The following is a 56,269-nucleotide window of genomic DNA, read 5'->3' as shown; positions in this document are numbered from 1 at the left end:
CCAGCCCGTCCTGCCCGAACTCCCGGTCACCTTCCGGCCGAACCGTACCCGGGCGGTGCTGCTGAGCGTCGGCCTCGTCATGTTCGCCACCATCACGGCGATCGCGCTGCTCCTGGAGAACCTCGGCCCCGGGGAGCGGGTCAGCTTCATCGTCACCGCCGTCCTGATGGGCTCCGTCCTCGTCCTGCTCAGCCGCCCCAAGGTGGTCGCCGACGAGGCCGGGGTCACCGTGGTCAACCTCACCACCACCCGCCGCCTGGAGTGGGCGCAGATCCTGCGCGTCAACCTCCGCCCCGGCGACCCGTGGCTGTTCCTCGACCTGAACGACGGCACCAGCCTGCCCGCCCTGGGCATCCAGCCCGGCATCGCCAAGGCACGCGCCATCAGAGACGCCCGCGCCCTGCGCGCCCTCGCCGAGACCCGGGGGACCGGCACCGTCGGCGACTGACGGCGGGACCCCGTCGCTGCGTCCCATTGCGGCGGCGATCTCAATGACTACCCTGGTGGGGCGGCGCACCACTGCGCCCACCCACCCGCCCCGGGACCCCGTGGCCCGTGGGCACCTGCGACCAGAGGAGTGACTCCCTCCAGCAATGGACGGATCGTCCGGTAGTACCCGCGCCGCCCTCCCCGTGGAGGCGGCGGCATGACCATCCCGCTACTCCTGCTCGTGGCGGCATTCGCCCTGATCCTCGCCAACGGTTTCTTCGTGGCGGCCGAGTTCGGCCTCGTCACGGTCGAGAAGCCCGAGGCCGAACGGGCCGCAGCCGACGGTGACCGCCGTGCCCGCACGGTGGTCGAAGCCCTGCGGGAGCTGTCCTTCCAGCTCTCCGGCACCCAGCTCGGCATCACCATCACCTCCCTCGTCGTCGGCATGCTCGCCGAGCCGGCCCTCGCCGCGCTGCTGTCGGGGCCCCTCGCCGCGACCGGCCTGCCCGCGGGAGCCGTCCCCGGCGCCGCCGTCCTCATCGGCATGCTGCTCGCCTCCGCCGTCCAGATGGTCGTCGGCGAGCTCGTCCCGAAGAACTGGGCGGTCTCCAAGCCGCTCCAGGTGGCGAGGTTCGTGGCCGGCCCCCAGCAGGCCTTCTCCCGGGCCCTGCGGCCCGTCATCGCCGGCCTCAACTCCGTCGCGAACCGCCTCGTGCGGGCGCTCGGCGTCGAGCCCGCCGAGGAGATGGCCTCCGCCCGCACTCCCGGCGAACTGGTCTCCCTGGTCCGCCATTCGGCCCAGGCCGGCGCCCTCGAACAGGACACCGCCGACCTCTTCGTACGGACCCTCTCGCTGGGCGAGCTCACCGCCCAGCACGTCATGACCCCCCGCGTGAAGGTCAGCGCCCTCCAGGACTCGGCCACCGCGGCCGACGTCCTGAACCTGACCCGCGCCACCGGGCTGTCCCGCTTCCCGGTCTACCGCGAGCGCATCGACGAGATCACCGGCGTCGTCCACCTCAAGGACGCCCTCGCCGTGCGCGAGTCCGAGCGCGCCCGCACGACCGTCGGCCGGATCTGCGTCGCCCCGCTGCTGGTGCCCGGCTCCCTGCCGGTGCAGCCGCTGCTGGAGCGCCTGCGCAGCGAACAGCCGATGGCCGTGGTGGTCGACGAGTACGGCGGCACCGCCGGCGTGGTGACCCTGGAGGACATCGTGGAGGAACTCGTCGGCGAGGTCCGCGACGAGCACGACCTCGCCGAGGACGACAGCCCCGAGCTGGCCGCGGTCCCCGCCGAGGACGGCCGTCCCTCCTGGGAGGCCGACGGCAGCTGCCGCGTGCACACCCTGCGCCGCATAGGCCTGGAGGTGCCCGAGGGCCCGTACGAGACCGTCGCCGGCCTCGTCGCCGACCTCCTGGGCCGGATCCCCGCCCCCGGGGACCGGGCCGAGCTGCCCGGCTGGAAGCTGTCCGTGCGTCAGGTCCGGCGCAACCGCGCAGAGCGGGTCCGGCTGGTCCGCCTGACGGCCGCGGCGCACACCGCCGCCGAGGCCGTCCCGCAGCCCGCCCGCACCGCCGGGCGGCAGCGCAGCGAGCAGCTGGAAGGCGCCGCCCGATGAACGCCCTCCAACTGGTCTTCGCCCTGCTCCTGGTCCTGGCCAACGGCTTCTTCGTCGGCGCCGAGTTCGCGCTCGTCTCCGTCCGCCGCAGCCAGATCGAACCCCTGGCCGCCGGCTCCAAGCGGGCCCGGCAGGCGCTGTACGGCCTGGAGAACCTGCCGCGCATGATGGCCGCCGCCCAGTTCGGCATCACCCTGTGCTCGCTCACCCTCGGCGCGGTCGCCGAGCCCACCGTGGCCCGGCTGCTGGAGCCCGTCTTCGAGGCCGTCCACGTCCCCCGGGGACTGGTCCACCCGCTGGGCTACGCCGTTGCGCTGGCCGCCGTGGTCTTCCTGCACCTGGTCATCGGCGAGATGGTCCCCAAGAACCTCGCCATGGCCGCCCCCGAGAAGACCGCCCTGTGGTTCAGCCCCGGCCTGGTGGCCTTCGCCCGCGTCTGCGGGCCGGTCACCACCGCCCTGGGCGCCTGCGCCGCGCTCGTCCTGCGGCTCTTCAAGGTGGAGCCCAAGGACGAGGTCGAGGCCGTCTACACCAGTGCGCAGCTCGGCCGGCTCGTCGAGGACTCCCGGCAGGCCGGGCTCCTCGAACCGGTCGAGCAGGAGCGCCTGGAGGACGCCCTGGAGCTGGGCAGCCGCCCGGTCACCGACGTCCTGCTGGCCCCGGGCCGGCTCGTCACCGTCGGCCCGGCCGTCACGCCCCGCCAGATCGAGCAGCTGACCGTGCGCACCGGCTACTCGCGCTTCCCGGTCCGCTCCGACAGCGGGGCCTTCATGGGCTACCTCCACGTCAAGGACGTCCTGGACCTGGAGGACCGGGAGCGGGCCGTGCCCCAGCGGGTCTGGCGCCGGATGACCACCCTGTGCTCGACCCTCCCGCTCGACGACGCCCTCAGCGTGATGCGGCGGGACGCCACCCATCTGGCCCAGGTCGCCGACCCGGCCGGACGGGTGCTGGGCCTGGTCGCCCTGGAGGACGTCCTGGAGATGCTGGTCGGCGAGGTCCGCGACCCCGCCCACCGCGTCCCGGCCCGCCGCCACCGGGAATCCGCCCTGACCGCCTGACCGCCTGACCCCCGTTGCCGGGGGGGCTCCGCCCCCGGACCCCCCGCGCCCCGAACGCCGGCGGGCTGGAATCGCCCACAGGGCGATTCCAGCCCGCCCGGCGCAGGAGACGGCTCCGCGCCGCGGCCCGCTCACCCGAAGCCGGCACCCGAAGCCGGCACCCGAAGCCGGCACCCGGCAGACGGCACCCGGCAGAATGGACCCGTGGACCCGGACACGGAACAGGTCATCGACGCCATCGGCCCCCGCCTCCGCACCCTCCGCCGGGACCGCGGCCTCACCCTGGAGGCCCTGGCCTCCGCCACCGGTATCTCGGTGAGCACCCTCTCCCGCCTGGAGTCCGGCAAGCGCCGCCCCGCCCTGGAGCTGCTCCTCCCGCTCGCCCGGGCGCACCGCGTCGCGCTCGACCAGCTGGTCGGCGCCCCGGCGACCGGCGACCCCCGGGTCCACCTGGAACCCGTCGGCAAGCACGGCACCGTCATCGTCCCGCTGACCCGCTACCCGGGCCGGATCCAGGTCTTCAAACAGGTCCTGACCCCGCGCGAGCCCAGGCTGGTGACCCACGAGGGCTACGAGTGGTGCTACGTCCTCGCGGGGCGGCTGCGCCTGCTCCTCGGGGACGAGGAGCACGTCCTGAGCCCCGGCGAGGTGGCCGAGTTCGACACCGCCCGGCCCCACTGGTTCGGCCCGGCCGACGGGGACGCCGTGGAGATCCTGCACCTGTTCGGCCCCCGGGGGGACCAGGCCGTCGTCCGCGCGGGCCCGCACGTCCCCTGACGGCCCGGCCGGGCTACAGCGGCGGCGACTCCGGCCGTTCCTGGGGCCCCCGCCCCGACAGGACCTCCCCGTACGCCTGCATCAGGTCCGCCAGCCGCAGCGTCGCCAGGTCCTCGCGCGAGGGCTCGCCGGCGAAGCCCGCCAGCCGCAGGTCGCGGTAGGCGCAGCTCTTCTCGTACAGGGTGCGCAGGAAGCGGCCGTTGCCGAGCTCGTCGATCCAGCCCTGCTCCACCACGTGCCCGCTGATGCTGCGGAGCTCCTCCAGGGCCTCCTCGTCCCAGCAGTCCCCGTTCGCGTCCGCCAGCACCCCGCCGATGGCGGTCAGCTCGGCCGGCCGGTAGCTCGGGAAGTCCACCCGGCTGGTGAACCGCGAGGACAGCCCGGGGTTGGCGGCCAGCAGCCGGTCCATCCCGGCCGGATAGCCCGCCAGGATCACCACCAGGTGGTCCCGGTTGTCCTCGGCACGCTTGAGCAGTACCTGGAGGGCCTCGTCCCCGTACGCGTCGCCCTTGCTGTAGCCGGAGTTGGACAGGCTGTACGCCTCGTCCACGAACAGCACCCCGCCGATCGCCGAGTCGATCAGGTCGTTCGCCTTGACCGCGGTCTGGCCGAGGAACTCCCCGACGAGGTCGGCCCGTTGCGCCTCCACCAGGTGGTCGCCGCCGAGCAGCCCCAGCGCGTAGAACACCCGCCCGAGGATCCGGGCCACGGTGGTCTTGCCCGTCCCCGACGGTCCCGAGAAGACGAAGTGCCGCTTCGGCGGCTGTACCGGGAGTCCCTGCGCCGCCCGCAGCCGGGCCATGTGCAGCTGCGCCGAGAGGGCCTTCACCTGCCGCTTCACCGGCTCCAGGCCCACCATCCGCTCCAGCTCGGCGAGGGCCTCGGCCAGGGCCCGCGGATCGGCCGGCCCGGCGGGCAGTCCGGCGGGCGCGCCCTGCGCGGGGAGGGTCGCCTTGTGCCGTACGCCCTCCAGCCGGCCCGTCCCGGCCGGCGGCCCGAAGCGCGGGTCCGGCGGCTCCCCGGGCGTCGGCGGGTCGGCGTCCACCTGCCCGTCCGGGGCCACGTCCTGGACGGGCCCGCCGCCCAGCGAGGCCACGGCCGCGTAGTCCCCGCCGACCGGGGAGAGCCCGTGCCCGGCGAAGCCCTCGGACAGGTGGCCGCCGTACCCGGCGTACCCGGCGGCGTCCGCCATCCCGGCCATGTCGTCGGGGTCGGTGCTGTCCTCGATGGCCGTCAGCCGCGCCGCCGTGTCCATGAAGGCCGGGTCCACCCGGTGCACGGCCCGGTACAGGGGCAGTGCCGCCGCGCTGCGCCCGGTGCCCTCGCGGGCCCGCGCCAGCCAGTACCGCAGCTCCTTGCGCTGGGGCTGCTCGCTGCGGCAGCGCATCAGCGCCGCCGAGAGCATCGGCTCCGCCTGTCCGTACATCTCCAGCCGGACCCGGGCCATCCCGCCGAAGAGCCCCGCCTCGATGCCCAGCAGCGGATCGTGCACCAGCGGCTCGGTGTGCCGTACGAGCTGCTCCCAGTCCTTGACCAGGTAGGCCCGGCAGGCGTGCAGGAAGCGCACCTGCGGATCGGTGTCCACCGGGGGCAGCGCCGCCAGGGCCTGGTCGAGCTCGGGGACGTGGCGGCCGTCCAGCCAGTGCGAGGCGTGGGCCAGCAGCAGGTCCCGCCGGCTCTCCAGCACCGGTTGCACCCACCAGCCCAGCCAGTACCAGGAGTTCAGGGTCCGCCGGTGCCGGGTGCGCTGCTCGCCGAAGCGGTCACGGTGGGCGTACATGCGCAGTAAGGCGTTGGTGGTGTCCGCGCGCAGCGCGTGCAGTCCCAGCCAGGCGTCGGCCATCGACGGGTCCAGGCCGACGGCCGTGCGGAATTCCTCCTCGGCCTGCGGGTAGGCGCCCATGGTGCAGGCGTCGACCCCGCGCAGCCAGGCGAGTTCGGCCGGGGCGTGTGCGCCGCCCGGCATGCCGAAGTCCATCACGTCCCCCACAAGCCTGCCCGTGGCACGCGGCAACCCCCGCGCCGAGCGCGCGAGTTGTCCACCCGGCCGATGAATCAGGGCTGCATCGTACCTGCGGTGACGCACCTTACCCAGGGTGCGGTGGACACGGGTCGGAAGTCTGCCCCGCAGTCGAACGGTGACTCAGGGTGAGGGATGGTGGGCGGAGCGGCTCGCCCCGCACCCCGCCGCGACCGGCTCCGGGCAGAACGAAGCCCCCGATCACGGGGGAACAACCGGGGGCTTCGCGTCCGCGGCGGCCTTCGCAGACCGCGCATTCAGAACGTAAGGCCGCATCCGGGCCCGGGTCAAGCGGGTCGGGACAGCCCTCCGGGGTCTGTCGAGCGGGGCGGCTCAGGCCTGGGGGAGTCCGTCACGGTCGGTGAGCGCGGAGAGCGCTCCAGGCGTCGCAGAAATCCCGGAAGTCCACTCGTATCCCGTACTGCTCTGGTGCACCAAGGTGTCCGCGAAGGGGCGCGAAGGGTCGCGGGAGAAGTGCGCGAGCTCGGCGCGCTCCCATCCGTCCCAGAAACCGGAGAGTTCGCGCCCGTCCCTCCTGCGCCCCCGGTCCCATGAGGTCTCGCGGGGGGTCTCCATCCACAGCAGCCGCGCCAGATGCGGGCGCAGCGCCCGCCGCCCGGCCCCGACCCCCTCGACGAGCAGCACCGGCGCGGGCTCCAGCACCCGCTCGGGGCCGAAGCGGCGCCCGGCCCAGTCGTACGGGGTCCAGTGCGCGGGCCGCCCGGCGGCCAGCGGCTCCACCACCTGGGCCCGCAGCCGCCCCCACCAGTCGAACAGCTCGGTGTGGGTGGCCACGTCGTCCAGGTGGAGCACCGGCGCGCCGCCCAGGGCGGCGGCCAGCCGGTCCGCGAAGGTGCTCTTCCCCGACCCCGCGTGCCCGTCGACCCCGACCAGCCGGACGGGGCCCAGGGAGGGCGGCAGGGCGGCGAGCTCCCGCGCGAGCGACTCCAGTGACTGCTGTGCTTCCACCCGGCCAGCGTATGTCCCCCGGGCGCCCCGGCCGCGACACGGCCCCGCGCTTCGCCGCACCGCCACCGGGAACTGGAAGGGTGGACCAGTCGATCCACCGCACCGACCCCTGGGGGCCACGCCGATGACCGCACCCACGCCACGCCGGGCCCTGCTGGCCGTCGTCCTCGCCGCGGCCACCGCGGCCTCCCTGCCCGCGGGCCGGGCCTCCGCAGCCGGCGCGGACGGGCCCGGCCCGGAGGCCCCCGGGCCGGAGCCGGACCGCGCCTCCGGCTCCGCCGCGGGCGCCGCCGCCGCGGGGGCCGCGACGGTGGACAACCGGTTCTGGTACGCGCACGCCCACTGGCGGGCCGGCACGCACCGCGGCACCACCGCCGTCGACGGCGCCCGCCCGGGCCTGGAGATCGCGGCCCCGGCCGGCCGCACCGAGTACACCGACCCGCACACCGGCCGGAAGTCGGCCTGGGAGTACGCCACCTGGACCTCCCCGGTGCACCGCTGCGCCGTCCCCGCCACCGAGGCCATCGCCTCGTGGAACGCCCGCACCCCGGCCGGCACCTGGATCCAGACCGAGCTGCGCGTCACCTACCCGGACGGGACGGTGGGCCCCTGGTACGTGATGGGCCGCTGGGCGGCCGGGGACGGCGACATCCGCCGCACCTCGGTCGACGGCCAGACCGACGGCCGGACCACCGTCTGGACCGACACCCTGGCCGTCGACGCCCCGGCCGCGGCGGCGGGACTGCGGATCACGCACTGGCAGCTGCGGCTGACCCTCCACCGCGAGCCCGGCTCCGGCCGGGGCCCCACGGTGTGGCTGGCCGGGGCGATGGCCTCCGACGTCCCGGACCGCTTCACCGTCCCGGCCTCCGCCCCCTCCGGCAGGGCCCACGAGCTGACGGTCCCGCGCTACTCGCAGGAGGTGCACACCGGCCAGTACCCGGAGTACGACAACGGCGGCGAGGCCTGGTGCAGCCCCACCTCCTCCCAGATGGTCATCGAGTACTGGGGCCGCAGGCCCAGTGCCGCCTCCCTGGCCTGGGTCGCCCCCGGGTACGCCGACCCCCAGGTCTGCCACGCGGCCCGCTCCACCTACGACGCCGCCTACAAGGGCTGCGGCAACTGGCCCTTCAACGCCGCCTACGCCGCCACCTACCCCGACCTGGCCGGCGTCGTGACCCGGCTCGGCTCCCTCGCCGACCTGGAGACCCTGGTCGCGGCCGGCATCCCGGCCATCACCTCCCAGTCCTTCCGCCGGGAGGAACTCACCGGCGCGGGCTACGGCACCGCGGGCCACCTGATGACCGTGATCGGCTTCACCGCCGCCGGGGACGTCGTCGCCAACGACCCGAACTCGGCGGACAACGCCTCCGTCCGCCGCGTCTACAAGCGCCGGGAATGGGAGAACGTCTGGCTGCGCACCAAACGCCGCAACGCCGACGGCAAGACCGTCTCCGGCAGCGGCGGGGTCTGCTACCTGTACGCCCCGTCCCGGCCGACGCAGGCGCAGATCGCCGCGCTGCGCCGGGTCGGGGTCCTGTGAGGGGAAATCCCTTCGAACATCCGCCCACACGAAGGGCTTAACCGGTTGAATATGGGCATAAAGCGCATATAAGGCTTCTCACAGGAGGCGGCGCACCATGACGACCCATTCGAGCATCGAACACCACCCGGACCTTGCCGAGATGCGCACTCGGTTCGAGCGGGTGACGAGCACCCCGGCCGCGCAGGCCGTGGAGGCGCTGGCCCTGATCACGGGCCTCTACCTGGCCGCTTCGGCGTGGATCGCGGGGTTCAGCGCGCTGAGCCCGCTGGCCATCAACAACCTCATCGCGGGGGCGGCCTACTGCCTGTGCATGGGCGGTATGGGGTCGGCCTACGAGCGCACGCACGCGATGGCCTGGACCGCGGTCGCGATCGGGGCCTGGACCATCGTGGCCCCCTGGGTGATGGCCGGAGCGATGGACACCACCCGCAGCGTCGTCAGCAACGTGATCACCGGCGCGGTCGCCCTGTGCCTCGGCCTCGCGATGGTCTCCCTCGGCGGGCGCCCGCGCGCGACCCACACGACCACCTGACCGCCACGCGCCCCTGCCGGGCCCCGGCACCGCCTCCCCTCCCGGAGGCCGCCGGGGCCCGGTGGCGTGTGACCCTCGCCATATACCGCGAATGCCGCGAACGCTGGCACATTGGACGGCATGACCGCACACACCGCCGCCCTCACCGCCCGCGCCCGCCGCCTCGTCGGCACCGGAGGCCCGCAGGAATCCGCCTGGCTGGAGCACGTCCTCGGCTGGACGCTCGTGGTCGTCGTGGCCATGCTCGTCACCCGTCTCGGCTGGCTCTAGCCCCTCCGCGGCCCGGCCGGCGTCAGGACGCCACCCGCCGCAGCCCGTCGGTGACGATCACCTCGGCGGTGACCAGGGCCTGCTCCGCGCCGACCCGGGTCATGGAGGCGAACGGCGGGATCACCGGCGGAGCCGGCAGTCCGTCCGGGCTGAACGCCAGGCACGGCAGCCCCTCGATGCACCCGCCGAACGCGTCAGGTACGGCGCGACGTCCCCGCGCAGCTCCGGGGAGCGGGCGGCCAGCCCGCGATGCCCGGCAGGGGCGCCGACGAGGAACCCGCCCAGGTCGGTCACCACGAAGGACAGCACCGACAGCAGCAGGGCGTGGACCGGGACGTAGGCCCGGGCCTGCGGCCGGTACCGGAGGAACAGCCCCGCGACGATCGGCGCGGTCCCGATCCCGAGGGCCGCGATCCCGCCCGGCCCCAGGCCGACCGGCACGATCGGCGGGGAGAGCGGGACCGGCAGCAGCCCGGCCCCGCTCGGCACCGGCAGCAGCCCGCCCCAGAAGGGGCGCCCCCGCCGCGGGGCCGCCCTCCGGGCGACGGCGGGACTTCGGCGACAGGCCTCAGGGGGAACAGGTGTCCCCGTCGATGCCGACCCCGAGCCGCAGGCCCTTGAGCCCGAAGTCGCCGCCGGTCGCCGACCGGGCGTGCGACCGCACCCCGCGGACCTCGATGCTCCCGGCCTGGAGGCCGAACCTCCCCGGCTCGCCCCGCGCCCCGTCCGCCTGGTCGAGGGTGGAGGCGTCCCGGCCGATCCGGGCGGTGCCGAAGGTGGCGTCCCCGACCAGGTCCTCGCCGTCGATGACCAGGTTGCCGGCGGTCACCTCCCCGGTCGGGCCGCCCGCGGTCAGCTGGCCGCCACCGCCGGCAGCGCGCCGGCCGCCGATCTCCTCCGGTCCGCCCGGCCTTCGGCGGGCTTCCTGCCGTCCTTGCCCATGCGGTCCCTCCCGTACACTGCGGGAATTCCTGTGGCAGACAGTTCGAGGCTTCGAGGCTAGGGCCGGATTTGAATAATAGTCAACAGCGCGGCAGGACCGGCCGATCGCAGGTCCGAAGAGCCGAACTGATAGCGATCGGGCGGAAGTTGTTCGCCGACACCTCGTACGACGCCCTCTCCATGGACGACATCGCCCAGCACGCGGGCGTCGCCAAGGGGCTCGTCTACTACTACTTCAAGAGCAAACGCGGCTACTACCTCGCCATCGTCGAGGACTCCGTCGCCCAGCTCGTCGCCCGCGCCACCGGCGAGCCCGAACTCCCGGGCGCCGAGCGGCTGCGCCGCACCGTCGACGGCTACCTCCAGTACGCCCAGAACCACCACGCCGCCTACCGGACCATCGTCACCGGCGGCGTCGGCTCCGACGCCGAGGTCCTCGCGATACGCGACGCCGTCCGCGAGGAGCTCCTGGCCGCGATCGCCGAGGGCGCCTACGGTCGCCGCGCCCTCCCGCCGCTGGCGCGGCTCGCCCTCGTCGGCTGGCTCTCCGGGGTGGAGGGCGCCACCCTCGACTGGATCGGCTCCGACGCCGGGGAAGGGCGGCCCGACCGGGCCGCGCTCGCCGGACTCCTCGTCCGCCAGCTGCGCGCGACGCTCACCGTGATCGAGGAGCTCGTCCCCGAATGTCCCGCTCCTCCGGTCGCTCCCGAGGAGGCTTCGAGTGCCCCGGATGATCATGGGGATCCTGTACCGGTGACGTAAAGCGCCTGATCGGGCATACTCAAGCCGCCGCAGCCGCTGTTCGAGCCCTTCCGTGACCCGGGAGGGCAGCATCGGCTGTGAGAGCACCGAGATCCGGCGGCGCGTACCACACCTCACGCGTCGCCGCCGTGCCCGACGAGGGAGGAGAGCGCCGCCATGACCGACCGCGCCCCGCAGCCGGTGGACCGTCAGCTGCCCACCGAGGAGTCCCGGGACCTCCTCGCGCTCGTACGCGAGATCGCCCAGCGGGAGGTCCGCCCCAAGGCCGCCGAGGAGGAGGACGCCGGGCGCTTCCCCCGCGAGGTCTTCACCCTGCTCTCCGAGTCCGGGCTGCTGGGCCTGCCGTACGCCGGCGAGTTCGGCGGCGGCGACCAGCCGTACGAGGTCTACCTCCAGGTCCTGGAGGAGCTCGCGGCCGCCCGCCTGACCGTCGGCCTCGGCGTCAGCGTCCACTCCCTGGCCTGCCACGGCCTGGCCGGCTACGGCACCAAGGAGCAGCGCGCCGCCCACCTGCCCGACATGCTCGGCGGCGGGCTCCTGGGCGCCTACTGCCTCTCCGAGCCGGCCTCCGGCTCGGACGCCGCCTCGCTCACCACCAAGGCCGTCCGCGACGGCGACGACTGGGTGATCACGGGCACCAAGGCCTGGATCACCCACGGCGGCGTCGCCGACTTCTACACCGTCCTCGCCCGTACCGGCGCCCCCGGCGCCAAGGGCATCACGGCCTTCCTCGTGCCCGGGGACGCGGAGGGCCTGACGGCCGCCGTCCCCGAGAAGAAGATGGGCATGAAGGGCTCGCCCACCGCCCAGCTGCACTTCGACGGCGTGCGCGTCCCCGACGCCCGCCGGATCGGCGAGGAGGGGCAGGGCTTCACCATCGCGCTGGCCGCCCTCGACGCGGGCCGGCTCGGGATCGCCGCCTGCGCCATCGGCGTCGCCCAGGCCGCCCTCGACGAGGCCGTCTCCTACGCGCTCGGCCGCAGGCAGTTCGGGCACCCGATCGCCGACTTCCAGGGGCTGCGCTTCATGCTGGCCGACATGGCCACCAAGATCGAGGCGGGCCGGGCGCTCTACCTCGCGGCCGCACGGCTGCGCGACGCCGGCAAGCCGTTCTCCCGGCAGGCGGCGATGGCCAAGCTGTTCTGCACCGACGCGGCGATGGCCGTCACCACGGACGCCGTGCAGATCCTCGGCGGCTACGGTTACACCGCGGACTTCCCGGTGGAGCGGCTGATGCGCGAGGCCAAGGTGCTCCAGATCGTGGAGGGCACGAACCAGATCCAGCGCATGGTCATCGCCCGCCACCTGGCCGGCCCCGAGACCCGCTGACGACGAGGGCCCCGCACCGGCGGGGCCCCGCCGGCAGGTCACCCGGGGCCCTCGGCCACCGAGCCGTACTCGCCCGGACGCGTCCCCGCAGCCCCGCCGGGCGGGGCCCCGACACAGTGGCCCCCGACAGGGAGGTCCGCAGCGGCGGGGGCCGGCGTGCCGCCCCGGCCGGGGCGGGGCCGCCTCCCGTCGCCGTCCGGCGGGGCGGGCGGCCGGTCCGCCGCTGCTCGGCGGCCTGCCGCTCCCGTGTCTGCCGGGGGCGGCCCCGGTCTCGCCGCGCCCCGGTCTGGCCGCGCCCCGGACGTTCCGTGACGCGATCGGCCACCGCGGCCCAAGGCCCGGCGCCCGCCCTTCAGCCGCCGAAGAGCGGTCCGGACGGCCAGATCGGGGAGGAGGCGATCCGGGACCAGTCCGGGTCGCGCCGGCCCGGCAGGGTCCGGCCGTCGGCGGCCCAGCGGGCGAGCAGGGCGGTGTAGATCGGAGGGTCGGGATGGCCCCGGTACCCGGCCGGGCCCGGCCGGGCCGGTTCGTACGCGGCCTGCCGAACCGCCTGCCCGACCGGGCGGTGAACCGATTCTTCGGGGCCCTGCGGAGCGGGGCGCCGCCTGCGCCCCGCCCGTGGCGAGGGCGTCTCGAGGGTGGTCATGCACGGCCAACGCGGGACCCGGCGCACCGGTAACCCCCCACCGCCCGCGCCCATCCGTTCGAGCCCTCCCACGCGCGCGGCCGCCGCGGCCGCGCGCCCCCCGGCGCGGGGCCGCGGAGCCGACCCGGTCCGTGGCCAGGAGTGCCGGGCTGTCAGGGTGTGCCACAACCCTGGTCGCGAGCGCGATATCTGACGTACCGTCATATCCGCTCGCCCGGCACCGCGCCGGAACCGCGCCCAGGAGGTTCGCCATGCCCGCCGACCGTCCCGTGCCCCTCGACGAGTACCCCGTCCACCAGGCCCCGTTGTCGATGAAGCACCTGGTCACGGGCGACCGCAACGCCTACGACCGCTGCATCTTCCACGTCTTCGACCACGCCGGCCGCGCCGTCCTCATCCTCGGCCTCGGCGTCTACCCCAACGCCGGGGTCATCGACGCCTACGCCACCCTGCGCCTCGGCGGCGAGCTCCTCGCCGTCCGTGCCTCCGACGCCCTCACCGACGACCGCATGAACCTGTCGGTCGGCCCCCTGTCGATCACCGTCGACGTCCCGCTCCAACGGCTCACCCTGCGCTGCGACCCCGACCCCGAGGACCCCCGGGGGCTCTCCTACGACGTCACCTGGACCGCGGAGTTCCCCGCCGTCTGGGAGCCCCACCACGTCCAGCGGCGCGGCGACCGCCTCATGCTGGAGGGCCGGCGGTTCGTCCAGGCCGGCGGCGTCACCGGCACCGTACGGGCCCGCGGCGAGGAGTTCGTCCTGACCCCGGGGGAGTGGACCGGCACCCGCGACCGCAGCTGGGGGGTGCGCCCGATACCGGGCGAGGACGGCGGCCGGGCCGCCGAGGAACACCGGCCCGAGGGCTTCCACTGGCTCTGGATCCCCGTCCGCTTCGAGGACCGCTTCCTCATGGTCGTCGCCCAGGAGGACGCCGACGGCCACCGCACCCTGAACGAGGCCGTCCAGGTCTTCCCCGAGGGCAGCGGCCGCCACGACGTCCAGCTCGGCTGGCCCCACACCGAGATCCGCTACCGCTCCGGCACCCGGCACCCCGAGCGGGCCGTCGTCCACCTCACCGACCCCTCCCGCAAACCCCTCGAACTCGGGGTGGAGGTCCTGGCCTCCTCCCCGCTCGCCGTGGGGGCCGGCTACCCGCCCGCCGCCGACTGGCAGCACGGCAGCTGGCAGGGCCGCGGCTGGACCGACCGCCGCGTCTACGACCTCTCCGATCCCGCCGCCCACCCCATGGCCGCCTTCGGGGTCACCGACCACGCGGCCCGCTTCACCCTGGACGGCCGGACCGGCTTCGGGATCTTCGAGCACGGCAGCTTCGGCCGCCACGACCCCAGCGGCTTCGCCGACTACACCTCGGTAGCCCCCTGACCAGCCCCGATCCGGAGAGGAGCTCCCCATGACGGCACCACGCCCCCGCACCTCCACCCGAGAGCCCGAGGAACTCGGCCGCCGCCTCACGGCCTGGCTCGACCGCCGGCTGCCCGGCGCGAAGGTCACCGGCACCTCCGTCCCCGGCTCCAACGGCATGTCCAGCGAGACCCTGCTCTTCGACGTCGAGCACCCCGACGCCCCCGTCCGGTCCTGTGCGCTGCGCCTCGCCGCCGACCCGGCCGCGTACACCGTCTTCCCCGCCTACGACATGCCCCGCCAGCACCGCGTGATGGGCCTGGTCGCCGAGCACACCGACCTCCCCGTCCCGCGCGTGCTCTGGCTGGAGGAGGACCCCGCCCCGCTGGGCTCGCCCTTCTTCGTGATGGCCCGCGCCGAGGGCCGCGTACCGCCCGACGTCATGCCCTACACCTACGAGGGGAACTGGCTGCACTCCGCGACCGACGCGGAGCGCGCCGAGCTCCAGGAGGCCAGCATCTCCCTCCTCGCCCGCCTGCACGACCAGTTCCCGGTCGAGGAGGCCCGGTTCCTGCTCCCGGCGGGCGAGGGCAGCCCGCTGCGCCGGCACGTCGACGGGCAGCGCGCCTACTACGCGTGGGTCGTGGACGGCCTGGCCCGCTCGCCCCTCCTGGAACGCGCCTTCGACCGGCTGGAGGAGCTCTGGCCGGCCGACGAGGGCGCCCCCGTCCTCAACTGGGGCGACGCCCGCATCGGCAACGTCGTCTACGACGGCTTCCGGCCGGCCGCGGTCCTCGACTGGGAGATGGCGGCCTGCGCCCCGCGCGAGGTCGACCTCGGCTGGACCGTCTACCTGCACCGCTTCTTCCAGGACCTGACCGTGGGCTTCGGCCAGCCCGGACTGCCGGACTTCCTGCGCCGCGAGGACCTGGAGCGCCGGTACGCCGAGCTCACCGGCCACACCCCGCGGGACATGGAGTTCCACACCCTCTACGCCGCCCTGCGGCACGGCATCGTGATGCTGCGCATCGCCTACCGGCAGGCGTACTTCGGGGAGGTCGAGGTCCCCGCGGATCCGGACGGCCTGATCCTGCACCACGCCGCCCTGGCGGCCATGGTGCAGGGAACCTACTGGTAGCCGAGGTCAGGCGGCCTGCGCGTGCTCGCGCTTCTGCGGCAGCGGGGCCGCGGCCAGGCGTACGGGACGCGAGCCCGGACCGCCGACGTGCGAGAAGGGCTGCGTCCGCCAGTCGAGGCCCTGCGGCAGCGTCAGGTGCACGACGGCCTCCAGCTCCGGCTGCTCCGACTGGAGCAGGCCCACCGTCGGCAGCGCGTCCGCGACCGGGCGGCCCGTACCCGCGCACACCGTGAGCCCGAACGGGTTCCACGGGGTCAGGCACAGGGCGTGCTCCGGGAGGTGCTCCTCGTCCGCGACGAGGGCGATCGACTGCCCGCAGTCGGGGCAGACCGCGTGGTGGATCTCGAACCCCTCGGCGTCGGCGGGTTCGAGGTAGTCGTCGTCCTCCGCGTACGCGGCGGCGAGCGGTTCCAGGGGCTCCGGTTCGGTGCGACCGGCGCGCTTGGTGTTCAGCATGGATGTACTCCCCCTTGGATGGGCCGGGCGGGCAGGTTCTTCGGCCACGGCCACACCAAGCACTTCCCGCCAGGCGGCACGAGTAACCACGAGAGCGGGATGTACGCCCGTACATGTCTGTGGCTTTCGTCACATGCCCGCCGCAGGTGCCACTTCTGCGTGGACACCGCTGTGCCTGGAGCGGTCCTGGGCCTTAGGTTGAGCGGCTATGAGCGCAATGGAGGAGCTGGACCGCCAGATCGTGGATCTGCTCGTGCGGGACGGGCGGATGAGCTACACGGACCTGGGCAAGGCCACGGGCCTGTCCACGTCGGCGGTCCACCAGCGAGTACGCAGGCTGGAGCAGCGCGGCGTCATCCGCGGGTACGCGGCCGTGGTCGACCCCGAGGCCGTCGGGCTCCCCCTCACGGCCTTCATCTCGGTCAAGCCGTTCGACCCGAGCGCGCCGGACGACATCGCGGACCGGCTGGCGGGCGTCCCGGAGATCGAGGCCTGCCACAGCGTCGCGGGCGACGAGAACTACATCCTCAAGGTCCGGGTGGCCACCCCGCTGGAGCTGGAGGACCTGCTGGGCCGCCTCCGGGCCCTGGCCCACGTCTCCACCCGCACCACGGTGGTCCTCAGCACCCCCTACGAGGCCCGTCCACCACGCGTCTAGCCGTCCGGGGGCCCGGAACCACCCCCACCCGGGGCGAACCGCACCCCCCGCAGGGGCGAGACTGGTGACCATGACTGACGGCACCGCCACCCCCACCCGCACCGTCCTCCTGCGCGGAGGCGAGGTGCACAGCCCCGCCGACCCCTTCGCCACGGCGATGGTCGTCGAGCGCGGCCACATCGCCTGGGTCGGCTCCGAGGGCGCCGCCGACGCCTTCGCGCAGGGCGTGGACGAGGTCGTCGACCTCGATGGGGCGCTCGTCACCCCCGCGTTCACCGACGCCCACGTCCACGCCACCTCCACCGGCCTCGTCCTCACGGGCCTCGACCTCACCACCGCCCGCTCCCTCGCCGAGGCCCTCGACCTCGTCCGCGCGTACGCCGCGCGCCGCCCCGCCGACCGGGTGCTCCTCGGCCACGGCTGGGACGCCGCCCGCTGGCCCGAGCGCCGCGCCCCGCGCCGCTCCGAGCTCGACGAGGCAGCCGGGGGCCGTCCGCTCTACCTGAGCCGCATCGACGTCCACTCCGCGGTCGTCACCACGGCCCTCCTCGACCTGGTCCCGCAGGTCCACCCGCACGGCGACGGCGAGCCCCTCACCAAGGACGACCACCACGCCGTCCGACGCGCCGCGCTCGCCGCCCTCACCCCCGCCCAGCGCGCCGAAGCCCAGCGGGCCGCCCTCGACCGTGCCGCCTCCCTCGGCATCGGCTCGGTGCACGAGTGCGGCGGCCCCGACATCTCCTCCCCCGAGGACTTCACGGGCCTGCTGGCCCTGGCCGCCGAACGCCCCGGCCCCCGCGTCCACGGCTACTGGGCCGACCTCGACCTCGACCTGGCCCGCGAGCTCGGCGCGGTCGGGGCCGCCGGCGACCTCTTCGTGGACGGCGCCCTCGGCTCGCACACCGCCTGCCTGCACGCCCCGTACGCCGACGCCGCGCACACCGGCACCGGCTACCTGGACGCCGCCGCGGTCGCCGAGCACGTGGCCGCCTGCACCGAGGCGGGCCTCCAGGCCGGGTTCCACGCCATCGGCGACGCCGCCGTCACCGCCGTGGTCGAGGGCGTCCGCGCCGCCGCCGAGAAGGTGGGACCGGCCCGGATCCGGGCCGCCCGCCACCGCGTCGAGCACGCCGAGATGATGACCCCGCAGACCATCGCGGCCTTCGCGGAGCTTGGCCTGACCGCCTCGGTGCAGCCGGCCTTCGACGCCGCCTGGGGCGGCGAGGACGGCATGTACGCGGACCGGCTCGGCGCCGAGCGCGCCCGCACCCTCAACCCGTACGCGGCCATGCTCAAGGCCGGTGTCCCGCTGGCCTTCGGCTCCGACGCGCCGGTGACCCCGCTCGACCCCTGGGGCACCGTCCGGGCCGCCGCCTTCCACCGCACCCCCGAGCACCGGATCTCCGTACGGGCGGCCTTCGCCGCCCACACCCGGGGCGGCTGGCGGGCGCTGGGCCGCGACGACGCGGGCATCCTGGTGCCCGGAGCGCCCGCCGACTACGCGGTCTGGCAGACCGGCGAGCTGGTGGTCCAGGCCCCCGACGACCGGGTCGCCCGCTGGTCCACCGACCCGCGCTCCGGCACCCCCGGCCTGCCCGACCTCAGCCCGGGCCGGGACCTGCCGGTGTGCCTGCGGACGGTCGTGGGCGGCCGGGAGGTATTCGTACGGCCACAGGGGTGATCCACCCGGCATCGGCTCGGTACCGGCGGTCCCGCCCGGATAGGTTCGCCCGGGTCCACCGGCAGGACGCCGGACCGGACGGAGCCGTCCGCCCAGCGCACCCGCGCCTCGGGGGCGGGGGAAGGTTTCACCGGGGCGGCGGTGGCACCGGCCCGGGCCCGGCGGTCCAGTAGACAACGGTCACGGCGGCCCGCAGCCAGCGGGCCCCGGTCCGGCCCGAAGGGCCGCCGGGCCCCGAGCGCTGTTCTAAAATCGTCCTGCCGTGACGGGCTGACGAGAACGGGCCGCACGGGCCCGACTCGACGCACGACACACAAGGGGAACCGGTGAGCAACGGCGGACAGCGGACCTTCGGGCCGCTCGGCACCACGCTGGTGATCATTCCGACCTACAACGAGGCGGAGAACATCGGCCGGATCGTGGGCCGGGTCCGCGCGGCGGTCCCCGGGGCGCACGTCCTGGTCGCGGACGACAACAGCCCCGACGGCACCGGCAAGCTCGCCGACGAGCTGGCGGCCGAGGACGACCACGTCCACGTCATGCACCGCAAGGGCAAGGAGGGCCTCGGCGCCGCCTACCTGGCGGGCTTCGCCTGGGGCCTGGAGCACGGCTACGGGGTCCTGGTGGAGATGGACGCCGACGGCTCCCACCAGCCGGAGGAGCTGCCGCGGCTGCTCACCGCGCTGGCCGGCGCGGACCTCGTCCTGGGCTCCCGGTGGGTGCCGGGCGGCCGGGTCGTCAACTGGCCCAAGAGCCGCGAGTTCCTCTCGCGCGGCGGCTCCACCTACTCCCGGCTGATGCTGGACGTCCCGATCCGGGACGTCACCGGCGGCTACCGCGCCTTCCGCCGCGAGACCCTGGAGGGGCTCGGCCTGGACGAGGTCGCCTCGGCCGGCTACTGCTTCCAGGTCGACCTGGCCCGCCGGGCCGTCCGCAAGGGCTTCCGCGTGGTCGAGGTGCCCATCACCTTCGTGGAGCGCGAGCTCGGCGACAGCAAGATGAGCAAGGACATCGTGATCGAGGCCCTGTGGCGGGTCACCCAGTGGGGCCTGCGGGAGCGCGCCGGGAAGCTCACCGGGGGCGGCTCGCGACGGTAGCCGGGGGAGCGGGCGGCCTCCCGGGCACCCCTAGGGGGTGCCCGGTACCTCCGGCTGAGGCCGCTTTTACCCCGGGCCGGGCACACTGGGTGGTATGACGACCGGCACCACCACGACGGCCCCCCGGCGGCGCTCGCCCGCCCGTACGTTCCTCCCGCTGGCGGTAGCCGCCTGGCTGATCCTGGAGATCTGGCTGCTCAGCCTGGTCGCGGGCGCGGCCGGCGGGTTCACCGTGGCCGCGCTGCTCGCGGGCGGGCTGGTGCTGGGCGTGGTGGTCATCAAGCGCGCCGGGCGGCGGGCCTTCCGGAACCTGACGCGGACCTTCCAGCAGGCGCAGGAGCAGGCGATGGCCGGCGGGGCGCCGACGGCCCCGCAGCCCGCGAAGGGCTCCGGCAACGCCCTGACCATGCTGGCCGGGCTGCTGCTGATCCTGCCCGGGCTCCTCTCCGACGTGGCCGGCCTGCTCCTGCTGCTGCCCCCGGTCCGCGCCTTCGTGTCCCGGCGGGCCGGGCGGACGCTGGAGCGGAGGATGGCGTCCGGCGCTCCGGGCGGCTTCGGCGACGCCTATACGCAGGCCCGGATCCACTTCCCCGACGGCAAGGTGGTCCAGGGCGAGGTGATCCGCGAGGACGGATCCCCGGCGGGAGGGCCCGGCCCGGACACCGGCCACCGCCCGCCGCTGACGCGGTAGCCCGGACGCCGCAGGCCGGGCGCCGAGCACCCGGCCGGCCACGGGCCGCGCCGTACGCGCACGGGGCGGCCCGAGACGGGGTGTGCCGAGACGCGCAGCGCGAGACGGAGCCAGGCGGGACGAGGCAAGCCGAGGGGCCCCGCCACTGATGTGGCGGGGCCCCTCGGCTTGTGCTCAGCGCCCGCGGATCAGGCGGACTTGCGGCTGTCCCGCGGATGCACGGCGATGTTCATGGCGCCGGAACGCAGGACGGCCAGCCGTTCGGCCAGCACCTCCTCCAGCTCCTCGCGAGTGCGTCGCTCCATGAGCATGTCCCAGTGCGTTCGCGCAGGCTTGCCCTTCTTCTCTTCGGGCCCGTCCCCGTCCACCAGGAGTGCCATGGCGCCGCACGCCTTGCACTCCCACTCCGGCGGAATCTCTGCCTCAACCGAGAACGGCATCTCAAATCGATGTCCGTTCTGGCATGCGTACTCCACCGCCTGGCGCGGGGCCAGATCGATGCCGCGGTCCGTCTCGTAGCTGGTAACCACGAGCCGCGTACCGCGGAGAGCTCGCTCACTCATGAATCGTGCCTCCCGGGCTTGTCGCCCACAGGACAGGTGTCGCTGTCGTCGTCATCCGGTCAACGTCCGGTCGGCGGTATAGATTCCCGCTCCGGGTCATGCGTCGCCCGTCGTGCCGCCCCTTGTTGTACCCACCAGTGCCCGTTTTGTCACATCTGGCAGCAGATGTCACCCAACGTCTCTACTTCATGAACGCGCAGTAACGGTCCGCCTGGCAGGCCAAAGGCGTACACTACCGGCCGATCGCCATAACGTCGAAATTCGTTCGGAACTCGTTCACGAGTCCGGTCCGGATCCCGTCTCAGACGCGCACCGGAACAGGATTGCCCGCCGCCTCCACCGCGCGTCGCACCGGCACTCGCGCGAGCAGTGCGAAACCCAGTGCGAAGAAGACCACCAGCGAGATGATCGCGTCCCGGTAGCTGCCCGTGACCTGGTAGGTGAGCCCGAAGACCAGCGGCCCCACCCAGCTCAGGCCGCGGTCGCTCATCTCGTAGGCGGAGAAGTACTCCGCCTCCTTGCCCGCCGGCACCAGGTGCGAGAACAGCGAGCGCGACAGCGCCTGGCTCCCGCCCAGCACCAGCCCGATCATCGCGGCGAGTGCGAAGAACCACACCGGGGTCCTGGCCGGGAGGAAGTACCCGGCCCCCAGCGTCAGGCCCCACGCGGCCAGCGAGCCCAGGATCGTGCGCTTCGCCCCGTAGGCGACCGCCAGCCGCCCCATCGCCAGCGCCCCGACCACCGCCAGGACCTGGACCAGCAGCACGGCCACGATCAGCGTGGACTGCTCCAGCTCCAGTTCTTCCGAGCCGTACACCGAGGCCTGCGAGATCACGGTCTGGACGCCGTCGTTGTAGACCAGGTACGCCAGCAGGAACGAGAGGGTCAGCGGATAGCGCCGCATGTCCTTCAGCGTGGCCACCAGCTGCCGCCAGCCGCTGACGGCCGGCGCCGCACCCGCCTCCCGGACCACCGCCCGGTCGCGCAGCCGGCGCAGCGGGACGATCGCGAAGGCCCCCCACCACAGGCCGGCCGAGGCCAGGCAGATCCGCACCGCCACGCCCTCGGAGAGACCGAAGGAGTCGTGGCCCTGGAAGAGCACCAGGTTCAGCACGAGCACGAACGCGCCCGAGGTGTAGCCGAAGGCCCAGCCCCGCGAGGAGACGGTGTCCCGCTCGTCCGGGGTCGAGATCTGCGGCAGGAAGGCGTTGTAGAGCACCATCGAGACCGCCAGCGAGGCGTTCGCGACGACCAGCAGGAACCCGCCGAGCAGGTAGCGGTCCCCGTCCAGGAAGAACATCCCGGCCGTCGCCGCGGCCCCGGTGTACGCGGCCGCCGCCAGCAGCGGCTTCTTGCGGCCGGTCCGGTCCGCCGCCGCGCCGGCCAGCGGCATGATCACCACGGCCAGGATCACCGACAGCGACACCGTGTACGCGAAGAACGACCCGGCCCGCACCGGTATGCCCAGCGGGTGGACGTAGCCGTCGGAGTCGGCCGCCGCCTTGGCCACCGCCGTCAGGTACGGCCCGAGGAACACCGTGAGGACGCTCGTCGAGTAGACCGAGCACGCGAAGTCGTAGAAGTACCAGCCGTGCTGTTCGCGCCGGCGCGCGGCGGCCGCGTCCGCGGCGGCTCTGCCGTCCTCCGCGCCGGGTTCCGCTTCCTTGTCCGTACGCTCGGTCATGAGCGCCCCCTTGCCTCTCCCCGCAGGACGCCGGCCGCCGGACCGGGCGCGGCGGCCCTCCGGCCCGTCAGGCCCAGGCTCCGCGCCGGTCCAGCACCGTGCGCAAGATGTCGATCCGGTCGGTCATGATGCCATCGACACCCAGGTCGAGAAGAGCCTCCATGCGTTCCGGTTCGTTCACGGTCCACACGTGCACCTGGAGTCCCCGCGCGTGCGCGGTCCGTACGAAGCGCCGGTCGACCACCCGGATGCCCGCCTGGGTCTCCGGCACCTGGGCCGCCACCGCGCCCACCCGCAGCGCGGCCGGGATGGCCCACGAGCGCAGCCGCAGCCCGACCACGCCCCGGACCCCGTACGAGGTGGCCAGCCGGGGGCCGGCGATCTTCTGGGCCCGGGCCACCCGGCTCTCCGAGAAGGAGCCCACGCACACCCGGTCCCAGACCCCGGCCCGTGCGACGAGGTTCACCAGCGGGTGCAGGGCCGACTCGTCCTTGACGTCCACGTTCCACCGGGCGTCCGGGAACTCCTCCAGCAGCTCCTCGAAGAGCGGCAGCGGCTCGCTGCCCGCCACCCGCGCCTCGCGCACCCGGCTCCACGGCAGCTCCCGGATCCGGCCCGTCGCGTCGGTGACCCGGTCCAGGGTGGCGTCGTGGAAGGCCACCAGCTTGCCGTCGGCCGTCGCGTGCACATCGGTCTCGAAGTACCGGTAGCCCGCTCCAGCCGCCCGGCGGAAGGCGGCGGCGGTGTTCTCCAGCCCGTCCGCGGCCCCGCCCCGGTGGGCGAAGGGGATCGGGGCCGGGTGGTCCAGGTAGGGGTGGCGAAGGCGTACGTGAGTCACGGGCGCAGTATGCCCGCTGTGCCCCCCGGGACGGGAGCGGCCGGATGGACGGACGGTGAACGCGACCGCCCGTCGGCCGGGCCGGGCGGACGGTCCGGCCCCCGCCTGGCCCGAGTGGACCGCTCCGTGCCACCCTGGGTGCCGCGGAACCAATCCAATCCCGGCCCGGGCCGCCGCCCGCCGGGGCCAATCGCATGAAGGTGGACCGGACGCCATGGCTCAGTGGACCTCAGCGGTCGGCACCGCGCAGCTCGCCCGCCTGATCACCTCCCAGCAGGAGCGGCCCGCCGTCCCCGGCGCCCGCAAGGCGCCCGCGTACCGCACGCTCGCGGACGGCATCCGGCTGCTCGTCCTGGAGGGCCGCGTGCCCGTGGCGGCCCGCCTGCCCGCCGAGCGCGAACTGGCCGTCGCCCTCTCCCTCAGCCGCACCACCGTCGCGGCCGCCTACGAGGCCCTGCGCGGCGAGGGCTTCCTGGAGTCCCGCCGGGGCGCGGGCAGCTGGACCTCCGTACCGGCCGGGAACCCGCTCCCGGCCCGGGGCCTGGAGCCGCTGCCGCCCGAGTCCCTCGGCTCCATGATCGACCTGGGCTGCGCCGCCCTCCCCGCGCCCGAGCCCTGGCTCACCAAGGCCGTCCAGGGCGCCCTGGAGGAACTCCCGCCCTACGCGCACACCCACGGCGACTACCCCGCCGGCCTGCCCGCGCTGCGCCGGATGCTCGCCGACCGCTACACCGAGCGCGGCATCCCGACCATGCCCGAGCAGATCATGGTCACCACCGGGGCCATGGGCGCCATAGACGCCATCTGCAGCCTCTTCGCCGGCCGGGGCGAGCGGATCGCCGTCGAGTCCCCCTCCTACGCCAACATCCTCCAGCTGATGCGCGCCGCCGGGGTCCGCCTCGTGCCCGTCGCCATGGGCGCGGGACTGAGCGGCTGGGACATGGACGTCTGGCGGCAGGTGCTGCGCGACTCGGCCCCGCGCCTGGCCTACGTCGTCGCCGACTTCCACAACCCCACCGGCGCCCTGGCCTCGGAGGAGCAGCGCCGGGCCATGGTCGAGGCCGCCCGCTCCGCCGGCACCGTCCTGATCGCCGACGAGACCATGGCCGAACTCCGGCTGGACCCGGAACCGGCCATGCCGCGGCCCGTCTGCTCCTTCGACCCGGCCGGCTCCACGGTGGTCACCGTGGGCTCCGCCAGCAAGGCCTTCTGGGCGGGCATGCGGATCGGCTGGGTCCGGGCGGCCCCCGACGTCATCCGCAGCCTGGTCGCGGCCCGCGCCTACGCCGACCTCGGCACCCCGGTCCTGGAGCAGCTCGCCGTGAACTGGCTGATGCGCACCGGGGGCTGGGAGGAGGCCGTCGGGATGCGCCGCACCCAGGCCCGGGAGAACCGGGACGCGCTGGTCGCGGCGGTGCGCAGGGAGCTGCCGGACTGGGAGTTCGAGGTGCCGGGCGGTGGGCTGACCCTGTGGGCCCGGGCCGGCGGGCTGTCCGGTTCGCGGCTCGCGGAGGTGGGGGAGCGGGTCGGCGTCCGCGTCCCCTCGGGCCCCCGGTTCGGCGTGGACGGGGCCTTCGAGGGCTACGTCCGGCTGCCCTTCACGGTCGGCGGCCCGGTGGCCGATGAGGCCGCCGTGCGCCTGGCGGCGGCGGCCCGCCTGGTCGGTACCGGTGAGGGCGGTGCGGCGGAACCGCCGCGCACGTTCGTCGCGTAGGGGTGTCGCGGAAGTCCCGTACGGCGCCCACGGCGCACGGGGCTTGCGCCGCACACCGGCCCCGCGACCCCCCGTACGGAAGGGTCAGGGGGCTTCGGCCGCGACCTCGGGGAGCCCCGCGGGCGCCGGCGGGGCCCCGTCGGCGCCGGGGCCGGCCGGCTGCCGCTCGGGCAGCAGCTCCATGACGGCGTGGCGGTGCGCCGGGTGCGTGGCGTCGTCGTACGGGTCCGGGGTGGCGGGCACCTGGAGCCGGTGGACCGGGCCGGTGCCGAGCCGGGCGTAGCCGCGGCCGGGCGGGAGCTGCGGGGGCGGGGTGGTGTGCGGGGGCAGCCCGAGGACGTCGGTGAGCTGCTGGACGGGGGCGGGGCCCAGGACGACCCGGGCCCGGGTGTGCTGCCAGACGGCGTCGCCGATCAGCTCCAGGTGGTCGAAGTGTTCGGCGACCACCACCGTGACGTGCGCGGCGCGGCCGTGCCGCAGGGGCACCTGGAGCTGGGCGAGGGGGTCCGGGCGGCCCTCGGCGGTCGCGAGGTGCGCGAGCACGCCGGGGCGGTCCAGCAGGATCCACAGCGGGCGCCGGATGTCCTCGGGTGCGGGCCGGCCGGCCTCGCGGGCCCGGTGTGCGGCGATCAGGCGCCGCTCGGTCTCGTGCGCGGCCCATTCGACGGTGGCCAGGGCCCCGGTCGGGCCGCACTCGACGGCGAGGACGCCCGCCCGTCCGGCCAGGCAGGCGTACTCGTTGCTGCCGCCGCCCTCGACGACCATCACGTCGCCGCCCTGCCGCAGGGCCTGGAGGGCGAGCGAGCGGACCAGGCCGGTGGTGCCGCTGCCGGGCTGGCCCACGGCCAGCAGGTGGGGTTCGGTGGAGCCGGGGCCGGTCCGCCAGATGACGGGCGGCAGGTCGCGGGTCTCGTCGCCCTCCAGCACCGGCAGGGTGCGCCGGACCCCTCCGGGGTCGGTGAAGCCGAGGACGCTCTCGCCGGGTGAGGTGACGAACGGCTGGGCGGCGATCCCGGTGGGCAGGGCCTCCAGGACGCTCAGGTCGAGCCGGTTGGCCTCCTCGTCCCAGGCGAAGTGGTACTCCCGGCCGCGCCCGGACTTGGCGTGCAGCAGGGACTCGATCCGGGCCCGCGAGGCCGCCTCCCCGTCGGTGAAGTACGCCGGGTAGCGGATCCGGAGCCGGGTGATGCGGCCCTCGGCGTCGAAGGCGTGGTCGCTGAAGGCGTCGTCGAAGCCGCCGCCGTGGGCGAACAGCGGGCTCGGGTCCTCGGGGGCGGAGAAGTAGGGGACGAGGGCCTCGTAGAGGGAGCGCAGCCGGTCGGTCTCGGCGTCGCTGGGACCGGTCTTCACGGGGGTGCGGTCCCGGCCGTGCCAGCCCGCCGCCGCCATCAGCGCGAGCAGCGCCGTGACGGGCCCGTACGGGGCGAGCGCGACCACGAGGACGCAGGCGGCGCCCAGGAACAGCGCCGGACCCCGCTTGTCCTTCGGGGTCGCGGCCCACTTGCGGCGGCCGGCCGAGGCCAGGACGCGCAGTCCCCGCCCGATGACCAGCAGCGGATGGAGGACGTCCGTGGCGTTGTCGGCCGCCGTGCGGGCGAGGTCGCGGCCCCGGGCGAGCGAGGTGCTGCCACTGGTGAGGATGCGGGGGAGTGGGCGCCGGGCCACGGTCGTCTCCTGGGTGGTGGGGCGGGGCGGGCTAGAGCTTGATCCCGCCGAGCAGGCTCGCGAGGCTCGCCGTGCTGGCGGTGATGCTCGGGGCGATGGCGGAGCCGGCGAGGAAGAAGCCGAAGAGCGCGCAGACGACGGCGTGCATCAGCTTCATCCCGTCCTTCTTGAAGAAGAGGAAGCAGATGATGCCGAGCAGTACGACGCCGGAGATCGACAGGACCATGGGAGTTCTCCTGGTAGCGGAACGGTCGGGAAGGTCACCATCAGTTGTTCCAGGCTCACAGGAAGTATCAATGCGACAAAAGGTGCATACGGGTGAACCTTCGGGTTTTTCACTTGACCGGACCCTCCCGGCTGGCGCGTCGGCGCCCCGCGGTGTCGGGTGTCCCGGCCCCCGACATCCTTGCCTCGGGCTGGCCCCGTCATGTCCCGGGACGGGCGCTACCCTGGCGATTCACCCGTACGGACGCAGTGCCGCGCACCCCCCTGCCCGCCCGGCCTGGGCAGACTCCTGCCGGACGCCGCGGGCGGCGGGTGCCGGCCGGCGCCCCGGCACGACTTGAGAAGAGCGAAAGGCGGTACGACCGATGAGCGAGCACCAGGACACGCCCGACGAGGACGTCATCGAACTGGCCACCAAGATCTTCGACCTCGCCCGCCAGGGCGAGACGGAGACCCTGGCCGCCTACCTCGACGCCGGGGTCCCCGCCAACCTCACCAACGACCGCGGCGACACCCTCGTCATGCTCGCCGCCTACCACGGCCACGCCGACGCCGTCACCGCCCTGCTGGCCCGCGGCGCCGAGGCCGACCGCGCCAACGACCGCGGCCAGACCCCGCTCGCCGGCGCCGTCTTCAAGGGCGAGGAAGCCGTCATCCGCGCCCTGCTCGCCGGCGGGGCCGACCCCGAGGCCGGAACCCCCTCCGCGGTGGACACGGCCCGCATGTTCCACAAGGCCGACCTGCTGGAACTCTTCGGAGCCAAGTAGTCCGCTTTTCCCCCAGCCCGGCCCGGGCCGGGACGGGCCCGGTACCTCACGGCTTGGTCACGGCGCCCTTAAATGTGGTCGCGGCGCACAAACCGCCTGGGTCATCATGGCGTCGGATTCGATTCGCGGACATGACGGACGGGCAGGAGCGGGCTGGACACGACGGGTGTCCACACCCACCCCTGCCGCACCGGCCGGCACGGTCGCGAAGCACCGACGAGAGTGAGAAGGCAATGGTCTACATCGAGCGGAACATGACGGCGGACGTCCTCACATGCTGTTACGCGGCCCTGTGAATCCCGATTCCCGGTTGCGTCCCCAGCTTGATTTGAGGCCATTCCCATGTTCGAACCAGTCATAGCGCCGAGCGGCACCCTGCTCGGCCTCCTCCAGCGGGGCCGCGGCGACGGCACGCTGCACGCCCTCGCGGCGCCCCGGCCCGAGGCCCTCGCGGCCCTCGACCAGTGCGTGACCCGTGACCCGCGGCAGGACTGGCAGGTCGAGAACCGGTCGCTGTACTACGCACGCCTGTACCTGGACCTCGCCGGCCCCCTCGGCGAGATCGAGGCCCACCTCTTCGGCGTCGACGACCTCGTCGACGAGGAGGACCACCGCACCGGGCTCGCCCTGTCCGTCCTCGGGCACCTGGCCTCGTACGGCCGCGACGACGCGCTCATGCTGCTGCGCCGCTACGCCGCCTCCGGGGCCAACTGGGCCTGGGCCCTCGACGAGCTCGCCCTGCGCGACGACGACGAGGGGCTGCGCTCCCTCGCCGCACCCGTCCTCGCCCGCTTCCCTGCGGACGCCGAGGGCGAGGCGCGGCTGGCCGCCGCCGTCCGCGACGCCTACGAGCCCCGGCCCTGGCGCCTGTGGGAGGAGCTCCCGCAGTACGGGCAGCGCCTGAGCGCCGCCCGCCAGCAGGGCTCCTTCGACCGCTGGCAGCGCCAGCTCTCCCCCAGCGGCCCCCGGCCCGGCTGGGGCGTCCGGGCCGTCTTCGACTGGGCCGCCGACGGGCTGCGCCGCGGCACCCCGCTGCACGTGCCCGCCGCGCGCTGTCTCGCCGCCGTGGCCGGGCCCGAGGACCGCCCCGAGATCCTCGCGGCCGCCGCCGGAGCCCAGGGCGAGGCCGCCCGGGCCACCGCCTTGCACCACCTGGTCCTCGCGGAGCCGGAGAACCCGGCCGTCCTGGACCTCATCGAAGCCGCCGGCGACGAGCCCGCCGTGGCCGCCTACGAGCGGATGTGCGGCCCCGCGGCCCTGGAGCGGGCCCGCGCGTGGGTCCACCGCCCCGACGCCCTCGGAGCGGCCGCCGCGGCCCTCCTCGCCGCCCGCGGCGGCGCCGACGACGCCGGCCTGGTCCTGGGCGCCCTCCGCTCGACCGTCCGGGGCTCGGGCCCCGACTCCGCCCGCCTCTTCACCCTGGTGGACGGCGCCGGCCGGCTCTCCATCGGCTGCGCGGCCCCGGTGCTGCGCCACATCTACCGCGAGACGGCCTCCTCCCACCTGCGCGGCCGTGCCGCCCGCGCCCTCGCCAGCACCGACCCCACCTTCGCGGCGGGCTTCGCCGTCGAATGCCTGTGGGACTGCGAGGAGACCACCCGCGAGGTCGCGGCCCGCCACGCCGAAACGGCCGACGCCCGCGTCGCCCCGCGCCTGCGCCGCCTGGCGACGGACCCGGCGGAGGAGGAGGACGTCCAGTCGGCGGTCCGCAGCCGCATCACCCCCGAGTCGGCCGTGTAGCCCCGCAGGGCCCGCCGCCGCCCCCGCTGCGCGGAGCCCCTCTGCGTTCCCGGGGGCTCCGCCCCGGACCCCGCGCCTCGACGTCGGCGGGGCCGGATTCCGCGCAGCGAGATTCCAGCCCGTGCGGCGTTCGGGCGCACCGGGCGCGGAGCGCACGGTATCGGGGTCAGGGGCGGAGCCCCCGGGGAGCGGGCGAAGGGCGGGCAGGGGACCTCGCCCCGCGCGGCGGCCCGCCCGGCCCGACGGACGCAGCGCGAGCGCCGCGCCGGAGGCCTCGGGCCCGGCGGGCCCGGGTCAGGCCGGCACGAACCGCACCGCCACCCCCGGCCGGGCCTGCGCGGCGGCGTCGAGGGCGGGCCCGGCGGGCACCACCCCGACCACCGGATACCCCCCGGTCACGGGGTGGTCGGCCAGGAACACCACCGGCAGCCCGTCCGGCGGGACCTGCACCGCCCCCAGGACCATGCCCTCGCTCGGCAGCTCCCCCTCCCGCGCACGGGCCAGCACCGGCCCCGCCTCGGTCCGCAGCCCGATCCGGTTCGAGGCGGGGGAGACCCGGTACCCGGACGACAGCAGCGCCGCCAGCGATGCCCCCGTGAACCAGTCCGCCCGGGGCCCGAGCCGCAGCGGGAGCACCAGCTCCGCCACCGGCGGCCCCGGCACCCGCAGGGCGTCCGCCCCGGACACCGCGGACGGCCCCGCCGCCCCCACCGCGAGCACCGCCCCCTCCGCGAGCACCGGCGGCCCCAGCCCCGACAGCAGGTCCGTCGAGCGGCTCCCCAGCACCGGCTCGGCGGCGATCCCCCCGCGCACCGCGACGTAGCACCGCAGCCCGGCCTCCGCCCGGCCCACGTCCAGCTCCGCCCCCGCCGGCAGCCGCACCGGCGCGCCCCACGCCGCCGGCCGCCCCGAGACCCGTACCGCGCAGGGCGCGCCCGTCACGGCCACCGTCACCGGCGCCAGGGCGCGCAGCCGGACGCCGTCCAGGGTGGTCTCCAGGGCGGCGGCACCCGCCGCGTTGCCGACGAGGCGGTTGGCCAGGGCGTGCGCGGCCGTGTCCAGCGCGCCCGACCGGGGCACGCCCAGGTGCGCGTACCCGGGGCGCCCCAGATCCTGCACGGTGGTCAGCGCCCCCGACCGCACCACCAGCAGCCCACCCCTACTCACACCCGCACCCCCACGCCCCGCGTCGGCGTCCCCGCTCCCGCCTGCACCCCCACGCCCCGCGTCCCCGCTCCCGCCTGCACCTCCGCGCCCCGCGTCGGCGTCCCCGCCCGCGCTCCCGCCTCCGCGGCCTGCGCCCGCGTCCCCGCTCCCGCCTCCGCGCCCCGCGGCCGCGTCCGGCGCCGTGCCCGCGTCCCCGCTCATGCCCCCGCCTCCTCGAACCGCACCCGTACCCCCGGCGCGAACAGTGCCGCCGGCTCCCGTGCCGGGTCCCACAGCACCGCGTCGGTGGAGCCCACCAGCTGCCAGCCGCCGGGGGAGGAGCGCGGGTAGACCCCGGCGTACTCCCCGGCCAGGGCGAGGGAGCCCGCGGGGACCGCCGTACGGGGCGTGGCCCGCCGGGGCAGCCACAGCCGCTCCGGCAGACCCGTCAGATAGCCGAAGCCGGGCGCGAACCCGCAGAACGCCACCCGGAACTCGATCCCCCCGACCAGCGCGGCCACCTCCCCCTCGGCGACGCCCCACGCGCCGGCCACCTCCGCCAGGTCCGGCCCGTCGTACCGCACCGGCACGGTGACCAGCGGCCCCTCGGCCTCCGCGAGCGGCGGCACCTCCCAGCGGGCGATCCGCGCGGCCAGCGCCCCCGGCTCCGGCACCCCGTCCAGCAGCACCGTCCGCGCCGCCGGCACCACCTCCCGCACGGCGCCCAGCTCACCCGCCTCCCGCCGGCGCAGCAGCTCGGCGTGGAGCGCGGCCGCCTCCCCGGCCGAGTCCACCTCCAGCAGCAGCGCCTCCCGGCCCACCACCAGGGCCCTCACGCGAACGCCTCCACCCGCACGCCCGCCGCCCCCAGCGCCTCCCGGACCCGCAGCGCCAGCCCCGCGGCCCCGGGGGTGTCCCCGTGCAGGCACAGGGAGCGCGTGCGGACCCGCACCGGGGAGCCGTCGCAGGCCGTGACCTCCCCCTCCGCGGCCATCCGGACGGCCCGGGCCACCACCGCGTCCGGGTCGTGCAGCACGGCCCCCGGCTCCCCGCGCGGCACCAGCGTCGCCCGCGGCGTGTAGGCCCGGTCGGCGAAGGCCTCCGGTACGGCCTCCAGCCCGGCCTCCGCCGCCGCGGCGAGGAGCAGCGACCCCGGCAGCCCCAGGACCGGCAGCCCGGCCCCCCCGGCGGCCAGCCGGACCCCCTCGACCACCGCCCCCGCCTGGTCCGCGTCGTGGACCGTGCGGTTGTACAGCGCCCCGTGCGGTTTCACGTACGACACCGTGGACCCGGCCGCCCGTGCGAACACCTCCAGCGCCCCGATCTGGTACGCCACCTCGGCGGCCAGCTCCGCCGCGGGCACGTCCATGGTCCGCCGCCCGAAACCGGCCAGGTCCCGGTAGGAGACCTGGGCGCCGATCCGTACGCCCCGCCCGGCGGCCAGCTCGCACACCCGGCGCATGATCGACGGGTCGCCGGCGTGGAAGCCGCAGGCCACGTTCGCGCTGGTGACCACCGACAGGAGGGCCTCGTCGTCCGTGAGCGTCCACCGCCCGAAGCCCTCGCCGAGGTCGGCGTTGAGGTCGATCGCGGCCGCTGGGGATGTGATCATGGAAGCCATGCGGCGAGCGTAGAACAGCGCACGCGCCGCGCGCCGCAGAGCCCTTCCGCGGCCTTCCGCGGAGCCGGGGACGATCCGGCCGAACCATGCCGTTTGGGATGTTGTCCGTGACACCGCCTAATCTTTCCGACGTGACTCTCCCTGCCCCGGCGAAGACCCTTCCCTCCCCGGCGCCGGGCCCGGCCGCCGACGAGGGCCTCGCCCGGCGGCTGCGCGCCCTCGCCTGCACCGCCCCGCTGCACGACCTCGACGTACGCAAGGCCAACCTGGCCGGCGAGTACGGGGTCTACGCGATGGCGGAGGTCGCGCTGTCCGCGATCGACCTGGTCACGCTGAACATGGACTTCGACACGGGCGCCGACCACGAGCAGATAGTGGCCCGGCTGCTGCCCCGCGTCGCCGCCCAGACCCCCGACCGGCCGGCCGCCGAGCACGAGCGCGTCGCCCGCTGGGTGCTGGAGAACCTGATCAACGTCGGCAGCGTCGACCGGGGCTTCCGCGCGATCTACGGCACCTTCGGCGCCGACGGCGTCTACGTCCGCCGGGACTACGACTTCAAGCTGATCGAGGAGGTCCCCGGCCACGGCGGCGCGGTGTACCTGCGCACCACCGACGAGGCGGTCAACGTCCTGGTCGGCGCCCTCGACACCGACGTCACCAGCGCCCAGATCGCCGCCGAGGTCAAGCTGGAGGTCCTGATCAGCCGGGGCCGGCTCGCCGACGCCCAGCTCGCCGCCGAGCAGGCCCGCTACCGCACCGTCCAGTACGCCGAGACCCTGCGCCGCACGCTCGACGCCACCCGGCGCAACGTCCGCGCCGTCGACTGGCTCCAGGCCGTCCCGGACATGATCGCCGAGGCCCTCGACCACGTCGCCGACCGCTACCGGCACGAGAACGCGATCCTCACCAACATCCGCAAGGCGCGCGACGAGGCGGAGGACCCCGAGAACAAGCGGCGCGCCGCCGAGCTCGTCGACATCGTCAAGGACTGCATCCGCCGGCACACCCAGCTCCAGTCCCGGCTCCTGGACGCCGGCCCGCTCTTCCGCGCCGAACAGGACCGCCAGGCCTTCGCCGCGCCCGCCGCCCGCTCCGGGATCGACCTGTACGGGCAGCTCGTCGCCCCGCTGCTGCCGCTGCCCGTCGCCGGGGCCACCCGGGTCACCGACGCGTTCTTCGCGGCCGGCACCGGTTTCCGCACCCCCGTCTCGGTACGAGTCGCGGACCTGGTGGAGATCCTGCTGACCCCGCCGCTGGAGCGGGAGCACCTCGGCGTGGAGATGCCGGAGCCCGACCTCATCGCGACCCCGGACGACAGCCGCTTCAGCGAGGAGCAGCTCGCGGCCGCGACCCGTCTCCTGGACCTCCCGCACGACGCCCCCCGCCGCCTGTCGGGCCTGCTCGCGCAGGCCCGCCGCGAGGACCCCGACCTGCCGTACCTGGTGGCCCTGCTCGCCGTCCACGCCGCGAGCCCGGCGGTGGGCACGGCGTACCGCCAGGGGGAGGAGCGCCTGCTGTTCGCGGTGGACGACGGCACCCCGCTGGAGGACCCGGAGTTCGGCGGGGCCGACCTGATCGTGGGCACGGCCCTCCTGGACGCGGCCGGCATGGCGGCCGACCGCGCGGAGCCCTCATGACCCCGCCCCCGCCCGCCCGGGGCCGCCGCCCGGGGGCCCTCGGCCCCACGCCGCCGCGCCCGCCCGGCCCGTGCCCTGCGGGGGCCCGCGCCGGCACCCCGCCGCACGCCGTCCGTCCCGGCACGCCCCGGGCCCGCGCCCGCACCCGGGCGCTCGCGCCGGGCCCCGCCGACTCCGTCGGCGTCCCGCCCGGCACCGGGGCGGAGCCCCCGGAGGGGCCGTACCGCCCGGGCGCGCGGGGGCCCGCGCCCGCAGCCCCGCAGGAGCGGGGCGGCGGACGCCCTCCCGCAGCCGAAGCCACCGCCGCACACGCCGGCCGCACCCGTACCCGCAGCACCCGCACCGCCGAGGAGACCCACCCGTGAGCGACCACCACGCCGAGCACCCCGCGTGGAGCGAGCCCGATGGCGCGTCGGTCCCGGCCGCGCCCGCGGCGGGACCCGCCGCGCTGACGCCCGCCGACGCCGCCGACGCGGCCCGCCTCGTCGGGTTCGGCCTCCAGCCCAAGCTGCTCCCCGCCCGGGACGCCGAGTACGCCGAGCTGCTGCGCCGCTACCGCGAGGACCCCGCCTTCGGCCGGCTCGCCGACGCCGTCGCCACCGGGCTCGGCCTCGTCGTCCTGGAGGTGTCCCCCCGCGCCGGCATGGCCGTGGCCGCAGGCGAGGACTCCGTCTTCGCGGTCCGCATGGGCGACTACGCCCGCCGCACCGCCGCCGACGGAGGCGACCGCTTCCTCCACGGCCTGGCCCACCTCGCCGTCGCCGCCCTCGCCTTCCCCCGCCCCGAGGACCTCGCCGACGACGGCTACATCGGCCGGATCACCGTCAACGGCGTCGACGCCTTCGTCCGGCAGACCTGCCGCCGCCTGGAGGAGCGCGCCGAGGAGCTCGGCGAGAACACCGACCCCGCCTCCGATGCCCCCGGCCTGGAGGCCGCCTGGCGGGTCTACGCCCGCCGCAGCGCGACCGGCGCCACCAAGGACGCCCGCCGCCTCGCCGGCTCCACCACCGGCATCGTCGGCAAGGCCGCCGCCTTCCTCACCGAGTCCGGGTTCCTCCAGCGCACCGGCGACGACGCCGGAGGCACCTACCGCACCACCCCCCGCTACCAGCTGCAGGTCCGCGACATGGCGGGCAGCGCGGCCATGGCCGAACTCCTCGAACTCGGCGTGGTGCCCGTCAGCGACGGCTCCGCCACCCTCCTGCCGCCGCCCGAGGGCGACGACCTGGAACTCGCCGCCGACGCCGGCCTCCCGTTCCACGCCTGAGCGCCCCGCCCCGGCGCCCCGCCCGCCCCCCCCCACGTCCGAGCCCCGCGCTTTCCGAACGCACCGAGAAACCACGAGAGTCCGCCGCCATGTACGAGCTGTCCCGGATCCGCCTCTACTCCATCGGGCCCGCCGGCGCACGCTACGCCGACACCGTGCTCGACCTGCGCGGAGTCGGCGAGCCGGTACCCCACCCGGCGCCCACCCAGGCGGAGTTCTTCGAGGACGAGCCCACCGGCCCGCCGCGCCGCCCGGCGCCGGCCGGCGTGCTCTTCCTGGAGAACGGCGGCGGCAAGTCCGTCCTCCTCAAGCTGATCTTCTCGGTCATGCTCCCCGGCCACCGCAACACCCTCGGCGGCGCCAGCTCCGGCGTGCTGCGCAAGTTCCTCCTCGCCGACGACTGCGGCCACGTCGCCCTGGAGTGGCAGCACACCCAGACCGGCGAGTGCGTGGTCGTCGGCAAGGTCAGCGAATGGCGCGGCCGCCAGGTCTCCAACGACCCCCGCAGGTTCGCCGAGGCCTGGTACTCCTTCCGCCCCGGCCCGGGCCTGAGCCTGGACAACCTCCCCGTCGCCGAGGCCACCTCCGTGCGGCCGCCCGTCGAGGGCGCCTCCGGCGCCCAGGGCCGCCGCCGCACCATGAAGGGCTTCCGCGACGCGATCACCGAGGCCGGCAAGGCCTACCCGCACCTGGAGGTGTCCTGGGAGGAGATCCACGACCGCTGGAACGAGCACCTCACCGAACTCGGCCTCGACCCCGAACTCTTCCGCTACCAGCGCGAGATGAACGCCGACGAGGGCGAGGCCGCCGGCCTCTTCGCGGTCAAGAAGGACTCCGACTTCACCGACCTGCTGCTGCGCGCCGTCACCGACACCCGCGACACCGACGGCCTCGCCGACCTGGTCCACGGCTTCGGCAACAAGCTCGGCCGCCGCGCCGAGCTGATGGCCGAACGCGACTTCACCGCCGGCTCCGTCGACCTGCTCACCCGCATCGTGGAGGCCGCCGAGACCCGCGCCCGGCTGCGCGACGTCCACGCCGGCGCCGAACGCCGCACCCGCACCCTCGCCCGCCGGCTCTCCGCCCGCGCCGCCGAGGAACGCGGCCGCGCCGCCGACCTCGCCCAGCAGGTCACCGGCGCCGCCCACGCCGTCACCACCACCGAGGAGCAGCGCGCCCGCAGCGCCGCCGTCTCCGCCGAACTCGCCTACCGGCACGCCTCGCTGGCCCTGACCGTCGCCGACAAGGCCGCCGCCGCCCAGCGCCGCGAGCTCCTCGAAGCCCGCACCCTGCACTCCGCCTGGCAGGCCGCCGAGACCGTCCTGCGCCACCGCGCCGCCGCCGACCGCTCCGCCCGCGTCGCCGCCGCCATCCGCGAGGCCGAACGGGACGCCGCACCGGCGCTCGCCGCCCGCGCGACCGCCGCGGCCGAGCTGGTACGGGCCCTGCACACCGCCGCCGAGCAGGGGGAGCGGGCCGCCAACGAGGAGGAGGAGCGCTCCGCCGAGCTCCAGGCCGTCGGCGAGACCGCCCACCGCGACGCCACCTCCGCCGCCACCGCCGCCCAGCGCGCCCGCAGCGAGGCCGAACACCTGCGGGCCCGCCTCGCCGAAGTCGAGCAGGAGACCGCCGACGCCGTCCGCGCCGGCTGGCTCGACGACACCGCCCCCGACGCCGACCCGGCCCGCGCCGCGCTGGCCGCCAGCGACGCCGAGAAGACCACCGTGGCCGCCTGGGACGAGTCCCGCGAGGCCGCCCGCACCGCCGCCGAAGCCGCCCGCGAGGCAGCCGGCGCCGAGTCCCGCGCCGAGCTCACCGCCGCCCGCGCCGCCGACGCCGCCGACGCGGCCGAGGCCGCCCACGCGGCGGAGCGCCGCGCCGCCGAGTCCCTGGCCGCGTCCCCGCGCCTCGCCGAGCTCCTGGGCCTCCCCTCCGTCCCGGAGACCTTCCTCCCGCACCCGCGCACCGGCGGACCCGCCGCAGCCGTCGCGGGATCCGGCGCCGCCGGGGCCCGCCACGCGGGCCACGGCGGGCCGGGCGCCCCCGGCCCCGCCGCCACCGCGCCCGGAGCCCCGCTGGGCGCGGCCGCGCAGCCCGCCGGCCACCCCGCCACCGCCGGGGCGCTGACGGCCGAGGACCTCGACCGCAACGCCGACACCCTCGCCGAGCTCCTGGCCGACACCGTCGGCTCCGCCGAACGCCAGCTGTTCGAACTGCGCACCGCTGCCGCCGACGACTCCCGCATCCTCGGCGCCCTCGGCGACGGCGGCCTGCTCCCGCCCGGCCCCGACGTCCTCGCCACCGTCGAGTACCTCGGCGAACACGGCATCCCGGCCCTGCCCGGCTGGCGCTACCTCGCCCAGTCCGTGGCCCCGGCCGACCACGCCGCCGTCCTCGCCGCCCGCCCCGAGCTCGTCGACGGCGTCGTCATCACCGACCCCGACACGCACGGCCGGGCCCGCGAGGTGCTCTCCGGCGCCGCCCTGCTGCCGCGCTCCACCGTCGCCGTCGGCACCGCCGCCGCCCTGCTGGCGCCCGTCCCGCCGGCCGACGGCTCCGACCAGGTCTTCCTCGTACCGCCGAACCCGGCCATGCACGACGAGCACGCCGCCGACGAGGAGCGCCAGGCCCTGCGCGCCCGCGCCACGGCCCGCGACACCGAGATCCGCGAGCTCGCCGCCCGCCTGGCCGGCGACCGCGAGCTCGCCGCCCGCCTCGCCTCCTGGCGCACCGGCTGCCCGCCCGGCCGCCTCGCGGAGCTCGCGGAACACGCCGCCGCCGCACGCGCCTTCGCCGAGGAGGCCGACGCCGAGCTCACGGAGGCCCGTACCGTACGCGCCGAGGCCGACGAGGCCGCCGCCGACGCCGCCCGGGTCCGCGACGAGCGCCAGGAGACCGCCCAGCGCGCCCGCCGGGCCGCCGACGCCCTCGCCGGCCTCGCCCACCGCCTGCGCGAGCGCTCCGGCTGGCAGGCGAAGGTCCGCGAGCTCGCCGACGAGGCCGCCGAGTCCGAGGCCCGCGCCGAGGTCTGCCTGGACCGCGCCCGCGCCGCCGACGAGGACCGCCGCGCCGCCCAGCGCGCCGCCGACGACGCCCGCCGCACCGCCCGCGCCCTGCGCGCCGAACGCGCCGAGATCGCCGGAGCCCCCGACCAGCTCCCCGAGGGCGAGGGCCCGCGCGCGCCCCTGCCCGACCTCCGCGAGGCCTACCGGGCCGCCTCCCAGGTGTACGAGAAGGTCGGCGTCGGCGCCGACCTGCGCGCCGAACAGGCCCGCGCCGAGAGCGACGAGAGCGCCGCCCTCGCCGAACTCGACCGGCTCACCAACAAGGTCCGCACCCGCGCCGCCCAGCTCCTGGAGGGCACCGACGGCGCCGACGGTCCCTCCCGGCAGGCCGCCGCCGCCCGCGCCGAGGCCCTCGTACAGATGCTGGAATCCCGCGCCTCCGCCGCGAGCGAGCAGCTCGGCCGGCTGCGCGGCGAGGCCGAACGGCACGCCCCCGCCGACGGCGAGGCGCACACCGACCTGCCCGAGGAACTGGTCCCGGCCGACGTGGAGCAGGCCCAGGGCCTGCTGCGCACCGCCACCGCCCAGCTCGCCGCGCACTCGGCCGCCGTGGAGACCGCCCGGGCCGCCCACGCCGACCTGCTGCGCGCCCACCGCACCGCCGAGGACGGCGCCGGCGGCTTCGACGAGACCGCCGCCCTGCTGCGGGACCTGCTGCGCGACCACACCCACCCGGAGGACGAGCAGGAGCCGGCACCCCACCGGGGCACCCTGGAGGAGGCGCGCCAGTCCGCCACCGACGCCCGCCGCTCGCTGCGGGCCTGCGCCGCCGACCTCTCCGCCGCCGAGGCGGCCGTCCGCGAGGCGAGCGACGTCCTGGTCCGGCACGCCAACGCCAACCGCTACGAGCAGGTGCGCACCCCCGCCCGCCAGCAGATCCGCGAACTGCCCGCCTCCGCCCTGCCGGAGCACGCCGCGGCCTGGGCGGCCGCCTTCGCCCCCCGCCTGCGCGTCCTGACCGACGAGCTCGCCCAGCTGGAGCGCAACCGCGACAGCATCGTCGACCGGCTGCGCGGCCTGGTGGAGTCCGCCCTGGCCACCCTCCGCTCCGCCCAGCGCCTCTCCCAGCTCCCCGAGGGCCTCGGCGAATGGTCGGGCCAGGAGTTCCTCCGCATCCGCTTCGAGGAACCCGACCAGGCCACCCTCACCGAGCGCCTCGGCGAGGTGATCGACGAGGCCACCCGCACGGCCGTCAAGAAGAACGCGGCGTTCGGCGAAGGCCGCCGCGACGGCATGTCCCTGCTCCTGCGGGGCGTCCAGGCCGCGCTCGAACCCAGGGGCATCGCGGTCGAGATCCTCAAGCCCGACGCCGTCCTGCGCGCCGAACGGGTTCCGGTCGGCCAGATGGGCGACGTCTTCTCGGGCGGCCAGCTGCTCACCGCCGCCATCGCCCTCTACTGCACGATGGCGGCCCTGCGCAGCAACGACCGCGGCCGCGACAAGCACCGCCACGCGGGCACGCTGTTCCTCGACAACCCGATCGGGCGCGCCAACGCCACGTACCTGCTGGAGCTCCAGCGGGCCGTGTCCGACGCCCTCGGCGTCCAGCTCCTCTACACCACGGGCCTCTTCGACACCACGGCCCTGGCCGAGTTCCCGCTGGTCATCCGCCTGCGCAACGACGCCGACCTGAGGGCGGGCCTGAAGTACATCAGCGTGGAGGAGCACCTGCGTCCGGGGCTCCCGCAGCCCGCCCAGGAGCCGGAGGCCGTCCACGGCGAGATCACGGCGACCCGCATGTTCCGCCGCTCGTCCTCCTGACGCGCCGCCCGCGCGGCTCGGCCGTGGACGGCCACCGCCGAGGTTCCTCCCCCAGCGGTGGCCGGGGGAGGAACCGTGAAGGGGCGGGGCGGGGAGAAGGCTCCGGGCAGCGGCCCCCCTGCACCGCCGGACGCCACCGGTTCAGCGCCGCTGGTCCCCCCACGCCGCACTGCTGGGCTCCGACACCACCCCGTACCGCTGACGCCACATCTGCCGCGTGATCCACACGTCCAGCACGGCCCACGTGGCCACCACCGTCCCCGCTATCCCGCCGAGGACCATCGGCAGTGCCAGCCAGGACCCCGTCAGCACCAGGAAGAAGGTCGCCGACGCCTCCGTCAGCGTCAGCGCCACGACCAGTACCGCCCGCACCGCCGAGGCCCGCACCGGATCCGGCAGGCGCCGCCGCCGGGCCGGCTCCTCCACCCACAGGCCCCGCCCGGCCGCCTCCGACACCGTGTCGTGCTCCTCGTCGTACATCCTCATGGTCCGCTCCGCTCACCACCCGGGCCCAACGACCGGCCCCGACCGCAGGTTCCCGCATCCCGGACGGTCCACCCGCCCCGACCGGTCCGGACCATGGAGTTCCGGAGAGTTCCAGCCATCCATCCGAATCCGGGAACCGACACCCCACCGAGTGTCATCTGCCACATATCGGGCCGGACTTGACCGGAAGTATCGGACAACTCGTGATCTTCGTCCAGGGGTCAGGCCGAAAACGTCCGGACATGCCTTCGAGGCCGCTTCCCGGCAGTAGTAGGCTCACGCCGTTTGAACGACGGAACACCGACCCCTCGCAACGGGGTTGAGCTGGGGGAGGCTGGGGAGGCCATGCGCTTTCGCGGGAAGTCGATCCGCCGGAAGATCGTGGCGTTGCTCCTGGTGCCGCTCGTCTCCCTGACCGCCCTCTGGGGCTTCTCGACGGTCATCACCGGCCGCGAAGCCGTGCAGCTGCTCGACGTCGCCTACGTCATCGACAAGGTCGGCTACCCCATCGAGGACGTCGTCCGCGTCATCCAGAAGGAACGCCGCCAGACCCTCGTCGTCCTCGGCGACCCCCGCGCCGCCGCGGCCACCGCCGAGCTCGCCAAGAGCCGCACCGCCACCGACGAGATGGTCCGCAAGATCACCGCGAACGCCACCGACCCCGAGGTCCTCGACGAGCTCAGCCCCGCCACCCGGCAGCGCCTGAGCTCCATCCTCGACGCCTTCCACGGCATCGCCGCCCTGCGCCGCTCCGTCGACGCCAACAGCCTCGACCCCACCCAGGCCCTCGACCTCTACAGCCGGCTCGTCGACCCCTGCTACGACTTCCTCATGAACCTCCACGCCCTGGAGAACGTGGAGATGGACAAGCAGGGCCGCGCCCTGGTCGGCATCACCCGCGCCCGCGAGACCCTCTCCCGCGAGGACGCGGTCGTCGCCTCCACCCTCGCCGCCGGCAGCGTCGCCGCCAACGACGTCCGCCGCGTCTCCACCTTCGTCGCCAACCGCAGCCTGCTCTACGAGTTCAACCTCGCGATCCTCCCGGCCGACGACCGCAAGCTCTTCGAACGGTACTGGAACGGCCCCGAGAGCAAGGCCCTGCGCGACACGGAGGAACGGTTCATCTCGGCGGGCGCCGTCAAGAACCCGCGCACCGTCACCGCCGCCCAGTGGGACGAGGCCGCCCGCAAGGTCCTCGACGACCTCGCCACCATGGGCACCGCCGCCGGCGACCGCTACCAGAAGCGCGTCGCACCCGTCGCGAAGGACGTCCTCGTCCAGGCCGCCGTCGCCGGCGTCCTCGGCTTCATCGCCCTCGCCGTCTCCCTCGTCCTGTCCGTCCGCATCGGCCGCGACCTGATCCGCGACCTCTCCCGGCTGCGCAAGGACGCCCACGAGGCCTCCGGCGTCCGCCTGCCCAGCGTGATGCGCCGCCTCGCCGCCGGGGAGACCGTGGACGTCGAGACCGAGGCGCCCCGCCTGGAGTTCGAGAAGGACGAGGTCGGCCAGGTCGGCCTGGCCCTCAACAGCCTCCAGCGCGCCGCCGTCGAGGCCGCCGTCAAGCAGGCCGAGCTGCGCCGCGGCGTCTCCGAGGTCTTCGTCAACCTCGCCCGCCGCAACCAGGTGCTCCTGCACCGCCAGCTGACCCTCCTCGACACCATGGAACGGCGCACCGAGGACGCCGAGGAACTCGCCGACCTGTTCCGCCTCGACCACATGACCACCCGCATGCGCCGCCACGCCGAGGGCCTGGTGATCCTCTCCGGCGCCGCCCCCTCCCGCCAGTGGCGCAAGCCCGTCCAGCTGATGGACGTCGTCCGGGCCGCCGTCGCCGAGGTCGAGGACTACGAGCGGATCGAGGTGCGCCGCCTGCCGCGCATCGGCATCGAGGGCCCGGCCGTCGCCGACGTCACCCACCTGGTCGCCGAACTCCTGGAGAACGCCACGGTGTTCTCGCCCCCGCACACCGCCGTCCAGGTCCACGGCGAGCGCGTCGCCAACGGCTTCACCCTGGAGATCCACGACCGCGGCCTCGGCATGAACCCGGAGGCCCTCCTCGACGCGAACCTCCGGCTCGCCGAGACCCCGGAGTTCGAGCTCTCCGACACCGACCGCCTCGGCCTGTTCGTGGTCAGCCGCCTGGCGCGCCGCCACAGCATCAAGGTGGCCCTCCAGCCCAGCCCGTACGGGGGCACCACCGCGGTGGTCTTCCTCCCGGCCGACCTGCTCACGGAGGCCCCCGACACCAACGGCAGCGGCCTCCGCCTCGACGCCGTACGGGCGACCAGGGGCGCCGCGGCGGTCAAGGGCGTCAAGGCGGCCCCGGGCGCGCGGGGCGCCGGCCGCCCCTCGCCCGGCGCCCTCGACCGCGCCCCGTCGGCCCGCCCGCTGCCGGCCGGCGTGCTCAACGGCCCGGTCGAGCTGGAGGGCCCGCTGGGCGTCCTCGGCCTGGAGGGGCCGGACGGACTGGAGGGCCTCGACGGGCTCGCCGACCTGGACGACACGATCACCGGCGTCGCCGGGGCCGGCGGCCGCCCGCCCATGGCCAGCCTCGACGACGAGACCCCGCCGGGCGGCACCCCGCGCAGCGTCCTCCTGGGCCTGGGCTCCGCGGGCCGCCCCGACGGCGACCGGCGCGGCGGCGAGCGCGGCACCTGGAAGGGCGACCGGATCGGCGACGGCAGCGCCGAACGGCACCGCGACTGGGGCCGGGCCCGCGACACCGACCGGGAGGGCGCCGGGCGGGCCCGCGGCCGCGGGCCCGCCGACCGCACCCGGGGCGCCGACCGGGAGGCCCCGGCCCCCACCGGCCCGGTCCGCGCCGAGCGCGCGCACCTGGACGCGGTCCGCCCCGAGGGGCCCCGCTCCGGGGCCGTCCCGCTGCCCCGCCGGCGCCCCACCCCGACCCTGGTCGCCGAGCACGGCCGCCGCGTGGACCCCCGCCCGTCCGGCCCGAAGGCCCCGGACCGGCCGGAGCCCGCCCCCGCGGCGCCCCGCGCCGCCGGCCCGGGCGCACTGCCCCGCCGGGTCCGCCAGGCGAACCTCGCACCCCAGCTGAAGAACGCTCAGGCCCCCGCCGAGCCCGAAGCCCCCGAGGCGCCGCCGACCGACCGCGACGCCGAGGACGTGCGCGCCCGTATGTCCGCGCTCCAGCGCGGCTGGACGGCGGGCCGCAGAGAGTACGCAGAACAGCAAGACCGGCAGCAGGCACCGCAGCAGTCCGAGACCGCGGGCGGCACCCCCGCCGCCACCGGTCCCGCGCACGAGAACGAAGGGGACGGTCGATGACCGCACCGCAGAACGGAACCGACAGCAGGGGCCGCGGCCCCGGCCCGCTCAACTGGCTCCTCGACGAACTCGTCGACAAGGTCGCCAGCATCCGCAAGGCGGTGGTCCTCTCCGGCGACGGCCTGCCGACGGGCAGCTCCAAGGACCTGACCCGCGAGGACAGCGAGCACCTGGCCGCCGTGGCCTCGGGCTTCCACAGCCTGGCCAAGGGCGTCGGCCGGCACTTCGAGTCCGGCCGGGTCCGCCAGACCGTCGTCGAGCTGGACGAGGCCTTCCTGTTCGTGATGGCCGCCGGCGACGGCAGCTGCCTGGCCGTGCTCTCCGACTCCGACTCCGACGTCGGCCAGGTCGCGTACGAGATGACCCTCATGGTCAAGCGCGTCGGCGACCACCTGGCGACCGCCCCGCGCACCGGGCTGCCAGCCGGAGGGTGAGTCGGACCGTATGAGCGATCCAGGCCACGACCACCTCCCGAACTCCCCGCGACCCGCGCAGGACCCCGGCGCGGCGCACGGGAGCGGCCACCCGCACTGGTTCGACGACGAAGCGGGGCCCGTCGTACGCCCGTACGCCATGACCCGCGGCCGGACCCGCCACGCCGCCCAGCACCGCCTCGACCTGATCGCCCTCGTCGCCGCCGAACCGGCGGCCGACGATCCGGTCTGGGACCTGACCCTGTCCCCGGAACACGCCCACATCCTCGGGCTGTGCCGGGAACGCCCGCAGTCCGTCGCCGAGCTCGCCGCGGACCTGGACCTCGCCATCGGCGTCGTCCGGGTCCTCATCGGAGACCTCGTCGACGACGAACTGGTCCACGTGACCCGGCCGGTCCCCCCGGCCGAACTGCCCGACGAATCCATTCTGCGTGAGGTGATCGATGGCCTTCGGGCGCTCTAGCCGCACCGGTGCGATGCATGCCGTCTCGCCGGTCGAACCGCTGACTCTGAAGATCCTGGTCGCGGGAGGCTTCGGGGTGGGCAAGACCACCCTGGTCAGTGCGGTGAGCGAGATCCGTCCGCTGCGGACGGAGGAGACGCTCTCCGAACCGGGCGTCGGCATCGACGACACCGGGGGAGTGGAGCAGAAGAGCACCACGACCGTGGCCATGGACTTCGGCCGCATCACCCTCCGCGAGGACCTGGTGCTGTACCTCTTCGGCACGCCGGGACAGGACCGCTTCTGGTTCCTGTGGGACGAGCTCTCGCAGGGCTCGCTCGGTGCCGTCGTCCTGGCCGACACCCGCCGGCTCGCCGACTGCTTCGCCGCCATCGACTACTTCGAGCGGCGCGGCCTGCCCTTCCTCGTCGCGGTCAACTGCTTCGACGGGGCCGAGCGACACCCCGTGGTGACCATCCGCGAGGCGCTCGACCTCGACCCCGAGGTACCGGTGCTGCTCTGCGACGCCCGGGACCGCGAGTCGGTCAAGGACGTGCTGGTGGGAGTCGTCGAACACGCCATGTCGCTGGCCCGGGCCCGCCGGGCGAGCCTCACGGCCGGAGCCTGACCGGACGGCCCGCGTGGAGGCGGCCCGTACCCCCGCCGACTGGGGTACGGGCCGCGGCTCTCATGGGGGGCTACGAGGGTCCCGGCGCTCGCCGGCGCGGGACCGTGGGGAGAGTGTGAACCCGCCGCCCGGGGGCGTCAAGCACTCCGGCGACAGCACTTGTGCCCGCCCCGCCGCCCCCGCTGGTGGAGGCGCCCCCGCAGCTTTCAGCGCACCGCCACGACGGCCGACCCGTGCCCGAAGAGCCCCTGGTTCGCGGTGATCCCGGCCCGCGCCCCCGGCACCTGCCGGGCCCCCGCCGTCCCCCGCAGCTGCCAGGTCAGCTCGCACACCTGGGCGATGGCCTGCGCCGGCACCGCCTCCCCGAAGGAGGCCAGCCCCCCGCTCGGGTTGACCGGCACCCGTCCGCCGAGCGCGGTCGCCCCCTCCCGGACGAGCTTGGCCCCCTCGCCCTCACCGCACAGGCCGATGTCCTCGTACCACTCCAGCTCCAGCGCGGTCGACAGGTCGTACACCTCGGCCAGCGACAGGTCCTCCGGCCCCAGCCCCGCCTCCTCGTACGCCGCCCGGGCGATGGAGGCCCGGAAGGAGCCCGCCGCCGCGGGCACCGCCACCGTCGAATCGGTGGCGATGTCCGGCAGGTCCAGCACGGTGCGCGGATACGTGGGCGTCACCGTCGACACCGCCCGGATCCGCACCGGGTCGGCCACCCCGCGCGCCCGCGCGAAGTCCATGCCGCACAGCACCAGTGCCGCGCCCCCGTCGGAGGTCGCGCAGATGTCCAGCAGCCGCAGCGGATCGGCGACCACCGCCGACGCCGCCACCTCCCCGGCCGTCACGGCCTTGCGGTAGCGGGCGTTCGGGTTGAGCGCCCCGGCCGCCGCGTTCTTCACCTTGACCTGCGCGAAGTCCTCGCCGGTGTCCCCGTACAGGGCCATCCGGCGGCGGGCGTACAGCGCGAAGTACGCCGGGTTCGTCGCCCCGAGCAGCCGGAACCGCAGCCAGTCGGGATCGTCCGGCCGGTCGCCGCCGGCCGGGGCGAAGAACCCCTTCGGCGCGGCGTCCGCGCCCACCACCAGCACCACGTCGGCCAGCCCGGCCAGGATCTGCGCCCGGGCCGCCCCGATGGCCTGGGCCCCGGAGGCGCAGGCCGCGTACACGCTGGTCACCCGGGCGCCCTGCCAGCCGAGCGCCCGCGCGAAGGTTGCCCCGGCGACGTAGCCCGGATACCCGCCGCGCACGGTGTCGGCGCCGACGACGGACCGTACGTCGCTCCACTCCAGCCCGGCGTCGTCGAGCGCGGCCCGCGCGGCCGCCCGCCCGTACTCGACGAAGCTGCGGCCCCACTTGCCCCACGGGTGCATACCGGCTCCCAGCACGGCCACGTCCCCGCTCACCGGGCCCCCTCCACCGGCCTGAACCGCCAGGTCGCGCCGGTGCTCCCGGCGTCCCCGTCGAGCACCCCGGAGACCACCTCCACCTCCATGCCGACCGCCAGGTCCGCCACCGTCACCCCGGGCGCCGCCTGCCCGAGCACGACCATCCCCTCGGCCTCCAGTTCCACCGCGACCAGCGTGTACGGCTCCCAGGGCGCGTCCGGGTCGGACACGTAGGGGGCGGGCGGGCGGTAGCGCCCGTCGGTGTAGGACCAGACGCGGCCGCGCGGCGACAGCGGGACCTCCACGAGCGCACCGCCGCCGGGGCAGTGCGGATTGCGGCAGTACGCGTCCTCGCGCGGGAAGAACACCGCCGTACAGGCGGAGCACTTCGTGCCGAGGAGGCGGAAGCCGCCGGGCGTATCGGCGAACCATCCGCTCACCACGGGTGTACGTGTGCGTGCCAAGACCCCTCCCGAAACCGTATCTGACGATCCGTCAGCAGTCTGCCACGCCGGAGCCCCCGGGTCACCGGTCCCGACCGCGGACCCAACCGCCTTCACCCCCAAGACCCTTGACATACGATCACCGCATGCCGGAACACCTGAGGGACTCGCACTGCTCCACCTGCGGAGCTCCGTTCGACACCACCGACTGGCCCCGCGCCTGCGCCGCCTGCGGCACCGTCGCCTACCGCAACCCGCTCCCGGTGGCCGTCGCCCTGCTCCCCGTCGAGGACTCCTCCGGCACCGGCCTGGTGGTCATCACCCGCACCATCGAACCCGCCAAGGGCGGGGTCGCCCTGCCCGGCGGGTTCATCGACTTCGGCGAGGACTGGCGCGACGCGGTGGTCCGCGAACTCCGCGAGGAGACCGGCATCGAGGCCGGTGCCGCCGAGGTGACCCTCGCCGACGTCCTCAGCTCCCCGCACGGCCACCTCCTCGTCTTCGGCCTCCTCCCGCCCCGCCCGGCCTCCGCCCTCCCGCCCCCGGTGCCCACCGACGAGACGACGGGCTGGCACGTCCTCCACGCCCCGGCGGACCTGGCCTTCCCCCTCCACACCCGGGCCACCGCCTCCTGGTTCGCAGGCCACTACACCTGACCCCGCACGCCCCGTCCCGGCCCCCACCCGACCAGGGGGCAACGGGCACATCCCCGCCCGGCCACGGCAGGGGCGCCGGCCCCTCCCACACCCGGCCCGTCCAGTGCAACGGGCCCGACCCCGTCCCGGCCCCCACCCGACCAGGGGGCAACGGGCACATCCCCGCCCGGCCACGGCAGGGGCGCCGGCCCCTCCCGCACCCGGCCCGTCCAGTGCAACGGGCCCGACCCCGTCCCGGCCCCCACCCGACCAGGGGGCAACGGGCACACCCCCGCCCGGCCACGGCAGGGGCGCCGGCCCCTCCCACACCCGGCCCGTCCAGTGCAACGGGCCCGACCCCGGCCCCGCCCCCCGACCCGGGCAGGGCAGGGGCTGCGGTCCTTCCCCGCTCCCGCCCCCGGCCCGGCAGGGCCGGGGGCGGCGGTCCTACACCCCCCGCACCTCCACCCCGCTCACCACGCCGCCCGCCTCGTCCTCCACCACCACCGCCTCCCCGGCCCACCGCACGGTGTACCGCTCCACCTCGCCCGCCTCGAACCCCGCCCCCGGATCCCGGATCACCACCCCGCCGCCGGTCCGCCCGCGCGCCGGCGCCCACGCCTCCAGGCCCACCGTCCCGTCCGCGCGCCGCACCGGCAGCACGGACCCCGCCCGCGCCAGCACCGGGGTGCGCCCCGGCGGGGCGTCCAGCAGCACCTGCCCCGGCCCCTCGTGCGCCGCCCCCGTCGCCGTGTCGTACCAGCGCCCCCGCGGCAGCCGGACCGCCCGCCGGTCCGCCCCGCAGTCCAGCACCGGCGCCACCAGAAGCGCGTCCCCCAGCAGGAACGCGTCCTCGCAGTCCCGCAGCCGCCGGTCCTCCGGCGCCCCCCACCACAGCGGCCGCACGTACGGCGCCCCCGTCCGCCGCGCCAGGTGCGCCAGCGTCACGAAGTACGGCCGCAGCCGCTCCCGCTCCGCCAGCACCCGCGCCGCACCCTCCGCCACCTCGGGCCCGAACTCCCACGGCTCCCGCCGCCCCGCCCAGATCGCCGCATGCGTCCGGAACAGCGGCAGGTACGCCCCCAGCTCCAGCCACCGCAGGTACAGCTCCGGCGACGGCGAGCCCCCGAAGCCCCCCACGTCCGGTCCGGAGTACGGCACCCCGCACAGCCCGAGCCCCAGCACCAGCGCCAGCGACGCCCGCAGCCCCTCCCAGCTGCTCTCCACGTCACCGGACCAGGTGCCCCCGTACCGCTGCATCCCCGCCCACCCCGACCGGGAGAAGAGGAACGGCCGCTCCGCCGGCCGCAGCCGCACCAGCCCCTCCCACCCCGCCCGCGCCATCCCCAGCGCGTACACGTTGTGCCCCTCCCGGTGGTCGCCGCCCGCCCCCTCCAGCACGTGCCGCGCCGACCGGGGCAGCGTCGCGTCCCCCCACGGCGCGAACGACACCGGCTCGTTCATGTCGTGCCAGAACCCCGAGAAGCCCTGCGCGAGCCGCTCCCCGTACAGCCCGCCCCACCACTCCCGCGCCGCCGGATCGGTGAAGTCCGGATAGGCGCACTCACCCGGCCAGACCTCCCCCCGCACCTCCCGCCCCCGCGCGTCCCGCACGAACGCCCCGTGCGCCCCGACCTCCAGGCCCGAGGCGTGCACCGCGTCCCCCGCCTTCACCGCCGGGTCCACGATCGACACCAGCCGCACCCCGGCCGCGCCCAGCTCCCGGGCCAGCCCCGGCAGATCGGGGAACGCCTCCCGGTCCACCGTGAACACCCGGTGCCCGTCGTAGTGGTCGATGTCCAGGTGCACGGCGGACAGCGCGAGCCCCCGCTCCGCGTACCCCGCCACCACCCGCCGCACCTCCGCCGCGCTCCCGAACCCCCACCGCGCGTGCTGGTACCCCAGCGCCCACTCCGGCGGCACCGCGGGCGCCCCCGTGAGCCCCGCCCACCCCTGCGCCACCCGTCCGGGCGTACCCACCAGCACCCAGCACCGCGGCGGCCCGCCCTCCAGGCGCAGCTCGCTCGATCCCGGCCGGTCCGCCCCCGAACCGGCCCCCTCCTCGCCCTCGCGCAGCACCACCCGCCCGTCCCAGGTGTTGTCGTAGAACGCCAGGTGCGTCCCCGCGTCCGCGACCACGACCTGGACCGGCATCGTGATGTACAGCGGATCGGTGCCCGGCCCGAACCCGCCCTTCGGGTCGGTGTTCCACAAGCGGTACTCCCCGTCCCGCAGCCGCGGCCCCCGCGCCCGCCCGCCCAGTCCGAAGAACCGGGCGTCCGCCGGCACCTCCGCCCGCTGCGACCACCGCGAGCCGCCCCCGGGCACCCCCTCCGCCGGATCCCACCAGCGCGGGGGCAGCTCCCGCCGGAGCACCGCCCCGCCCGGGGTCCGCACCTCCACCGCCCCGTGCCGCGACACCGCCACCGTCACCCGCTCCGACACCACCCGCCAGCCGCCCCCGGTGTCCGGCTCCAGCACCGCCCGCGGATCCGGCTCCGGCCCCCCGCCCAGGACCGCGTACGAGGGCTCCGGCCCCGCCCCGTCCCAGCCCCAGAACACCGCGCCGCCCACGCCCACCCGCACCGTCAGCTCACTGCGCGCGAACCGCAGCACGCCCCCGCCCGGCCGCGGCTCCGTACCCTCCAGCAGCCCCGGCACCCGCGCCCGCTCCGCACCCCGCGGAGCCAGCACCTCCGCGTCCGTCCGCCGGTGCCGCAGCGCCGCGCGCCAGGCGCGCCGCCCACGCGCCGTACCGATCTCTTTCACCGCACGCACCAGCTCACGACCGTCCATGGCGATCACCCTGCCACCGGCCCCCCGCCGAGCGGGCGGCGTTCAGCTGCCGTTCACCCGGGAAAGGAACACCCCGACCGCCGCGGACGGCTCTGGTGCGGATGTCGATCACATGGCATCGTCCCTGTGGGCCGCCGCGCGCACACCGACGCAGCGGTGGCACCGTACGCACACGAAGCGCGAGCCACAGACTTGACCGGGAGCCGACCCATGACCTCTGCCACCCAGCCGGAACCCCTCTGGTCCCCGGGCCCCGACCGGATCGCCGCAGCCCGCGTCACCGCCTTCCAGGCCTGGGCCGCGGAGCGCTTCGACGCCCCCGCCGAGGGCGGCTACCCGGCCCTGCAGCGCTGGTCCGTCGACGAGCTCGACGTCTTCTGGCAGGCCGTCGCCGAATGGTTCGACGTACGGTTCACCACCCCCTACCAGAGCGTCCTCGCCGACCGCTCCATGCCCGGCGCCCACTGGTTCACCGGCTCCACCCTCAACTACGCCGAGCACGCACTGCGCGCCGCCGAGGACCCCGCCCGCGCCCAGGACCCCGCCCTCCTCCACGTCGACGAGACCCACGAGCCGGTCCCGGTCACCTGGTCCGAGCTCCGCCGCCAGGTCGGCTCCCTCGCCGCCGAGCTGCGCGCCCTCGGCGTACGCCCCGGAGACCGCGTCAGCGGCTACCTCCCCAACATCCCCGAAGCGGTCGTGGCCCTCCTCGCCACCGCCGCCGTCGGCGGAGTCTGGACCTCCTGCGCCCCCGACTTCGGCGCCCGCAGCGTCCTCGACCGCTTCGAGCAGGTCGAACCCGTCGTCCTGTTCACCATCGACGGCTACCGCTACGGCGGCAAGCAGCACGACCGCCGCGACACCGTGGCCGAGCTGCGCGAAGGGCTCCCCTCCCTGCGCGCCGTCGTCCACATCCCGCTCCTGGGCACCCCCGCCCCCGAGGGCACCCGCGCCTGGTCGGAGCTGACGTCCGGCGACACCGAGCCCGTCTTCGAGCCCGTCCCCTTCGACCACCCGCTGTGGATCCTCTACTCCTCGGGCACCACCGGCGTGCCGAAGGCGATCGTCCAGTCCCAGGGCGGGATCCTCCTCGAACACCTCAAGCAGCTCGGCCTGCACTGCGACCTGGGGCCCGAGGACCGGTTCTTCTGGTACACCTCCACCGGCTGGATGATGTGGAACTTCCTCGTCTCCGGCCTCCTCACCGGCACCACCGTCGTCCTCTACGACGGCAGCCCCGGCCACCCCGACACCGGCGCCCAGTGGCGGATCGCCGAGCGCACGGGGGCCACCCTCTACGGCACCTCCGCCGCCTACGTCATGGCCTGCAAGAAGGCCGAGGTGCACCCGTCCCGCGACTTCGACCTCTCCGCCGTCAAGTGCGTGGCCACCACCGGTTCCCCGCTCCCGCCCGACGGCTTCCGCTGGCTCCACGACGAGGTCGCCGAGGACCTGTGGATCGCCTCGGTCAGCGGCGGCACCGACGTGTGCAGCTGCTTCGCCGGCGCCGTCCCCACCCTCCCGGTCCACATCGGCGAGCTCCAGGCCGCCTGCCTCGGCACGGACCTCCAGTCCTGGGACCCGGCCGGCAAGCCCCTCACCGGCGAGGTCGGCGAGCTCGTCGTCGCGGCCCCCATGCCCTCCATGCCGATCCACTTCTGGAACGACGCGGACGGCAGCCGCTACCGCGACAGCTACTTCGAGATGTTCCCGGGCGTCTGGCGGCACGGCGACTGGATCACGATCACCGACCGCGGCTCCGTCGTCATCCACGGCCGCTCCGACTCCACCCTCAACCGGCAGGGCGTCCGGATGGGCTCCGCAGACATCTACGAGGCCGTCGAACGGCTCCCCGAGATCAAGGAATCCCTGGTCATCGGCCTGGAGGAGCCGAACGGCGGCTACTGGATGCCGCTCTTCGTCCACCTCGCCCCCGGCGCCGTCCTCGACGAGGCCCTGCGCAAGAAGATCGCCGCGACCATCCGCGAACAGCTCTCCCCGCGCCACGTCCCCGACGAGGTCATCGAGGTCCCGGCCGTCCCGCACACCCTGACCGGCAAGCGCATCGAGGTGCCCGTCAAGCGGCTCCTCCAGGGCACCCCGATGGCCAAGGCGGTCAACCCCGGCTCCGTCGACAACCCGGACCTGCTCGCCTTCTACGAGGAGCTCGGCCGCACCCGGAGGTGACTGTCAGTGCTCGTGGTTACCGTGAGTGAGCAAGCCGTCGCGCCGTGCGGCGCGCCACTCAGGGGGAGCCATGAACACCACACCCGACACCTCGCACCACGACACCCCACGCGGCAGGAACACCACCTCCCGCCTCCGCCGTGAGCTGCGCCGCGAGGTCCCCAGCACCGTCGGCCTCCTCGCCGACGCCCGGGACTTCGCGGCCATGCGGGACTACCGCAGCTTCGCCTTCGACCACCACGACGAATACGCCGACTACCTCCACCACGTCGACGCCCTGCTGCGCTCCCTCGCGGCCCAGGGCATCCACACCACCGTCGCCCTCTTCGACCCCGGGGAATACGCCGACTACTGCGCCGAACACGGGCTCGACCCGGACAGCGCCCCGACCCGTACGCGCTTCACCGCCGAACTCGCCTGCGGCCCCGCCCTGCCCTACGCGGGCCAGCCCGTCGAGGAGCTCCTGCCGCTCCTCGTCGACGCCGCCGTCCGCCGGGCGACCTGGGAGTACGCCGGCGCGCTGCTCGCCGGAGCGGGGGAGTGCGCGGACTGCGGCGAGGACATCGGCCGGGCCTCCTTCGAACGGGCATCCGCTCTCCTGCACCGGCTCGTCGACGGGGCCGGCCCGGGCCACCACCACCTCGTGTGCAGCGTCCCCACGGAGACGGAGCAGCTCATCGCCGCCCTGCACGCCGAGGCACCCGCCGCACCCGGCGGCCCGCTCCGCGCGGAGGGCCGCGACCAGCTCGACTTCGTGACCGTCCTGGCCGCCGGCCTCGCCCTCGGCGGCGCCGGCGGACTGGTCCTGCGCAGCACCACCGGGGGCACCCCGGACCGGGTCCACGGCTGGCGCCTGGACCGCGGCCGCCTGGTGGCCCTCTCCGCCGCAGCCGTGTTCGACGCCTACTGCACGGACGCCGACACCGGCGAACCCGTACCCCCGGAACCGGGCGTCGAGTACTGCCCCGGCTACGAGGTCGACGGCCCCGGCCCCCACGCCTGAGGCCGGACCCGCCCCGCCCCCGGGAACGGCCGAGGGGCCCCCGCCACCGGCGAAGGCCCCTCGGCCGTCACGACACGCGTCCGGCTACTCGCCCGACAGCACCGCCTGAGCGGCCACCCGCGCCTCCTCGGCGCTGTCCGCGGCCCGCGCGGCCGCCGCCGCGCGCTCGCACTGCGCGAGGGTGTACTTCGCGAGCGTCGCCCGCACGTACGGGATGGAAGCGGAACCCATCGACAGGGAGGTGACACCCAGACCCGTCAGCACACAGGCCAGCAGCGGGTCCGACGCGGCCTCACCGCAGACGCCGCAGCTCTTGCCCTCCGCCCTGGCGGCCTCGGCCGACAGGGCGATCAGGTCGAGCAGCGCCGGCTGCCACGGGTCCTGGAGCCGCGACACCGCGCCCACCTGACGGTCGGCGGCGAAGGCGTACTGCGCGAGGTCGTTCGTGCCCAGCGACAGGAACTCGACCTCCTGCAGGATGGAGCGCGCCCGCAGCGCGGCGGAGGGGATCTCCACCATCGCCCCGAACTTCGCCCGCAGACCGGCCTCGCGGCAGGCGTCCGCGAACGCCTTCGCGTCGATCCGGTCGGCCACCATCGGCGCCATGACCTCGAGGTAGACCGGCAGGCCCTCCGCCGCCTTCGCCAGCGCCGTCAGCTGCGTCCGCAGCACCTCGGGGTGGTCCAGCAGCGTCCGCAGACCGCGCACGCCCAGCGCCGGGTTCGGCTCGTCGGCCGGCGTGAGGAAGTCCAGCGGCTTGTCGGCGCCCGCGTCCAGGACGCGCACGACCACACGGCCCTCGGGGAAGGCCTCCAGCACCTTGCGGTACGACTCGATCTGCTTCTCCTCGGACGGAGCCTTCTTGCTGTCGTCCAGGAACAGGAACTCGGTGCGGAACAGGCCCACGCCCTCGGCCCCGGCCTCCACCGCGGCCGGCACGTCCGCCGGACCGCCCACGTTGGCCAGCAGCGGCACCTTGTGACCGTCGGAGGTGGCACCCGGACCGGAGGAGGCGGCCAGCGCCGCCTTCCGCTCGGCCGCCGCGGCCTCCAGCTCGGCCCGCTTCTCGGCGGTCGGCTCGACGAACAGGTCGCCGGTGCTGCCGTCCACGGCGATGACCGTGCCCTCGGCGATCTCCCCGGCCCCCGGCAGCGCCACGATGGCCGGCACGCCCAGCGCCCGCGCGAGGATCGCGCTGTGGCTGGTCGGCCCGCCCTCCTCGGTCACGAAGCCGAGCACCAGCGCCGGGTCCAGCAGCGCCGTGTCCGCGGGGGCCAGGTCCCGCGCGATCAGCACGTACGGCTCGTCGCTGTCCGGCACACCCGGCATCGGCACGCCCAGCAGGCGCGCCACGATCCGGTTGCGCACGTCGTCCAGGTCGGCCACCCGCCCGGCCATGTACTCGCCGGCCCCCGCGAGCAGGTCGCGGTAGGACGCGAAGGCGTCGTACACGGCGCGCTCGGCGGTGCTGCCGACGACGATCCGCCGGTCCACGTCCGACATCAGCTCGGGGTCCGTGGCGATCATCGCCTGGGCCTCGAGCACGTGCTGGGCCTCGCCGCCCGCCAGCTGGCCGCGCGCCATCAGGTCGGCCGACACCGCTTCCACGGCCTGACGCGCGCGCCCCTGTTCGCGCTCCGCCTCGTCCGCGGCGATCTGCTTCGCCGGCGGCTCCAGCACGGCCGTACCCATGTGCCGCACCTCGCCGATCGCCACACCGTGGCTCACGCCGACGCCTCGCAGCGTTGTCTCCATTTCACCGTCTCCGATTGAGCGGCGGCCGCAGCCGCCGCGGTGGATGTCCGACTCGCCCGCGGGAGCAGGCGGATGCCTCACTGCCAGCTGAAGAGGACGTCGTCGGCCTTGACGTCCCCGGACTCGACCACGTCGGAGAGCGAGTCCGTCGTCGCCTCCAGCGCCACGACCGGGCAGATCGGAGACTTGCCGGCGGCCTCGACGGCGGCCGGGTCCCAGCGGATGACCTCCTGGCCGCGGACCACGGTGTCGCCCTTGTTCACGAGCAGCTCGAAGCCCTCGCCGTTCAGCTGGACGGTGTCGATCCCGAGGTGCGTCAGCACACCGTGGCCCTCACCGTCGACCACGACGTACGCGTGCGGGTGCAGGGAGACGACCACACCGTCGACGGGGGAAACCGCCGCGGAGGGCTCGCGCACCGGATCGATGGCAGTGCCCGGTCCCACCATCGCGCCGGAGAACACCGGGTCGGGCACTGCCGCGAGTCCGATGGCGCGTCCGGAAAGTGGGGACGTCACGCTGGTCATGGGGGCCTCCCAGGGGTGGGGCTACGTGGTGCCGCCGTCACAGCCTGTTGCGAACGGCGTACTCGTCTGAAGGATATTGCACAGGTTGTACGGGTTCGCCCGATGTCGTTCCCGATCCGGACTGACCCTTGGACACGGAGACTAGTGGACTAGACCGGTGGACTAGACCATACGCGTGAATCGATTTGCCTGCGCTCCGGCGGGCCTGTACTGTCGGGACTCCCGCCGAGACGTGTTGCGTGAACATCTCGCAAACAGTCAATGGACGGGACCCCTCCTCAGCAGTGACGATCTCGATCTCCACTCCTTTTCGACGCGCCGTTCCGGCGCGACGCAGGGTGGTCGGAGAGAAGGAAAAGCACTGATAAGGTCGGAGCCGCTGGAAAGGGAAAACGCGAAAGTGAAGGACCTGGAAAGCGAGTGAGAAAGACTCTGATAGAGTCTGGATCACAAGAACGAAAGCCCGGAGGAAAGCCCGAGAGGGTGAGTACAAAGGAAGCGTCCGTTCCTTGAGAACTCAACAGCGTGCCAAAAATCAACGCCAGAAGTTGATACCCCGTCCACTCCGGTGGATGAGGTTCCTTTGA

General features: G+C 75.3%; 48 protein-coding genes and 1 pseudogene (1 of these 49 cut by a window edge). 29 read left to right on the top strand and 20 right to left on the bottom strand.

The features are described 5' to 3' along the window. From AB0469_RS24240 to AB0469_RS24225, 4 genes are all read left to right on the top strand, one after another. Positions 1-448, top strand: the 3' portion of a protein-coding gene (locus tag AB0469_RS24240) for a PH domain-containing protein (RefSeq protein ID WP_366453536.1). It extends 17 nt beyond the left edge of the window; only the last 448 of its 465 coding nucleotides appear in the window; its start codon lies beyond the left edge, outside the window; its stop codon occupies positions 446-448. A gap of 198 nt (positions 449-646) precedes the next feature. Continuing rightward, positions 647-2,047, top strand: a complete 1,401-nt coding sequence (locus AB0469_RS24235; RefSeq protein WP_366453535.1) for a hemolysin family protein — start codon at positions 647-649, stop codon at positions 2,045-2,047. Continuing rightward, positions 2,044-3,108, top strand: coding sequence for a hemolysin family protein (locus AB0469_RS24230; protein ID WP_366453534.1), 1,065 nt, complete (start codon positions 2,044-2,046; stop codon positions 3,106-3,108). The genes AB0469_RS24235 and AB0469_RS24230 overlap by 4 nt, the downstream gene beginning before the upstream one ends. Positions 3,109-3,312: 204 nt before the next feature. After that, entirely contained in the window at positions 3,313-3,885 is a 573-nt protein-coding gene (locus tag AB0469_RS24225) for a helix-turn-helix transcriptional regulator (RefSeq protein WP_366453533.1), read from the top strand. A gap of 13 nt (positions 3,886-3,898) precedes the next feature. On the opposite strand, the gene AB0469_RS24220 is transcribed toward AB0469_RS24225, so the two are convergent. Beyond that, complete coding sequence (locus tag AB0469_RS24220) at positions 3,899-5,863, bottom strand: AAA family ATPase (protein WP_366453532.1); 1,965 nt, start codon at positions 5,861-5,863, stop codon at positions 3,899-3,901. 375 nt (positions 5,864-6,238) lie between these two features. Beyond that, positions 6,239-6,856, bottom strand: a complete 618-nt coding sequence (locus AB0469_RS24215; RefSeq protein WP_366453649.1) for a hypothetical protein — start codon at positions 6,854-6,856, stop codon at positions 6,239-6,241. A 142-nt stretch (positions 6,857-6,998) separates the two neighbouring features. On the opposite strand from AB0469_RS24215, the gene AB0469_RS24210 reads away from it, so the two are divergent. The 3 genes from AB0469_RS24210 (at position 6,999) to AB0469_RS24200 (ending at position 9,222) form a co-directional block, all read left to right on the top strand. Further along, positions 6,999-8,417, top strand: coding sequence for a peptidase C39 family protein (locus tag AB0469_RS24210; RefSeq protein ID WP_366453531.1), 1,419 nt, complete (start codon positions 6,999-7,001; stop codon positions 8,415-8,417). Between the two features lie 97 nt (positions 8,418-8,514). Further along, on the top strand, positions 8,515-8,952 hold the full coding sequence (locus AB0469_RS24205) for an SPW repeat protein (RefSeq protein ID WP_366453530.1): 438 nt from the start codon (positions 8,515-8,517) through the stop codon (positions 8,950-8,952). A 120-nt stretch (positions 8,953-9,072) separates the two neighbouring features. Beyond that, a complete protein-coding gene (locus AB0469_RS24200) occupies positions 9,073-9,222 on the top strand; it encodes an SCO1431 family membrane protein (protein WP_366453529.1) in 150 nt (49 codons plus the stop codon). 120 nt (positions 9,223-9,342) lie between these two features. On the opposite strand, the gene AB0469_RS24195 is transcribed toward AB0469_RS24200, so the two are convergent. Beyond that, complete coding sequence (locus tag AB0469_RS24195; protein ID WP_366453528.1) at positions 9,343-9,711, bottom strand: DUF6114 domain-containing protein; 369 nt, start codon at positions 9,709-9,711, stop codon at positions 9,343-9,345. Between the two features lie 79 nt (positions 9,712-9,790). Continuing rightward, positions 9,791-10,078: a DUF6230 family protein gene (locus AB0469_RS24190; protein WP_366453648.1), complete on the bottom strand. Its 288-nt coding sequence runs from the start codon at positions 10,076-10,078 to the stop codon at positions 9,791-9,793. Positions 10,079-10,233: 155 nt separating this feature from the next. Here AB0469_RS24190 and AB0469_RS24185 point away from each other — a divergent pair, with 155 nt between their 5' ends. Both AB0469_RS24185 and AB0469_RS24180 read left to right on the top strand, forming a co-directional pair. Then, positions 10,234-10,926: a TetR/AcrR family transcriptional regulator gene (locus AB0469_RS24185; RefSeq protein ID WP_366453527.1), complete on the top strand. Its 693-nt coding sequence runs from the start codon at positions 10,234-10,236 to the stop codon at positions 10,924-10,926. Between the two features lie 156 nt (positions 10,927-11,082). Next, the gene (locus AB0469_RS24180; RefSeq protein ID WP_366453526.1) at positions 11,083-12,255 is read left to right on the top strand and encodes an acyl-CoA dehydrogenase family protein; all 1,173 of its coding nucleotides are present in this window, start codon (positions 11,083-11,085) and stop codon (positions 12,253-12,255) included. A 352-nt stretch (positions 12,256-12,607) separates the two neighbouring features. Here AB0469_RS24180 and AB0469_RS24175 read toward each other — a convergent pair whose 3' ends face one another. Further along, on the bottom strand, positions 12,608-12,901 hold the full coding sequence (locus AB0469_RS24175; protein WP_366453525.1) for a hypothetical protein: 294 nt from the start codon (positions 12,899-12,901) through the stop codon (positions 12,608-12,610). A gap of 251 nt (positions 12,902-13,152) precedes the next feature. Here AB0469_RS24175 and AB0469_RS24170 point away from each other — a divergent pair, with 251 nt between their 5' ends. After that, on the top strand, positions 13,153-14,286 hold the full coding sequence (locus tag AB0469_RS24170) for a hypothetical protein (RefSeq protein ID WP_366453524.1): 1,134 nt from the start codon (positions 13,153-13,155) through the stop codon (positions 14,284-14,286). 28 nt (positions 14,287-14,314) lie between these two features. After that, positions 14,315-15,403, top strand: coding sequence for a phosphotransferase family protein (locus AB0469_RS24165; protein ID WP_366453523.1), 1,089 nt, complete (start codon positions 14,315-14,317; stop codon positions 15,401-15,403). Between the two features lie 6 nt (positions 15,404-15,409). Here AB0469_RS24165 and AB0469_RS24160 read toward each other — a convergent pair whose 3' ends face one another. Beyond that, positions 15,410-15,859 (bottom strand): hypothetical protein, encoded by a 450-nt coding sequence (locus AB0469_RS24160; RefSeq protein WP_366453522.1) that lies wholly within the window; start codon positions 15,857-15,859, stop codon positions 15,410-15,412. 217 nt (positions 15,860-16,076) lie between these two features. Between AB0469_RS24160 and AB0469_RS24155 the strand changes: the two genes are divergently transcribed. From AB0469_RS24155 to fxsA, 4 genes are all read left to right on the top strand, one after another. Then, positions 16,077-16,517, top strand: a complete 441-nt coding sequence (locus AB0469_RS24155) for an Lrp/AsnC family transcriptional regulator (RefSeq protein WP_030011705.1) — start codon at positions 16,077-16,079, stop codon at positions 16,515-16,517. Positions 16,518-16,587: 70 nt separating this feature from the next. Next, on the top strand, positions 16,588-18,198 hold the full coding sequence (locus tag AB0469_RS24150; RefSeq protein ID WP_366453521.1) for an amidohydrolase: 1,611 nt from the start codon (positions 16,588-16,590) through the stop codon (positions 18,196-18,198). Positions 18,199-18,524: 326 nt separating this feature from the next. Next, positions 18,525-19,295 (top strand): polyprenol monophosphomannose synthase, encoded by a 771-nt coding sequence (locus AB0469_RS24145; protein WP_366453520.1) that lies wholly within the window; start codon positions 18,525-18,527, stop codon positions 19,293-19,295. A gap of 94 nt (positions 19,296-19,389) precedes the next feature. After that, positions 19,390-19,986, top strand: a complete 597-nt coding sequence (gene fxsA, locus AB0469_RS24140) for an FxsA family membrane protein (RefSeq protein ID WP_366453519.1) — start codon at positions 19,390-19,392, stop codon at positions 19,984-19,986. A gap of 188 nt (positions 19,987-20,174) precedes the next feature. Here the strand turns inward: fxsA and AB0469_RS24135 are convergent, their stop codons facing one another. From AB0469_RS24135 to AB0469_RS24125, 3 genes are all read right to left on the bottom strand, one after another. Next, positions 20,175-20,549: an RNA polymerase-binding protein RbpA gene (locus AB0469_RS24135; protein ID WP_007262928.1), complete on the bottom strand. Its 375-nt coding sequence runs from the start codon at positions 20,547-20,549 to the stop codon at positions 20,175-20,177. A 301-nt stretch (positions 20,550-20,850) separates the two neighbouring features. Next, positions 20,851-22,233: an MFS transporter gene (locus AB0469_RS24130; RefSeq protein WP_366453518.1), complete on the bottom strand. Its 1,383-nt coding sequence runs from the start codon at positions 22,231-22,233 to the stop codon at positions 20,851-20,853. A 67-nt stretch (positions 22,234-22,300) separates the two neighbouring features. After that, a complete protein-coding gene (locus AB0469_RS24125; protein WP_366453517.1) occupies positions 22,301-23,071 on the bottom strand; it encodes a glycerophosphodiester phosphodiesterase family protein in 771 nt (256 codons plus the stop codon). A 214-nt stretch (positions 23,072-23,285) separates the two neighbouring features. On the opposite strand from AB0469_RS24125, the gene AB0469_RS24120 reads away from it, so the two are divergent. Further along, a complete protein-coding gene (locus AB0469_RS24120; RefSeq protein WP_366453516.1) occupies positions 23,286-24,785 on the top strand; it encodes a PLP-dependent aminotransferase family protein in 1,500 nt (499 codons plus the stop codon). An 84-nt stretch (positions 24,786-24,869) separates the two neighbouring features. Here the strand turns inward: AB0469_RS24120 and AB0469_RS24115 are convergent, their stop codons facing one another. Together AB0469_RS24115 and AB0469_RS24110 are read right to left on the bottom strand one after the other, a co-directional pair. Next, a complete protein-coding gene (locus AB0469_RS24115) occupies positions 24,870-26,450 on the bottom strand; it encodes a hypothetical protein (RefSeq protein ID WP_366453515.1) in 1,581 nt (526 codons plus the stop codon). Positions 26,451-26,481: 31 nt separating this feature from the next. After that, positions 26,482-26,676 (bottom strand): hypothetical protein, encoded by a 195-nt coding sequence (locus AB0469_RS24110; protein WP_366453514.1) that lies wholly within the window; start codon positions 26,674-26,676, stop codon positions 26,482-26,484. Positions 26,677-27,040: 364 nt separating this feature from the next. On the opposite strand from AB0469_RS24110, the gene AB0469_RS24105 reads away from it, so the two are divergent. Both AB0469_RS24105 and AB0469_RS24100 read left to right on the top strand, forming a co-directional pair. Continuing rightward, on the top strand, positions 27,041-27,442 hold the full coding sequence (locus tag AB0469_RS24105) for an ankyrin repeat domain-containing protein (RefSeq protein ID WP_042815449.1): 402 nt from the start codon (positions 27,041-27,043) through the stop codon (positions 27,440-27,442). A gap of 342 nt (positions 27,443-27,784) precedes the next feature. Continuing rightward, complete coding sequence (locus AB0469_RS24100; protein ID WP_366453513.1) at positions 27,785-29,182, top strand: HEAT repeat domain-containing protein; 1,398 nt, start codon at positions 27,785-27,787, stop codon at positions 29,180-29,182. A 294-nt stretch (positions 29,183-29,476) separates the two neighbouring features. On the opposite strand, the gene AB0469_RS24095 is transcribed toward AB0469_RS24100, so the two are convergent. From AB0469_RS24095 to AB0469_RS24085, 3 genes are all read right to left on the bottom strand, one after another. Beyond that, the gene (locus AB0469_RS24095) at positions 29,477-30,349 is read right to left on the bottom strand and encodes a biotin-dependent carboxyltransferase family protein (protein WP_366453512.1); all 873 of its coding nucleotides are present in this window, start codon (positions 30,347-30,349) and stop codon (positions 29,477-29,479) included. 197 nt (positions 30,350-30,546) lie between these two features. Next, the gene (locus AB0469_RS24090) at positions 30,547-31,164 is read right to left on the bottom strand and encodes an allophanate hydrolase subunit 1 (protein ID WP_366453511.1); all 618 of its coding nucleotides are present in this window, start codon (positions 31,162-31,164) and stop codon (positions 30,547-30,549) included. Continuing rightward, the gene (locus AB0469_RS24085) at positions 31,161-31,949 is read right to left on the bottom strand and encodes a 5-oxoprolinase subunit PxpA (protein WP_366453510.1); all 789 of its coding nucleotides are present in this window, start codon (positions 31,947-31,949) and stop codon (positions 31,161-31,163) included. Before AB0469_RS24085 ends, AB0469_RS24090 begins: the two co-directional genes overlap by 4 nt. 98 nt (positions 31,950-32,047) lie before the next feature. Here AB0469_RS24085 and AB0469_RS24080 point away from each other — a divergent pair, with 98 nt between their 5' ends. The 4 genes from AB0469_RS24080 to AB0469_RS24065 all read left to right on the top strand — a co-directional run bounded on the left by AB0469_RS24080 (position 32,048) and on the right by AB0469_RS24065 (position 39,679). Then, the gene (locus tag AB0469_RS24080) at positions 32,048-33,586 is read left to right on the top strand and encodes a hypothetical protein (RefSeq protein WP_366453509.1); all 1,539 of its coding nucleotides are present in this window, start codon (positions 32,048-32,050) and stop codon (positions 33,584-33,586) included. Continuing rightward, positions 33,583-33,951, top strand: a complete 369-nt coding sequence (locus tag AB0469_RS24075; protein ID WP_366453508.1) for a hypothetical protein — start codon at positions 33,583-33,585, stop codon at positions 33,949-33,951. Before AB0469_RS24080 ends, AB0469_RS24075 begins: the two co-directional genes overlap by 4 nt. Beyond that, a complete protein-coding gene (locus tag AB0469_RS24070; RefSeq protein ID WP_366453507.1) occupies positions 33,948-34,853 on the top strand; it encodes a hypothetical protein in 906 nt (301 codons plus the stop codon). The genes AB0469_RS24075 and AB0469_RS24070 overlap by 4 nt, the downstream gene beginning before the upstream one ends. Before the next feature lie 89 nt (positions 34,854-34,942). Then, a complete protein-coding gene (locus AB0469_RS24065; RefSeq protein WP_366453506.1) occupies positions 34,943-39,679 on the top strand; it encodes a hypothetical protein in 4,737 nt (1,578 codons plus the stop codon). Between the two features lie 162 nt (positions 39,680-39,841). Here the strand turns inward: AB0469_RS24065 and AB0469_RS24060 are convergent. After that, positions 39,842-40,165 (bottom strand): annotated as a pseudogene (locus AB0469_RS24060) (hypothetical protein); the annotation flags it as partial. A gap of 345 nt (positions 40,166-40,510) precedes the next feature. Here AB0469_RS24060 and AB0469_RS24055 point away from each other — a divergent pair. From AB0469_RS24055 to AB0469_RS24040, 4 genes are read left to right on the top strand one after another with little or no spacing between them, the layout of a single operon-like run. After that, positions 40,511-43,453, top strand: a complete 2,943-nt coding sequence (locus AB0469_RS24055; protein ID WP_366453505.1) for a nitrate- and nitrite sensing domain-containing protein — start codon at positions 40,511-40,513, stop codon at positions 43,451-43,453. Beyond that, on the top strand, positions 43,450-43,887 hold the full coding sequence (locus tag AB0469_RS24050) for a roadblock/LC7 domain-containing protein (RefSeq protein ID WP_366453504.1): 438 nt from the start codon (positions 43,450-43,452) through the stop codon (positions 43,885-43,887). The genes AB0469_RS24055 and AB0469_RS24050 overlap by 4 nt, the downstream gene beginning before the upstream one ends. 10 nt (positions 43,888-43,897) lie before the next feature. Then, complete coding sequence (locus AB0469_RS24045; RefSeq protein WP_366453503.1) at positions 43,898-44,350, top strand: DUF742 domain-containing protein; 453 nt, start codon at positions 43,898-43,900, stop codon at positions 44,348-44,350. Beyond that, positions 44,331-44,957, top strand: a complete 627-nt coding sequence (locus AB0469_RS24040; RefSeq protein WP_079424832.1) for an ATP/GTP-binding protein — start codon at positions 44,331-44,333, stop codon at positions 44,955-44,957. Before AB0469_RS24045 ends, AB0469_RS24040 begins: the two co-directional genes overlap by 20 nt. A gap of 206 nt (positions 44,958-45,163) precedes the next feature. Here the strand turns inward: AB0469_RS24040 and AB0469_RS24035 are convergent, their stop codons facing one another. Then, on the bottom strand, positions 45,164-46,354 hold the full coding sequence (locus AB0469_RS24035; protein ID WP_366453502.1) for a lipid-transfer protein: 1,191 nt from the start codon (positions 46,352-46,354) through the stop codon (positions 45,164-45,166). Continuing rightward, complete coding sequence (locus tag AB0469_RS24030) at positions 46,351-46,800, bottom strand: zinc ribbon domain-containing protein (RefSeq protein ID WP_366453501.1); 450 nt, start codon at positions 46,798-46,800, stop codon at positions 46,351-46,353. The genes AB0469_RS24035 and AB0469_RS24030 overlap by 4 nt, the downstream gene beginning before the upstream one ends. Before the next feature lie 125 nt (positions 46,801-46,925). On the opposite strand from AB0469_RS24030, the gene AB0469_RS24025 reads away from it, so the two are divergent. Beyond that, the gene (locus AB0469_RS24025; protein WP_366453500.1) at positions 46,926-47,435 is read left to right on the top strand and encodes an NUDIX domain-containing protein; all 510 of its coding nucleotides are present in this window, start codon (positions 46,926-46,928) and stop codon (positions 47,433-47,435) included. Between the two features lie 426 nt (positions 47,436-47,861). Here the strand turns inward: AB0469_RS24025 and AB0469_RS24020 are convergent, their stop codons facing one another. After that, entirely contained in the window at positions 47,862-50,210 is a 2,349-nt protein-coding gene (locus AB0469_RS24020) for a TIM-barrel domain-containing protein (protein ID WP_366453499.1), read from the bottom strand. Between the two features lie 210 nt (positions 50,211-50,420). On the opposite strand from AB0469_RS24020, the gene AB0469_RS24015 reads away from it, so the two are divergent. Together AB0469_RS24015 and AB0469_RS24010 are read left to right on the top strand one after the other, a co-directional pair. Continuing rightward, positions 50,421-52,397, top strand: a complete 1,977-nt coding sequence (locus AB0469_RS24015) for an acetoacetate--CoA ligase (protein ID WP_366453498.1) — start codon at positions 50,421-50,423, stop codon at positions 52,395-52,397. 70 nt (positions 52,398-52,467) lie between these two features. Next, entirely contained in the window at positions 52,468-53,400 is a 933-nt protein-coding gene (locus AB0469_RS24010) for a hypothetical protein (protein WP_366453497.1), read from the top strand. A gap of 84 nt (positions 53,401-53,484) precedes the next feature. Here AB0469_RS24010 and ptsP read toward each other — a convergent pair whose 3' ends face one another. Next, positions 53,485-55,155 carry a phosphoenolpyruvate--protein phosphotransferase gene (ptsP, locus tag AB0469_RS24005; RefSeq protein WP_366453496.1) on the bottom strand — a complete coding sequence of 557 codons (1,671 nt, stop codon included), beginning with the start codon at positions 55,153-55,155 and terminating at the stop codon, positions 53,485-53,487. A gap of 77 nt (positions 55,156-55,232) precedes the next feature. Continuing rightward, positions 55,233-55,682: a PTS glucose transporter subunit IIA gene (locus AB0469_RS24000; RefSeq protein WP_366453495.1), complete on the bottom strand. Its 450-nt coding sequence runs from the start codon at positions 55,680-55,682 to the stop codon at positions 55,233-55,235. Positions 55,683-56,269 lie beyond the last annotated feature (587 nt).

Origin of the sequence: Streptomyces sp. NPDC093801 (genome assembly GCF_040701585.1) — a bacterium.
Lineage (GTDB): Bacteria > Actinomycetota > Actinomycetes > Streptomycetales > Streptomycetaceae > Streptomyces.
The sequence above is the reverse complement of the archived record's forward strand: the minus strand, read 5'-3'. Positions and strand labels throughout refer to the sequence as shown.

What these genes read in the sequence shown, in the direction of transcription:
- AB0469_RS24220 (WP_366453532.1), bottom strand. Translation starts at nt 5,863, where the DNA reads ATGGACTTCGGCATGCCGGGCGGCGCACACGCCCCGGCCGAACTCGCC.
- ptsP (WP_366453496.1), bottom strand. Translation starts at nt 55,155, where the DNA reads ATGGAGACAACGCTGCGAGGCGTCGGCGTGAGCCACGGTGTGGCGATC.
- AB0469_RS24100 (WP_366453513.1), top strand. Translation starts at nt 27,785, where the DNA reads ATGTTCGAACCAGTCATAGCGCCGAGCGGCACCCTGCTCGGCCTCCTC.
- AB0469_RS24205 (WP_366453530.1), top strand. Translation starts at nt 8,515, where the DNA reads ATGACGACCCATTCGAGCATCGAACACCACCCGGACCTTGCCGAGATG.
- AB0469_RS24175 (WP_366453525.1), bottom strand. Translation starts at nt 12,901, where the DNA reads ATGACCACCCTCGAGACGCCCTCGCCACGGGCGGGGCGCAGGCGGCGC.
- AB0469_RS24165 (WP_366453523.1), top strand. Translation starts at nt 14,315, where the DNA reads ATGACGGCACCACGCCCCCGCACCTCCACCCGAGAGCCCGAGGAACTC.
- AB0469_RS24025 (WP_366453500.1), top strand. Translation starts at nt 46,926, where the DNA reads ATGCCGGAACACCTGAGGGACTCGCACTGCTCCACCTGCGGAGCTCCG.
- AB0469_RS24150 (WP_366453521.1), top strand. Translation starts at nt 16,588, where the DNA reads ATGACTGACGGCACCGCCACCCCCACCCGCACCGTCCTCCTGCGCGGA.
- AB0469_RS24230 (WP_366453534.1), top strand. Translation starts at nt 2,044, where the DNA reads ATGAACGCCCTCCAACTGGTCTTCGCCCTGCTCCTGGTCCTGGCCAAC.
- AB0469_RS24170 (WP_366453524.1), top strand. Translation starts at nt 13,153, where the DNA reads ATGCCCGCCGACCGTCCCGTGCCCCTCGACGAGTACCCCGTCCACCAG.
- AB0469_RS24160 (WP_366453522.1), bottom strand. Translation starts at nt 15,859, where the DNA reads ATGCTGAACACCAAGCGCGCCGGTCGCACCGAACCGGAGCCCCTGGAA.
- AB0469_RS24155 (WP_030011705.1), top strand. Translation starts at nt 16,077, where the DNA reads ATGGAGGAGCTGGACCGCCAGATCGTGGATCTGCTCGTGCGGGACGGG.
- AB0469_RS24075 (WP_366453508.1), top strand. Translation starts at nt 33,583, where the DNA reads ATGACCCCGCCCCCGCCCGCCCGGGGCCGCCGCCCGGGGGCCCTCGGC.
- AB0469_RS24065 (WP_366453506.1), top strand. Translation starts at nt 34,943, where the DNA reads ATGTACGAGCTGTCCCGGATCCGCCTCTACTCCATCGGGCCCGCCGGC.
- AB0469_RS24110 (WP_366453514.1), bottom strand. Translation starts at nt 26,676, where the DNA reads ATGGTCCTGTCGATCTCCGGCGTCGTACTGCTCGGCATCATCTGCTTC.
- AB0469_RS24050 (WP_366453504.1), top strand. Translation starts at nt 43,450, where the DNA reads ATGACCGCACCGCAGAACGGAACCGACAGCAGGGGCCGCGGCCCCGGC.
- fxsA (WP_366453519.1), top strand. Translation starts at nt 19,390, where the DNA reads ATGACGACCGGCACCACCACGACGGCCCCCCGGCGGCGCTCGCCCGCC.
- AB0469_RS24055 (WP_366453505.1), top strand. Translation starts at nt 40,511, where the DNA reads ATGCGCTTTCGCGGGAAGTCGATCCGCCGGAAGATCGTGGCGTTGCTC.
- AB0469_RS24020 (WP_366453499.1), bottom strand. Translation starts at nt 50,210, where the DNA reads ATGGACGGTCGTGAGCTGGTGCGTGCGGTGAAAGAGATCGGTACGGCG.
- AB0469_RS24000 (WP_366453495.1), bottom strand. Translation starts at nt 55,682, where the DNA reads ATGACCAGCGTGACGTCCCCACTTTCCGGACGCGCCATCGGACTCGCG.
- AB0469_RS24235 (WP_366453535.1), top strand. Translation starts at nt 647, where the DNA reads ATGACCATCCCGCTACTCCTGCTCGTGGCGGCATTCGCCCTGATCCTC.
- AB0469_RS24045 (WP_366453503.1), top strand. Translation starts at nt 43,898, where the DNA reads ATGAGCGATCCAGGCCACGACCACCTCCCGAACTCCCCGCGACCCGCG.
- AB0469_RS24200 (WP_366453529.1), top strand. Translation starts at nt 9,073, where the DNA reads ATGACCGCACACACCGCCGCCCTCACCGCCCGCGCCCGCCGCCTCGTC.
- AB0469_RS24015 (WP_366453498.1), top strand. Translation starts at nt 50,421, where the DNA reads ATGACCTCTGCCACCCAGCCGGAACCCCTCTGGTCCCCGGGCCCCGAC.
- AB0469_RS24010 (WP_366453497.1), top strand. Translation starts at nt 52,468, where the DNA reads ATGAACACCACACCCGACACCTCGCACCACGACACCCCACGCGGCAGG.
- AB0469_RS24040 (WP_079424832.1), top strand. Translation starts at nt 44,331, where the DNA reads ATGGCCTTCGGGCGCTCTAGCCGCACCGGTGCGATGCATGCCGTCTCG.
- AB0469_RS24180 (WP_366453526.1), top strand. Translation starts at nt 11,083, where the DNA reads ATGACCGACCGCGCCCCGCAGCCGGTGGACCGTCAGCTGCCCACCGAG.
- AB0469_RS24210 (WP_366453531.1), top strand. Translation starts at nt 6,999, where the DNA reads ATGACCGCACCCACGCCACGCCGGGCCCTGCTGGCCGTCGTCCTCGCC.
- AB0469_RS24120 (WP_366453516.1), top strand. Translation starts at nt 23,286, where the DNA reads ATGGCTCAGTGGACCTCAGCGGTCGGCACCGCGCAGCTCGCCCGCCTG.
- AB0469_RS24080 (WP_366453509.1), top strand. Translation starts at nt 32,048, where the DNA reads ATGTTGTCCGTGACACCGCCTAATCTTTCCGACGTGACTCTCCCTGCC.
- AB0469_RS24105 (WP_042815449.1), top strand. Translation starts at nt 27,041, where the DNA reads ATGAGCGAGCACCAGGACACGCCCGACGAGGACGTCATCGAACTGGCC.
- AB0469_RS24085 (WP_366453510.1), bottom strand. Translation starts at nt 31,949, where the DNA reads ATGGCTTCCATGATCACATCCCCAGCGGCCGCGATCGACCTCAACGCC.
- AB0469_RS24130 (WP_366453518.1), bottom strand. Translation starts at nt 22,233, where the DNA reads ATGACCGAGCGTACGGACAAGGAAGCGGAACCCGGCGCGGAGGACGGC.
- AB0469_RS24135 (WP_007262928.1), bottom strand. Translation starts at nt 20,549, where the DNA reads ATGAGTGAGCGAGCTCTCCGCGGTACGCGGCTCGTGGTTACCAGCTAC.